46 protein-coding genes and 2 pseudogenes (2 of these 48 cut by a window edge) are annotated in these 57,671 nt (G+C 57.0%); 16 read left to right on the top strand and 32 right to left on the bottom strand.

What is annotated here, in order from left to right; translation table 11 throughout:
• The 4 genes from WG938_RS09070 to WG938_RS09055 all read left to right on the top strand — a co-directional run.
• A protein-coding gene (locus WG938_RS09070) for a hypothetical protein (RefSeq protein WP_339979853.1) crosses the window boundary here: on the top strand, positions 1-503 show its 3' end. It extends 1,072 nt beyond the left edge of the window; 503 of the gene's 1,575 nt are visible here — the last part of the coding sequence; its start codon lies off the left edge, out of view; its stop codon occupies positions 501-503.
• Positions 503-1,558, top strand: a complete 1,056-nt coding sequence (locus WG938_RS09065) for a glutamate ABC transporter substrate-binding protein (RefSeq protein ID WP_339979852.1) — start codon at positions 503-505, stop codon at positions 1,556-1,558. The genes WG938_RS09070 and WG938_RS09065 overlap by 1 nt, the downstream gene beginning before the upstream one ends.
• A 5-nt stretch (positions 1,559-1,563) precedes the next feature.
• Entirely contained in the window at positions 1,564-3,984 is a 2,421-nt protein-coding gene (locus WG938_RS09060) for a serine/threonine protein kinase (RefSeq protein ID WP_339979851.1), read from the top strand.
• 93 nt (positions 3,985-4,077) lie between these two features.
• The gene (locus tag WG938_RS09055) at positions 4,078-4,926 is read left to right on the top strand and encodes a L,D-transpeptidase (protein WP_339979850.1); all 849 of its coding nucleotides are present in this window, start codon (positions 4,078-4,080) and stop codon (positions 4,924-4,926) included.
• An 85-nt stretch (positions 4,927-5,011) separates the two neighbouring features.
• Here the strand turns inward: WG938_RS09055 and WG938_RS09050 are convergent, their stop codons facing one another.
• Together WG938_RS09050 and pta are read right to left on the bottom strand one after the other, a co-directional pair.
• Positions 5,012-6,208 (bottom strand): acetate kinase, encoded by a 1,197-nt coding sequence (locus WG938_RS09050; protein ID WP_339979849.1) that lies wholly within the window; start codon positions 6,206-6,208, stop codon positions 5,012-5,014.
• 3 nt (positions 6,209-6,211) lie between these two features.
• A complete protein-coding gene (gene pta / locus WG938_RS09045; protein ID WP_445292918.1) occupies positions 6,212-7,534 on the bottom strand; it encodes a phosphate acetyltransferase in 1,323 nt (440 codons plus the stop codon).
• 637 nt (positions 7,535-8,171) lie between these two features.
• On the opposite strand from pta, the gene WG938_RS09040 reads away from it, so the two are divergent.
• Entirely contained in the window at positions 8,172-9,557 is a 1,386-nt protein-coding gene (locus tag WG938_RS09040; protein WP_339979848.1) for an FAD-dependent oxidoreductase, read from the top strand.
• A 395-nt stretch (positions 9,558-9,952) separates the two neighbouring features.
• Here the strand turns inward: WG938_RS09040 and WG938_RS09035 are convergent.
• The 6 genes and pseudogenes from WG938_RS09035 to WG938_RS09010 form a co-directional block, all read right to left on the bottom strand.
• A pseudogene (locus WG938_RS09035) lies at positions 9,953-10,285 on the bottom strand (CbiX/SirB N-terminal domain-containing protein); the annotation flags it as partial.
• Positions 10,282-11,595, bottom strand: coding sequence for a sulfate adenylyltransferase subunit 1 (locus WG938_RS09030; protein ID WP_339979846.1), 1,314 nt, complete (start codon positions 11,593-11,595; stop codon positions 10,282-10,284). The gene WG938_RS09030 and the pseudogene WG938_RS09035, both read right to left, overlap by 4 nt.
• Complete coding sequence (gene cysD / locus WG938_RS09025; RefSeq protein WP_339979844.1) at positions 11,595-12,536, bottom strand: sulfate adenylyltransferase subunit CysD; 942 nt, start codon at positions 12,534-12,536, stop codon at positions 11,595-11,597. The genes WG938_RS09030 and cysD overlap by 1 nt, the downstream gene beginning before the upstream one ends.
• A 59-nt stretch (positions 12,537-12,595) precedes the next feature.
• A complete protein-coding gene (locus WG938_RS09020; RefSeq protein WP_339979843.1) occupies positions 12,596-13,309 on the bottom strand; it encodes a phosphoadenylyl-sulfate reductase in 714 nt (237 codons plus the stop codon).
• 226 nt (positions 13,310-13,535) lie between these two features.
• Entirely contained in the window at positions 13,536-15,239 is a 1,704-nt protein-coding gene (locus WG938_RS09015; protein ID WP_339979842.1) for a nitrite/sulfite reductase, read from the bottom strand.
• 78 nt (positions 15,240-15,317) lie between these two features.
• Complete coding sequence (locus WG938_RS09010) at positions 15,318-16,241, bottom strand: sulfite exporter TauE/SafE family protein (RefSeq protein ID WP_339979841.1); 924 nt, start codon at positions 16,239-16,241, stop codon at positions 15,318-15,320.
• 135 nt (positions 16,242-16,376) lie between these two features.
• On the opposite strand from WG938_RS09010, the gene WG938_RS09005 reads away from it, so the two are divergent.
• On the top strand, positions 16,377-17,789 hold the full coding sequence (locus tag WG938_RS09005; protein WP_339979840.1) for an FAD-dependent oxidoreductase: 1,413 nt from the start codon (positions 16,377-16,379) through the stop codon (positions 17,787-17,789).
• 28 nt (positions 17,790-17,817) lie between these two features.
• Here the strand turns inward: WG938_RS09005 and purT are convergent, their stop codons facing one another.
• The gene (purT, locus tag WG938_RS09000) at positions 17,818-19,035 is read right to left on the bottom strand and encodes a formate-dependent phosphoribosylglycinamide formyltransferase (RefSeq protein ID WP_339980046.1); all 1,218 of its coding nucleotides are present in this window, start codon (positions 19,033-19,035) and stop codon (positions 17,818-17,820) included.
• 60 nt (positions 19,036-19,095) lie between these two features.
• Positions 19,096-20,103 carry a nucleoside hydrolase gene (locus WG938_RS08995; RefSeq protein ID WP_339979839.1) on the bottom strand — a complete coding sequence of 336 codons (1,008 nt, stop codon included), beginning with the start codon at positions 20,101-20,103 and terminating at the stop codon, positions 19,096-19,098.
• Between the two features lie 117 nt (positions 20,104-20,220).
• On the opposite strand from WG938_RS08995, the gene WG938_RS08990 reads away from it, so the two are divergent.
• A complete protein-coding gene (locus WG938_RS08990; RefSeq protein WP_339979838.1) occupies positions 20,221-21,312 on the top strand; it encodes a hypothetical protein in 1,092 nt (363 codons plus the stop codon).
• 91 nt (positions 21,313-21,403) lie between these two features.
• On the opposite strand, the gene WG938_RS08985 is transcribed toward WG938_RS08990, so the two are convergent.
• The 3 genes from WG938_RS08985 to WG938_RS08975 form a co-directional block, all read right to left on the bottom strand.
• Positions 21,404-23,077 carry a serine/threonine-protein kinase gene (locus WG938_RS08985; protein WP_339979837.1) on the bottom strand — a complete coding sequence of 558 codons (1,674 nt, stop codon included), beginning with the start codon at positions 23,075-23,077 and terminating at the stop codon, positions 21,404-21,406.
• A gap of 68 nt (positions 23,078-23,145) precedes the next feature.
• Positions 23,146-23,859 (bottom strand): LppP/LprE family lipoprotein, encoded by a 714-nt coding sequence (locus WG938_RS08980; RefSeq protein WP_339979836.1) that lies wholly within the window; start codon positions 23,857-23,859, stop codon positions 23,146-23,148.
• Positions 23,860-24,138: 279 nt separating this feature from the next.
• Positions 24,139-25,425, bottom strand: a complete 1,287-nt coding sequence (locus tag WG938_RS08975) for an adenylosuccinate synthase (RefSeq protein ID WP_339979835.1) — start codon at positions 25,423-25,425, stop codon at positions 24,139-24,141.
• Between the two features lie 86 nt (positions 25,426-25,511).
• Here WG938_RS08975 and WG938_RS08970 point away from each other — a divergent pair, with 86 nt between their 5' ends.
• Positions 25,512-26,411 (top strand): hypothetical protein, encoded by a 900-nt coding sequence (locus WG938_RS08970; RefSeq protein ID WP_339979834.1) that lies wholly within the window; start codon positions 25,512-25,514, stop codon positions 26,409-26,411.
• On the opposite strand, the gene WG938_RS08965 is transcribed toward WG938_RS08970, so the two are convergent.
• Complete coding sequence (locus WG938_RS08965) at positions 26,408-27,712, bottom strand: FUSC family protein (protein ID WP_339979833.1); 1,305 nt, start codon at positions 27,710-27,712, stop codon at positions 26,408-26,410. The two genes, WG938_RS08970 and WG938_RS08965, sit on opposite strands and share 4 nt — an antisense overlap.
• Before the next feature lie 3 nt (positions 27,713-27,715).
• Positions 27,716-28,126, bottom strand: a complete 411-nt coding sequence (locus WG938_RS08960) for a DUF3151 domain-containing protein (RefSeq protein WP_339979831.1) — start codon at positions 28,124-28,126, stop codon at positions 27,716-27,718.
• Between the two features lie 66 nt (positions 28,127-28,192).
• On the opposite strand from WG938_RS08960, the gene WG938_RS08955 reads away from it, so the two are divergent.
• Complete coding sequence (locus WG938_RS08955; protein WP_339979830.1) at positions 28,193-28,882, top strand: VTT domain-containing protein; 690 nt, start codon at positions 28,193-28,195, stop codon at positions 28,880-28,882.
• A gap of 23 nt (positions 28,883-28,905) precedes the next feature.
• Here WG938_RS08955 and WG938_RS08950 read toward each other — a convergent pair whose 3' ends face one another.
• The 11 genes from WG938_RS08950 to clpB all read right to left on the bottom strand — a co-directional run bounded on the left by WG938_RS08950 (position 28,906) and on the right by clpB (position 41,633).
• Complete coding sequence (locus tag WG938_RS08950) at positions 28,906-30,084, bottom strand: glycoside hydrolase family 76 protein (protein WP_339979828.1); 1,179 nt, start codon at positions 30,082-30,084, stop codon at positions 28,906-28,908.
• A 149-nt stretch (positions 30,085-30,233) separates the two neighbouring features.
• Positions 30,234-30,932 carry a TrmH family RNA methyltransferase gene (locus tag WG938_RS08945; RefSeq protein WP_339979826.1) on the bottom strand — a complete coding sequence of 233 codons (699 nt, stop codon included), beginning with the start codon at positions 30,930-30,932 and terminating at the stop codon, positions 30,234-30,236.
• Positions 30,925-31,698: a lysoplasmalogenase gene (locus WG938_RS08940; protein WP_339979824.1), complete on the bottom strand. Its 774-nt coding sequence runs from the start codon at positions 31,696-31,698 to the stop codon at positions 30,925-30,927. The genes WG938_RS08945 and WG938_RS08940 overlap by 8 nt, the downstream gene beginning before the upstream one ends.
• 11 nt (positions 31,699-31,709) lie before the next feature.
• A complete protein-coding gene (pyrE, locus tag WG938_RS08935; RefSeq protein WP_339979822.1) occupies positions 31,710-32,270 on the bottom strand; it encodes an orotate phosphoribosyltransferase in 561 nt (186 codons plus the stop codon).
• Positions 32,263-34,122, bottom strand: coding sequence for a hypothetical protein (locus WG938_RS08930; RefSeq protein WP_339979821.1), 1,860 nt, complete (start codon positions 34,120-34,122; stop codon positions 32,263-32,265). The genes pyrE and WG938_RS08930 overlap by 8 nt, the downstream gene beginning before the upstream one ends.
• 122 nt (positions 34,123-34,244) lie before the next feature.
• On the bottom strand, positions 34,245-35,081 hold the full coding sequence (locus tag WG938_RS08925) for a sulfurtransferase (RefSeq protein WP_339979820.1): 837 nt from the start codon (positions 35,079-35,081) through the stop codon (positions 34,245-34,247).
• Between the two features lie 63 nt (positions 35,082-35,144).
• Positions 35,145-35,813 (bottom strand): response regulator transcription factor, encoded by a 669-nt coding sequence (locus tag WG938_RS08920; RefSeq protein WP_339979819.1) that lies wholly within the window; start codon positions 35,811-35,813, stop codon positions 35,145-35,147.
• Complete coding sequence (locus WG938_RS08915; protein WP_339979818.1) at positions 35,810-37,003, bottom strand: sensor histidine kinase; 1,194 nt, start codon at positions 37,001-37,003, stop codon at positions 35,810-35,812. Before WG938_RS08915 ends, WG938_RS08920 begins: the two co-directional genes overlap by 4 nt.
• A gap of 16 nt (positions 37,004-37,019) precedes the next feature.
• Positions 37,020-37,805 (bottom strand): ABC transporter permease, encoded by a 786-nt coding sequence (locus tag WG938_RS08910; protein WP_339979817.1) that lies wholly within the window; start codon positions 37,803-37,805, stop codon positions 37,020-37,022.
• Positions 37,806-38,819 (bottom strand): ABC transporter ATP-binding protein, encoded by a 1,014-nt coding sequence (locus WG938_RS08905; protein ID WP_339979816.1) that lies wholly within the window; start codon positions 38,817-38,819, stop codon positions 37,806-37,808.
• Between the two features lie 243 nt (positions 38,820-39,062).
• On the bottom strand, positions 39,063-41,633 hold the full coding sequence (clpB, locus tag WG938_RS08900) for an ATP-dependent chaperone ClpB (protein WP_339979815.1): 2,571 nt from the start codon (positions 41,631-41,633) through the stop codon (positions 39,063-39,065).
• Positions 41,634-42,066: 433 nt separating this feature from the next.
• Here clpB and WG938_RS08895 point away from each other — a divergent pair, with 433 nt between their 5' ends.
• Complete coding sequence (locus WG938_RS08895) at positions 42,067-42,954, top strand: fructose bisphosphate aldolase (RefSeq protein ID WP_339979814.1); 888 nt, start codon at positions 42,067-42,069, stop codon at positions 42,952-42,954.
• Positions 42,955-43,512: 558 nt separating this feature from the next.
• Here the strand turns inward: WG938_RS08895 and WG938_RS08890 are convergent.
• Positions 43,513-44,886 (bottom strand): annotated as a pseudogene (locus WG938_RS08890) (amino acid permease); the annotation flags it as partial.
• Between the two features lie 261 nt (positions 44,887-45,147).
• Between WG938_RS08890 and gabT the strand changes: the two are divergent.
• From gabT to WG938_RS08870, 4 genes are read left to right on the top strand one after another with little or no spacing between them, the layout of a single operon-like run.
• Entirely contained in the window at positions 45,148-46,482 is a 1,335-nt protein-coding gene (gene gabT / locus WG938_RS08885; protein WP_339979811.1) for a 4-aminobutyrate--2-oxoglutarate transaminase, read from the top strand.
• Positions 46,483-46,542: 60 nt separating this feature from the next.
• Complete coding sequence (locus WG938_RS08880) at positions 46,543-47,706, top strand: acyl-CoA dehydrogenase family protein (RefSeq protein ID WP_339979809.1); 1,164 nt, start codon at positions 46,543-46,545, stop codon at positions 47,704-47,706.
• Complete coding sequence (locus WG938_RS08875; RefSeq protein ID WP_339979808.1) at positions 47,703-49,160, top strand: aldehyde dehydrogenase family protein; 1,458 nt, start codon at positions 47,703-47,705, stop codon at positions 49,158-49,160. Before WG938_RS08880 ends, WG938_RS08875 begins: the two co-directional genes overlap by 4 nt.
• Positions 49,157-50,314 carry a CaiB/BaiF CoA transferase family protein gene (locus tag WG938_RS08870; protein ID WP_339979806.1) on the top strand — a complete coding sequence of 386 codons (1,158 nt, stop codon included), beginning with the start codon at positions 49,157-49,159 and terminating at the stop codon, positions 50,312-50,314. The genes WG938_RS08875 and WG938_RS08870 overlap by 4 nt, the downstream gene beginning before the upstream one ends.
• Positions 50,315-50,327: 13 nt before the next feature.
• On the opposite strand, the gene WG938_RS08865 is transcribed toward WG938_RS08870, so the two are convergent.
• Positions 50,328-51,824 (bottom strand): PucR family transcriptional regulator, encoded by a 1,497-nt coding sequence (locus WG938_RS08865; protein WP_339979804.1) that lies wholly within the window; start codon positions 51,822-51,824, stop codon positions 50,328-50,330.
• Complete coding sequence (locus tag WG938_RS08860; RefSeq protein ID WP_339979802.1) at positions 51,821-52,684, bottom strand: nitrilase-related carbon-nitrogen hydrolase; 864 nt, start codon at positions 52,682-52,684, stop codon at positions 51,821-51,823. Before WG938_RS08860 ends, WG938_RS08865 begins: the two co-directional genes overlap by 4 nt.
• A 138-nt stretch (positions 52,685-52,822) precedes the next feature.
• On the opposite strand from WG938_RS08860, the gene WG938_RS08855 reads away from it, so the two are divergent.
• Both WG938_RS08855 and WG938_RS08850 read left to right on the top strand, forming a co-directional pair.
• Entirely contained in the window at positions 52,823-53,134 is a 312-nt protein-coding gene (locus WG938_RS08855; RefSeq protein ID WP_339979801.1) for a hypothetical protein, read from the top strand.
• A complete protein-coding gene (locus WG938_RS08850; protein ID WP_339979800.1) occupies positions 53,131-54,543 on the top strand; it encodes an alpha/beta hydrolase in 1,413 nt (470 codons plus the stop codon). Before WG938_RS08855 ends, WG938_RS08850 begins: the two co-directional genes overlap by 4 nt.
• Here WG938_RS08850 and exaC read toward each other — a convergent pair.
• The 3 genes from exaC to dnaJ form a co-directional block, all read right to left on the bottom strand.
• Entirely contained in the window at positions 54,540-56,084 is a 1,545-nt protein-coding gene (exaC, locus tag WG938_RS08845; protein ID WP_339979799.1) for an acetaldehyde dehydrogenase ExaC, read from the bottom strand. The genes WG938_RS08850 and exaC overlap by 4 nt on opposite strands.
• 268 nt (positions 56,085-56,352) lie before the next feature.
• Positions 56,353-56,700, bottom strand: a complete 348-nt coding sequence (locus WG938_RS08840; RefSeq protein ID WP_445292917.1) for a heat shock protein transcriptional repressor HspR — start codon at positions 56,698-56,700, stop codon at positions 56,353-56,355.
• Positions 56,701-56,808: 108 nt separating this feature from the next.
• On the bottom strand, positions 56,809-57,671 hold the 3' portion of the coding sequence (dnaJ, locus tag WG938_RS08835) for a molecular chaperone DnaJ (protein WP_339979797.1). Its footprint extends 367 nt past the window's final position; only the last 863 of its 1,230 coding nucleotides appear in the window; its start codon lies off the right edge, out of view — the gene reads right to left on this strand; the stop codon is at positions 56,809-56,811.

Genomic DNA, 57,671 nt, shown 5'->3' with positions numbered 1-57,671 from the left:
CATTGGTCGAAGCCCGAATCATGTCTCAGAAGATTCGCGCCTCGGAGACACTGGATTTGGTTCGTCGCCAGCCCACTGACCAGAAGCAATTCACCAAGGATACGGACGAGGTCGAACGTCTTCTCAACTCCGCTAACGACGGCATTAATGATGCCAACATCGAATTGGCGCTGCGATCCTTGAATGGCTGGGAAAAGAGCCACACCAAGATGATCGCTCTTCTCGACGAAGGTGACTACGCCGGAGCTGTCCGCATTGCCACCGACCACGATGCCGATGACACTCGGGAATCTTTCGCTGAACCCTCGTCTGGCCAGGAGTTCATGCGCCTCGACCGAGCCCTTCAAGCGGCAATTTCTGATGCCCGCACCGAACTTCGCAACGACATCGAAGAAGCTCGCGTCGTCTCCGCTGCTCTCTCAGGCCTGACCGTGGCGTTGACCGTGCTCGCTTCCATTTGTGTAGTTGTGGGTTTCCGCAACCGACTGCTGGAGTACCTGTGATGTGCACCAAGGGAAGTTTCCGTGCTCGCTTGACGACGGTCGTCGCAACGCTTTCTGCCGCAAGTCTGGCACTGGTGTCGTGTGCGGAAACGGTGCCACTAGCTGCAGATCCATTCTCCGATTCCATTGAGCATGCGACAGGGTCCGCGCCACTTCCGCCTGGTGCGTATTACACAAGTGCGGGCGGGCGTGAACCAAGGCCACGCGAGACGGCCACGGCCTACGAGACGCTGGCACCGGACGATCAACTGCCGAAGGAGCGGATTCCGGAGATCTACAAGCGTGGCCGCATCATCGTGGGCGTTGACCAGGCGTTGAACTTGTTGGGATTCCGTAATGCCAGCACCGGCGAGCTCTCAGGCTTCGAAGTGGCGCTCGCGCAAGAATTGGCTCGGGACATTTTTGGCGATCCGAACGCCGTTGAATTCCGATATGTTCGCGCAACCGAACGAGTGTCGATGCTGCGCAGCGGCCAGGTCGATGTTGTCCTACGCACCATGACAGTCACGGAGAGTCGCCTCGAAGCAGTCAATTTCTCGGCACCATATTTGACTGCACGCGCTGGCATTCTGGTTGGCCCTAATTCTCGCATCGAAAGCGAAGCTGACCTGAACGGCGCGAAGGTGTGCGTTGCTGCGGACTCTACCCCGGAGGAAATTGTTCGCTACACGGCACCTGATGCCACGCTGCTGCTGGTGGGCAACTGGTCGGACTGTCTCGTTGCACTGCAGCAAAGCCAGGCCGACGTAATTGTTGCAGACGACACCATTCTTGCTGGCATCAACGAACAGGATCCCACCACCGCTATTGTTCGTCGCGGGCTCAGCGTGGAGCAATACGCCGCCGGCATTGCGAAAGACAACGACGGACTCGTGCGACAAGTCAACGAAACGATGGAACGCATTCGTTCGGATGGCACGTGGCAGGAGCTTTACGACGTCTGGTTCGGGCCATTCCTGCCGCAGGGAGCCCAACCACAGCCAACGTATGCTCCTGTTCCAGTCGACGAAGACGACCCAACCATTGACACCGATTCAGCAGAGGGAGGCGAATAGTAACCATGAATGACGACGAGATGGAGCCAACACAGGCGACTGAAGCTGTTGCGTTCAATCCTTTCGCTGACGATGACGAATCGGAAAACGTAGCGGTTGCTGACGAGGTCACCGATCCGGCCGAGGAGCCCGGTACCGAAGCCGTCGCGTTTGATCCTTTCGCGGATGACGATGCCGACGATGATTACGACTTCACCCAGGACCTCACTCCGCCCGATAAATCCTCGACGGGGAGAAAGGCCAGCACGTATGACCCATCCGCGGAGTCGCATCGTCGGGCGTTGTCGACTTTCCGTGAACGTCGTCATCAGGCTCGTCAGGGACGCACCGTCGCCGACGGCATGGTGCAATTGCCTTTCATTCCACCTACCGATCCACAGTCGGCGGTGATGAGCGATGAGAAGCTCGCGGCATCCAACAAACCTGCTCCGGCTCTGAAAGCCGGCGATATAGTTGCCGAGCAGTACGAAATCGTCGGTCCTATCGCTCATGGCGGTTTGGGCTGGATCTACCTGGCCATCGACCACAATGTGTCCGACCGCTGGGTCGTGCTGAAGGGCATGATCTCGGCGGAGAATGAACACAATTTGGCTGTGGTCCAAGCAGAACGTGAGTTCCTGGCGGAGATTACCCATCCGGGAATCGTCAAGATCATTAACTTCATTGACTCGGCCGATACAGGTACTGGCTCTGGCTTCATTGTGATGGAGTACGTCGGTGGACCGTCGCTACGCCAACAGAAACGTTTCTATGACGGCAGCGTCATGCCCGTCGATATTGCCATCGGATACATTCTGGAAGTCCTGCCAGCGCTGGATTATCTGCATACCCGAGGCGTGGTGTACAACGATCTGAAGCCCGACAATGTGCTGTTGACAGAAGACCAGGTCAAACTCATTGACGTTGGTGCCGTGACTGGTATCGGTGCCTATGGTCACATCTACGGCACGCCTGGTTTCCAGGCCCCTGAGATTGCGTCAACAGGACCTACGGTTGCGTCTGACATTTATACGGTCGGTCGTACCTTGGCATCGCTGATCGTCGATATGCCGATGACCAACGGCGTTTATGATCCTGGTTTGCCAACGCCCGCTGAATCACCGTTGTTCCGACGCTATTTGTCGCTGTATAGGTTGCTTCGTCGCGCTTGCCATGACGACCCGGAATCGCGGTTCCATTCTGCCGATGAAATGGCTGGTCAGCTGACTGGTGTGTTGCGCGAGATTCTGGCAGTACGCGATGGTGTGCAGCATCCGCATATCGGCACATTGTTTTCACCACAACGTTCGACCTATGGCACGAAGCACCGGGTTTTCCGTACTGACCAGCTAGTCGATGGCATCAAGCGCGATGTCATCATCACGCCGCCAGAGATCATGGCTGCGCTGCCTGTACCTCTGGTTAATCCGCAGGATCCCGGCGCTCAGTTGCTGGGCGCATCGTCATTTACCGAACCCGGCGAGCTCATCGACACTCTGACTTCCGCTCTCGATGAATCGAAGTACGGTGCCTCTGTCGAAATCCCGCTGGCAATTGTCCGTGCGCAGCTCGACCTCGGCCTCACCGAGAAAGCACTCGACGGGCTCCGGAATGCTCCAGAACGCCTCCGTAGAGACTGGCGTTGGAAGTGGTACGCCGGCATTACGGAACTGCTTCTCGACGACTACACCAGCGCACTACGCTCCTTTAACCTGGTGCTTGCCATGCTGCCGGGTGAGCCTGCACCAAAGTTGGCTCTGGCGGCAACGCTAGAGTTGATTCAGCAGCAGGTTGGTAACACCAATGCCCAGTTGCTGGATGCGATGACGGCTCGCTCAACGGCGACATTGGAACAACCGTTGCATCAGATTCCAGATGAAATTCGAGAGAGCCTCACCGATACGTGGGCCACACAGGACATGTCGCCGGTCACTATCCGGTTTAACTCGATGCGTCTGTATGCACTCGTCTGGGCGACGAATCCGACAACGGTGTCCTCGGCGTTTGGTTTGTCACGTCAGTTGTCAGCCGAAGGTCAAAATGAGCTCGCAATTGCGGTGCTTGATAGGGTTCCTGCCGCGTCACGTCATCATCGTTTGGCGAAGTTGACCACCATTTTGCTGCTGACGTCCGGCGATCCCACAATGCTGACGGAATCACGCATCCGGCGCGCTGCAAGGCGGCTCCTCGAACTGCCTACAAATGAACCTCGCTTGCCACAGCTCCGAATCGCTGTGATGGTGGCTGCGCTGAACTGGTTGCGCGCTTCCGGTCTGGATCAAGCTGCCAGCCCCAACGAACTTTTCGACGTCCCCTTCACCATCAAGGGACTCCGCGAAGGCTTGGAAGAAAACGTGCGCATGCTGGCTCGTTCTTCACCTTTCCCTCGTCACCGATACCGACTGGTTGATACCGCCAACCTCATTCGACCTCGAACTTGGCGGTAGTCCCGTGGAGGTAGAGACGAAACGGGCGACCGCACTTAGATAACACGCGTAACAAATGCCCATTGTTTCGTGAGCTTTACATACTCTGGAAATATGACTTCCTTCGATCGTCGCCAGAACCGCCAACATCGTCGTCGCAGCACCGCGTCATTCCGACGAATCGCACTGGGTGCAATCACCGCAACAACTGCACTTAGCTTCGGTATCGGATCGGCACAGGCACTTCCTACGCTTCCGACCCTGCCGGGCTCGCCTGCTTTGCCTCAGATGCCAGCGTCCCCTGCTCTGCCACAGCTACCTCAGCTGCCTGCGCAGCCAGTATCGCCAGATGCCAAGAGCATCATTGATAGCGCATACTCCCATGCTCAGGGCACCACGGCACCGACGATCGCGCTGATTCGCCAGGGCGCCACAGGCGCAATCAATGCGCTTCCGCTGTCCGCCGAGCAGAAAGCGTCCGCAATCGAGTTACTGACGCAGACTCTCGATACCATCGAACCTGCACCAAGCACTCCTCCACAGCAGCCAGCGCCTGAGCCAGTAACCGAACCAGTGACTGAGCCACAGCCTGAGGCACAGCCACGCCCAGAGCCAAGCAATCCTTGCCCAGCAACGGCTACTGCTTGCGTGGACCTGGCAAACCAGCAGACGTGGCTCCAGGAAAACGGTGAAATCACCTACGGTCCTGTTCCGATCACGTCTGGCATGCCTGGTTACGAGACCACCACTGGCAACCTCACCGTTCTCCGCAAAGTCAAGGATGAATGGTCCCAGCCCTACAATGGCCCAATGCCATACGCGGTCTACTTCACCAACGACGGCGAAGCTTTCCACGAAGGCTCCCTCAACGAGGCATCCCACGGCTGCATCCACTTGTCCCACGATGCCGCTGTCATGTACTTCGACACGCTCGACATTGGCGATGGTGTCTACATCTGGTAGTTACGCTTGACGACGGTCGTCGTAACGCAAAAACGCCCACCATCCTGGCACATTGCCGGGGACGGTGGGCGCTTGTCGTGGTGGGCTACTTAGCCCACTTCATCGCATAGCGTGCGATGGCGAGCTCTTCGTTCGTTGGCACGACGAAGACCTTGACTGCGGAATCGTCGGTGGAGATTTCGCGTGGGCCATCGTTTGGCAGCTCGTTGCGTTCCGGATCAATCTTGATGCCGAAGTTCTCCAGCTCAGCCATGGAATCGCGACGAATACCGACATGGTTTTCGCCAACACCAGCGGTGAAGGTGATTGCGTCGAGGCGACCGAGGATGAGCATGTAGGAGCCGATGTAACGGCGGAGCTGGTGGACGTACATCTGGTATGCAGCCCATGCGTCCGGATCGTTGTTGTCCATGCGCTCCTGCAGGATGCGGAAGTCGTTGACTCCGGACACACCCTTCAGACCGGACTCACGGTTGCACAGGTTGTCGATCTCGTCGATGGACATGCCGTTACGGTACAGGTGGAAAATGATGCCTGGGTCGATATCGCCGGTACGAGTACCCATCATCAGACCTGCGAGTGGCGTGAGGCCCATCGAGGTGTCTACTGCCTGGCCGCCACGAATCGCCGCACATGAAGCACCATTGCCGAGGTGCAGGGTGATCTGATTTACCTCAGCTGCCTCCTTGCCCAGCAGTGCTGGGACCTGGGAAGACACAAACTCGTGTGAGGTTCCGTGGAAACCGTAGCGGCGAATGTCGTACTGTGCTGCAACTTCAGCATTCAGCGGATACAAAGCAGCTGCTGGTGGCATCGTGTGGAAGAAGCCAGTGTCGAACACTGCAACGTGTGGCACGTCTGGCAGCAGCTTACGCGCTTCTTCGATACCAACGATGTTTGCTGGGTTGTGCAGTGGCGCGAGAGGGATGAGGTCACGCATCATCGTCACGATTTCATCGGTGATGAGTTCTGGACCCGAAAACAGGCGACCGCCATGAACAGTGCGATGGCCAACCGCAATGATCTCTGTAGAGCTTGGGCCACAACCGTGCGTGTCCATCAGCGCGAAAGCCTTGTCCAGGCCGTCGGCGTGATCCTTGATCGGCTCGGTGACTTCGTGCTTCTCGCCCTCGAACTTGAGGTTGATAATGCCGTCTTCTTCACCGATACGCTCGACCAGGCCGGAAACGTAAGGTGGCTCCGACGTACCCTTTTCCGGGTCAACGAGCTGGAACTTAATGGACGACGAACCCGAGTTCAGAACTAGTACGTGACGCGACATGTGTTAGTTTCCTCCTGCCTGGATAGCGGTAATTGCGACGGTGTTGACGATGTCAGCGACCGACGCACCACGCGACAGGTCATTGACCGGCTTGTTCAAGCCCTGCAGAATTGGGCCGATTGCCAACGCTCCGCCACAGCGCTGGGCAATCTTGTAGCCAATATTGCCTGCATCCAGATCGGGGAAGACAAACACAGTTGCCTGACCAGCAACCTTGGAGTCAGGCATCTTCTTCGCAGCGGTTGCCGGGGAGATAGCAGCATCGAACTGAAGCGGGCCGTCGACAGCAAGCTCCGGATCGAGTTCACGAGCTTTCTGCAAACCAGCAAGAACGCGGTCAACGTCTTCGCCAGAGCCGGACGTGCCGGTGGAGTAGCTCATCATGGCGACCTTTGGATCAATGCCAAAAGCTGCCGCGGTCTCTGCGGAGACCACTGCGATTTCACCCAACTGATCTGGGCTTGGCTTTGGCAATACAGCACAGTCAGCGAAGCCCCAAAGACGATCATCCATGACCATGAGGAACAGTGACGATACAGTCGAAGCACCTGGCTTGGTCTTGATGATCTGGAACGATGGTTTAATCGTGTGTGCGGTAGTGTTCGCAGCACCCGATACCATGCCGTCAGCCAGTCCCTTGTGAATCATCATCGTGGCGAAGTACGAGATGTCATGCATAGTTTCGCGAGCCTCAGCCAAGGTGACCCCCTTGGCTTTACGCAGCTCTGCGAACTCTTCCGCGAAGGAGTCAAGGTACTCAGACTTTTCTGGATCCCACAAAGAAGCCTTCGAAATATCAAGGCCAAGCTCAGCGGCTCGAGACTTCATGGACTCTGGATCACCGAGAATCGTCAACTCACAGATGTTCTGCTTCAGCAGCTCATCGGCAGCAATCAGAATGCGATCATCGCCACCTTCTGGGAGCACGATGTGACGCTTATCCGCCTTCGCCCGCTCCAGCAGCCACCACTGGAAACGCTGTGGCGTCATGATCGTTGGAGTCTCGACATCGACAGCGCTCTTCAGACCCGCTTCGTCGTCAAGCGTGACCACAGGGATATCTAGAGCCGGCAACTCCTCAACGGTGCCGGTCAGCAGAACAGCAAGCGGAGTGGCATACCGTTCACGCGTGGATGCGACGGCCAGACGAATGCGAGTCTGAGCAGCCATGGATGAGCAACCTTCACCCTCGGCGACCAATACAACGCCTGCGCCCGTGACGGCTGCGATACGCAGATCGAAATCAAGGTTTCCGGAGCCAGTGAGAATCACTGCGCCATCGTGCGCTGCGCGGTTAGCTTCCACAGCGGTGACGATTTGGCTCAGCGCATGATCTGGGTTGTCCACCACAGAGTCAACTGAAGCTGAAGTTGGGTCACCAACTGCGTGGAAGAGACGGGCGCCACCTAAGGCAGCGGACAGAGCTGCAATTTCGTCGCGATGCTCCCCCGACTGATCGATTGCGGCAATAATGACCGCTGGCGCACGATGTGCCTGATCGCTCACGGGCTTTCCTTTCCGGCGCGGACGTTCTCACGCCACGCGCGTGTTTGAAGTTGCTCGTAGATGGCGCTCTTCACATAGCAATGTCGACGGTATCCACGACAAATGTGCTTAGTCATATAAGTATGAGCGCTACTTCATTCTTAGTGCATTTTGTGAGTCACCTTACAGTGATAGCCGTAATTGTTGAGGTAGGGGGTAATTCCCACCACATGGATACGTGAAGTAACCCCATGTCAGCAGGTATTTTTATCACATCCCGGACGACCATTGTGGGCAACATCACATTCACTAAAATTAGTTGTTAGGCTTACCTTTGCTATACCAATCGTCCGATTACGGCCTTCCCACCTAGCCTCGCTAACATGGGCACCAGTTGCCCGCGGGTGCGTCATACCCCACGTGCGCGTTACTAAAAATGCTCTCGTTAGAAACTGTAGAAAGCAGGTCATCGCTTACGATGTCTCGTCCACTTCGCGTCGCTGTTATTGGTTCTGGCCCTGCAGGGGTTTACGCATCCGACGCGCTGATGAAGTCCGGCCGCGATGTCCGCGTCGATCTCTTCGAGAAGATGCCCGCCCCATTTGGCCTTATTCGTTATGGCGTCGCGCCGGATCACCCTCGTATCAAGGGCATCATTAAGTCACTCCACCGCGTCATGGATAAGGAACAACTGCGCCTGTTCTCTAACGTGGAGTTCGGCAAGGATCTGTCCATCGAGGAACTCAAAGAGCTTTACGACGGTGTCATTTTCGCAACCGGCGCTGTAGGTGATCGTGAGCTGCCTATTCCTGGCGCTGATTTGCCTCAGCATTGGGGTGCTGGCGAGTTTGTTGGTTTCTATGACGGTAACCCGTTGTTCCCTCGTGACTGGGACCTATCGGCAGAGTCTGTCGCTGTAGTTGGTGTCGGTAACGTCGGCTTGGATGTCGCTCGAATTCTGGCTAAGACCGCAGATGAATTGCATGTTACTGAGATTCCAGACAATGTCTACGAGACACTGAAGACGAACCAGGCGAAGGAAGTCCACATCTTTGGCCGCCGTGGCCCAGCCCAGGCGAAGTTCACGCCATTGGAGCTGAAGGAACTGGATCTTTCCCCAACTATTCAGGTCGTCGTCAACGGTGAAGATATCGATTACGACGAAGTTTCTGCTCAGCACCGCCGTGATTCCAAGATCACCGACCAGGTCTGCCAAATCCTGGAAATGTACGCGATGCGCGACCTACAGGACACGCCACACAAGATCTACATTCACTTCTTCGAATCTCCAGTCGAGATCCTCGGTGAAGAAGATGCAGACGGTAACCGCAAGGTCGTTGGTTTCCGCACTGAACGGACTGAGCTCGACGGCAAGGGTGGCGTCCGAGGCACCGGAAAGTTCACCGATTGGCCTGTGCAGGCTGTGTACTCGGCTGTTGGTTACCGCTCGGATGCGCTGCCAGGTGTCCCGTTTGACACCAAGAAGCACGTCATTCCAAATATCGCTGGGCGTGTCATCTTGTCTGATGCCACCGGCGACGAATCTGCACCGCATATCACAGGCCTCTACACCACTGGTTGGGTGAAGCGCGGCCCTGTTGGCTTGATTGGTAACACCAAGGGCGATGCCAACGAAACCGTCGCCTGCCTCCTCGAAGACTTCGACGCTGAGCGCACCTTCACTCCTACCAAGCTTGACGACGATGCCATTACGGCGTTGCTCAACGACAAAGGCGTTGATTACCTGACGTGGGACAACTGGCACGCGCTTGATGCCTTTGAGTTGGCTTCCGGCGAAGCTGAGGGTCGCGAGCGCAAGAAGGTCGTCGAATGGGACGACATGGTAGCGGCGTCCAAGAAATAGTTACGGGCGCAATCCCACCTCGAAACGATGGTGGGCAACAGCAACTCTCCTAGCGGCTCGGCGTAATAGACGCCGGGTCGCTGCATTTTTGCTCGATCCCACAGTACGCCGGGAGCTGTAAAGAGCGGCACGACGATGAGAGCGCGACCTCGTCGTGCAGCAGCATCAGCACACTCGATGACACGTTGGGATCCTGTCACTGCAGCAGATCCCACCGTAAACCCTGCACTCACCCGCCCTGGCACGTCATTGTTCAACTGTTCCGCACACTTTTCGACTGCTTCATTAGCTATGTCGTCGGACGAACCAACCGCCATGAGCAGAATATCGCTACCCACGGACGGGACGATGTCCTGTTGTGTTTCAACGATCCGGCGCAGAATGGCACGTTTTGTTGTGGGTCCAAGCCCTAATCCATCGGTTACCTGTACCGATACCCCATGCCGAGAGGTATCAGCGACCTGCTGCGGAACGTCCACTCGTTGATGAAAAGCATCAGTGAACAACAGCGGAACTGCGATAGCTGATACTTCCCCAGCTTGAGCAAGATCGGCGCACGCTTGATCCAACGTCGGCTCTGCGAGATCGAGCCACGCGAGCTGAACTCGAGATGGTGTGCTGCATCGGTGCACTGGTAGGGCAGCTCGCACTCGATCGGTGAGATTGTTTAGAACTCGCGCCGCGTCAGGATGGCGCGACCCATGAGCAAGCAAGATCAGTGCTGTCATGAGTAGTTCTGGTCAGTTCCAGTAACGAGGCCAGCAGTAAGCGTATCGCCGGTTCCTGGTTGAATGAGCAGAAACGCGCCCACTCGGCCACCAACACGATAATCTTCGACGGGAAGTGCACTTGCTAGTTCAATGGTTACTTCGGCTACATCATTGGCATGAAGTGCATCACTCGGCACAGTTGGCTCGCCTGTTTCGATATCGATGATGGCGTCCACAGAAGTGATGCGTCCCCGCACCAACGCAGACCCATAGCGAAGCTCCACGACTCGCCCAACGGCGAGTGACGCGTCTGATAAGTGGACAGCAACGGCCGAAAAACGTCGCGAGTCCTGCGGACGGTTTCCCTTTGACAAAAGGTCTCCACGTGCGAGGTCGAATTCGTCGGCAAGGCTCACTGCAACAGACTGCCCAGCGACCGCCAAATCAACTCTCTCTCCAGCAATAGTCAATTGAGTCACGGTAGAGCTGCGACCATATCCCAGCTCAACTGTGTCACCCACCGCTACTGTTCCAGTAGCGATTCGACCTGCATAGCCCCGATATTCAGTGTCATGATCCCGAATGACGTAATCAATGGGAAGGCGCAGCGGATAAGAAGCATCTTGGTTTGTGTCTGCGGCGACGTCGAGTTCTTCAAGAAGTTGCAGAACCGTAGGACCGCCGTACCACGGAGTATTGGCCGAAACCTCGACAATGTTGTCGCCTACCAGTGCTGACACCGGAACGACATAGGTGTCTTGCAAACCGAGTCGGGATGCCAGCTCACGAATATCCGCTTCGATTTTCCGGAACGCCACTTCGTTGTAGTCGAGCAAGTCGATCTTGTTGACCGCAAAGACGACGTGGCGCACACCTAGCAACGCCGCCACAGTGGCGTGTCGCTTGGTCTGTGTGACGACGCCATTGCGTGCGTCAACCAACACCACCACAGCTTCCGCCGTGGACATTCCTGTCACTGTATTGCGGGTGTATTGCTCGTGTCCTGGGCAATCGGCGAGGATGAAGCTCCGCGCACCAGTAGCAAAGTACCGGTACGCAACATCGATGGTGATGCCCTGTTCCCGCTCCGCGCGGAGGCCATCGACAAGGAGTGACAGATCAGGATTTTCCTGCCCACGAGCAGTCGAGGTGGCCACAACCGCATCATATTGATCCGCGAGAATGTTCTTCGTGTCGTGGAGAAGTCGCCCGACAAACGTTGATTTCCCATCATCGACGGAACCAGCGGTGCACAATCGCAGCGTGGTTTTACGATTAACCGGGGCGTGATCGTAGCTCGTCTTAACAGTGGTCAAAGCCGTGGTCATTAGAAATAGCCTTCCTTCTTGCGGTCCTCCATCGAAGACTCGGACAGTTTGTCGTCTGCGCGTGTTGCTCCGCGCTCGGTGAGCTGAGAAGTACGCAGCTCTTCCATCACTTCAGGAATGGTTCGGGCAGTTGATTCGACTGCGCCAGTGCAGCTCATGTCACCGACAGTGCGGTATCGAACGGTTCGCTTTTCGACGATTTCGTCGTCACGCGGACCTCCCCATTCGCCGGGCGTGAGCCACATGTTGTTTCGCTGGAAGACCTCCCGCTCGTGCGCGTAGTAGATGGGAGGCAGTTCTATATTGCGGGCGTGGATATATGCCCATACGTCTGCTTCGGTCCAGTTAGAGATAGGAAAGACTCGAATATTCTCACCGGCAGCGTGGCGGCCGTTGTAGAGGCCCCACAATTCTGGGCGTTGGCGTCGGGGATCCCAGCCACCGAAGGAGTCTCGTACTGAGAAGACGCGTTCTTTAGCGCGGGCCTTCTCTTCGTCACGACGAGCTCCGCCCAATACTGCGTCGTAGCCGCGCTCGGCAATTGTGTCGACAAGGGGCATGGTCTGCAGCGGATTGCGGGTACCATCAGCACGCTCGGTGAGTAGACCTCGATCAATCCAATCCTGCACGTGGGCAACATGCAGGTTAATGCCTGGCTGAGCTGCGATCTTGTCGCGGAACTCGATGACCTCCGGGAAGTTGTGGCCGGTATCGACGTGGAGCAGTTCCAGCGGCACTGGTGCGGGGGCAAATGCTCGTTTGGATAATTCCAGGACGAGCACGGAATCTTTGCCCCCAGAGAACAGTAATGCGGGTCGATCAAATTGCCCGGCAGTCTGACGAATAATGTCAATTGACTCAGCTTCTAGTTCTGCGAGCCGAGGATCCAAAGCTGCCTGTGTTTGGCCGGTTGTGGGTGATTCAGTAAGTGGTTGTGTCATTTTCTAGGGGTATTTTCGCTAGTTGTCGTGTCTTTTGATCTATGTGGCGGTTGTCGTACCTAAAGGTGCAGGCCACATTCTGTCTTTTCTTGACCGCTCCACCGCCCTGAGCGAGGATCTGCGCCTGGAGCGACCCGAGCCGTGCACGTTGCGCAACCAATGGATGGGAATCCTTGCCTCGTCAGCGGATGCACGATGAGATCGTTGTCTGTGACAAACCGTTCAACATCCTCGTCGGTCCACGTCGCTAGCGGATTCAACTTGATACGTCCTGTGCGATCCAATTCCAGGACCGGAGTGTGCGCTCGCGTGGGAGCGTCGCAACGCTTAAGTCCAGTCACCCACCCTTCGTACGGCTTCTTCATCTCCGCGAGAGGGCGCACTTTTCGCAGTTCACAGCACCTCGTGGGGTTCGTTCTGTAAAGGTCTTGACCCTCGACTGCGGCTTGCTGTGCGACGCTATGCTCCGGCGTAATCCGCAAAAGTCTGTTGGGATAGCGTCGGTCGACTTGCTGCGCGACATCGAGAGTTTCTGGAAAGTGATAGCCAGTATCGAGGAAGATGAGATCTGCTGATGGCGCGTGGCGGGCTGCGAGTTCTGCAAGAACCGTGTCTTGCATGGATAGGGTCACTGCGAGCGGAGTGTCTAGGTGCTCTGCTCCCCATTTCAGGATGTCGCCTGCGGAGTAGTTTTCTAATGTTGCTGCCCAGTCGAGTGCGAGGCCGGCGAGCCGACGCGCAGTCTCCGTGGTGAGAACGTCGGTTGTTGTCATGAGTGTGGTCCTTGCGTGTGTTGTTGTAATTCGCGCGGTATTTGTCCGTGAAGTTTCACTGTGAAAACTCGGCAGCATTCGCGGCATTGCCAGGCGTAGTCGGTCTCTGCATCTGGCCAGAGGTTGTCGCCACCGCAATATGGGCAATGCATGATGGCTCCCCGATTGGGATTCGGATGTGCACTTCGCCCGGTAATGCCCAAATGTGTTTGCTCTGGTTTCTTGGTCATTGCAATTCGCTATCGTCTGCGCGAACCACCCAATGCCGGAATTGTTCTCCCGCATGACGCTGGTTCTTGTAATTCTTTACGACGCGTTCGATGTAGTCGCCTAGTTCTGCCGAGGTCACCTTGTGTCCACGCAGCTTCCGCCCGAAGTTCCCATCGAGTCCAAGTGCGCCGCCAAGGTGAACTTGAAAGCCTTCCACCCGGTTGCCAGCCTCGTCGGTGACAATTTGGCCTTTCAAACCAATATCGGCAATCTGCGTCCGAGCACATGCGTTCGGGCAGCCGTTGAGAGCAATGGTGATGGGAACATCAAGATCATCAAGTCGCTGTTCTAGTTCGTCGACAAGTGTGATCGCACGCTGGCGGGTGGTGACCAGTGCAAGCTTGCAAAACTCCAAGCCGGTGCACGAAATGATGCCACGCCGGAACGCGGATGGGTTGGCGGATAGTCCGAGGTCGTCAAGTTCGGCGATGAGGCTGTCGACCTGAGCATCGGCGACGTCGAGAAGAATCAGTTCCTTCATGACTGTCGTGCGAATCCGAGTAACACCATGACGTTCGGCGATGTCAGCAAGTTTCACCAGATCAGTGCCCGGCACTCGGCCGACGGCTGGCTTGACACCCACATAGTTCAGGCCATCGGATTGCTTGTGCACACCAATGTGATCGCGTTCCTTTTCATACGGCTTCGGCGCTGGCCCATCGAGCAACGTGCGCCCCAGATAGTCATCCTCCAACACCTGCCGGAATTTCTCGACGCCCCATGCAGCAACTAGGAACTTCAAGCGAGCTCGGTTACGGAGTCGTCGATAACCGTAGTCGCGGAAAATGCGGCACACACCAGCCCACACTTCTGGAACCTCGTCGAGTGGGACCCACGCTCCAAGACGCTGACCCAGCATTGGATTAGTAGACAATCCACCGCCTACCCATACATCGAAGCCAGGGCCATGCTCAGGGTGATTTACACCAACGAATGCAACGTCCTGAACCTCATGTGTGACATCTAGACGAGGGCTTCCCGACACTGCTGACTTGAACTTGCGAGGTAGATTGTTAAATTCGTCCGTCGATAAGTACTCATCTTTGATACGTCGGATAGCTGGGGTTCCATCGATGATTTCATCTGCAGCAACTCCCGCTACTGGGCTGCCAAGAATGACTCGGGGCACGTCTCCGCAGCCGAAGTGGGTATCAAGACCAACGACTTCTAGACGACGCCAAATCTCTGGCATGTCCTCAATGCGGATCCAGTGCAGCTGCACGTTCTGCCGATCCGAAAAATCGGCAGTATCACGCGCAAAGTCACGGCTAATTTCACCGATCGCACGGATTCCTTCAGTCGTGGTCTGTCCGCCGTCCAGTCGGACCCGAAGCATGAAGTACTTATCTTGTAACTCTGCATTGGTTTTCGTGCCGGTGTGCTCGCCATCCAAATCTTGACGACGCTGTGTGTAAAGGCCAATCCATTTGAAACGGGGAGCTAAATCCTCGGCCGGGATCGAGTCAAAGCCCTGCTTCGAGTAAGTCTCAATGACTCGTTGCTTAACAGCGAGACCCGCGTCTTCTTGCTTAATCCGCTCATCATCATTGAGCGGATCATGTCCATCGATAAGCCACTGCCCTTGCGGCTTAGGGGCACGCTTGGCGCGCCGGTTGGAACTAGTCCCGGAGACTTGTGACACCGTCTGTGTTGCAGTCATGATTGAAGCTCACCTTTCATTACCTAGACATATCGGTCTAGTTTGGAATATTCAACACTTTAGACAGAGTGGTCTACTTTATGCAACTGGAGTGCACTCATGACCCGCCCCGACCCCCAACTCCACCCGGCGACGATGCCATGGAAGTTGATCATGCGACCGCGCCCAGATAAGGAGACCGAGCACCACGCAAAGCCAACTGAGCAGCAACAACGACAGGGCCCATGACGGAAGAAGATCAGCGCATAAGGTGCGCAGATTCAGCGCAACGAGAATTCCGCCGATCACGATCCCCAAAAAGCGAGGATTGAGTCGCCCCACTAAATAGGCAGCGAGCGGAGCTGCGAGAACGCCACCAACAAGCAGACCAACCACAGGCGCCGTATGCGCATGAAATTCCTGCTTCAGCATTGGAAAGAACCCCGCCACGGCAGCGCCCGCCACGAGAAACTCAGCAGCGGAAACCGTGCCAATAACCTTTCGCGGCTCCCGTGATTCAGCGGTCATCAATGCTGATGTCGTCACAGGCCCCCACCCGCCACCACCAGTGGAGTCAAGCAGTCCACCGATTACGCCAAGGCCAATGAGTTTGCCGGCACCTAGCCGTTGAGAGTCATCATCCGCGCGTTTCACCCCATTCAGAAAGGCGAACTTCATAACCACCCACAGGCCCAGGGTTAACAGGATCGACGAGGTCACCGGCACTGCGACGTCAACCTGGAGACTCGACAAGAATGAAGCACCCACGAATGCACTCACCGCTCCAGGAACGCCAAGCTGGGCAACCCGCAGCCAGTCAACGTTGCCGAATCGCCAGTGAGACAAGCCGGACGCTAGCGTCGTTCCGATCTCGGCGACATGCACTACCGCAGACGCGGTCGCCGCACCGGTTCCTGACAAAACAAAAAGAGTTGTGGCAGTTACCCCGAACGCCATTCCGAGCGTGCCGTCCACTAACTGCGCCCCTAGGCCGATCAGCGCAAATATCAGGATTCTTTCCATGTCTTGCATTCCCCAGACTGACTTGTCTATATTTTGTGGGGTCAACACTAGACCATCTAGTCTAGTTCGGGCAATTGCAGAAAACACAAGAAGCGGCCACCCGGCCGTCTGCACAACAAGCTGAGGAGTTTTCACATGAGTACGTACGATGCACAACCAACTCGTAGGCCCCTTAAGGTGGCAGTTGTCGGCTCTGGCCCGGCAGGCATTTATGCATCTGATGCGCTCATGAAATCTGGGCGGGACGTGTCCATCGACATTTTCGAGCGATTGCCAGCACCGTTTGGCCTCATTCGATACGGAGTGGCACCGGACCATCCACGCATCAAGGGCATCATCAAATCGCTGCACCGAGTCCTCGATAAGCCTCAAGTTCGACTGCTTGGCAACGTCAACATCGGCTCTTCTCTAACCGTTGCTGAGCTGCAGGAGTACTACGACGCAGTTATTTTTGCGACTGGTGCTACTGGCGACCGCGACCTCACCGTTCCTGGTGCTGAGTTGAAGGGTCACCATGGTGCTGGTGAATTCGTTGGCTTCTATGATTCCCACCCCGAGTTTTCTCGCGAATGGGATCTCTCTGCCGAGTCCGTCGCAGTTGTTGGTGTCGGCAATGTAGGGCTAGATGTTGCACGCATTCTGGCGAAGACTGCAGACGAGCTGCTGCCGACGGAAATCGCTGACAATGTGTATTCAGGTCTGTCGCACAACGCTGCTCGGGAGATCCATGTTTTTGGACGACGCGGACCAGCACAAGCAAAGTTCACCCCTTTGGAACTCAAGGAGCTGGATCACTCTCCCACTATCGAAGTCGTCGTTAACCCTGAAGACATCGATTACGACGAGGCATCTGCCAACCTACGCCGCGAATCGAAGATCACCGACCAGGTCTGCTCCATCCTGGAGAGCTACGCAATCCGGGAACCAAAGGGTGCTCCCCATAAGTTGTTCATTCACTTCTTTGAAGCGCCTGTAGAAATCATCGGTGAAGTAGACCCCGAAACCGGGCAGCAGCGCGTGGCAGCTATCCGCACCGAACGCACCCAATTTGATGGCACGGGTAATGTTCACGGCACCGGCGAATACACCGAATGGCCTGTTGGTGCCGTGTACCGTGCCGTCGGCTATCAATCAGATCCGGTTCCAGGTGTGCCATTCAGCAACTCCACACACACCATCCCCAATGGTGGTGGCCGTGTTCTCGATACAGATTCAACACCAATCCCAGGCCTCTACACCACGGGCTGGGTCCGTCGCGGTCCGGTGGGACTCATCGGAAACACCAAGGGTGATGCCAACGAAACCGTAGGAAACCTGCTCGCAGATTGGGAGGCAGGAACCCTACCTCAGCCGACGCATCCAGATATCGACGACGTCGTAAAGCTGTTAGAAGAACGCGGTATTGAATACACAACGTGGGAAGGTTGGCAGCGTTTGGACGCTGCTGAGCGCGCTGCTGGCGAAGCGGAAGGTCGCGAGCGGAAGAAGTTCGTGGAGTGGGCAGACATGGTTGCACACTCGCGCGAGACTCTGTCCGCGCGAGTGTAGAACCACTGAGAAACCTGGTTGTTGCTGGCTACTGCTCTGACGCAGAAACCGAAATGCAAGACGCCGCCTGAGCAGCGCGCTCGCGTGCTTCATCAACGTTTTCTGCGGTGGAAACAGCAACGCCCATGCGGCGACGGTCGTGAGCTTCTGGCTTACCGAAGATTCGGACATCCGTTTCCGGAACGCTCATCGCCTGAGCAAGACCGCCATACTGAGGTCCAACTTCTTCGCAACCGCCGTAGACCACAGCAGATGCACCTGGTGACACAAGAGTGACATCAATTGGCAGTCCCAAAACAGCGCGCGCGTGCAGCTCAAACTCAGAGAAGCGCTGCGTCGCCATAGTCACCATGCCCGTGTCGTGTGGACGAGGGCTAACTTCGGAGAACCACACGTCGTCGCCACGAACAAACAGCTCAACGCCAAAAATGCCACGACCACCGAGAGCATTGGTAATGCGTGCAGCCACCGAGCGAGCGTTGTCCAATGCCACTTCAGACATTGGCATCGGCTGCCAGGATTCCACGTAGTCACCATCGACCTGGCGGTGACCAATTGGCTCACAGAACCACGTTGCTGGTTCGCCCGTTGCCGGATCGATAGAGCGCACGGTGAGCAGCGTGATTTCGTAGTCGAAGTTAACGAAACCTTCGACGATGACGCGACCCGAAGAAACACGACCGCCACTCATGGCGTAGTCCCATGCCTTCTGCACATCAGCCTCGCTGCGCAGAGTGGACTGGCCCTTTCCGGACGAACTCATCACCGGCTTGACCACACATGGGAAACCGATTTCTGCGATAGCTGCCGAGAATTCCTCGAATGTTGAGGCGAATTTGTAGCGCGAGGTTGGCAAGCCGACTTCTTCCGCAGCAAGACGTCGAATGCCCTCGCGGTTCATGGTCAGCTGCGTGGCACGAGCAGTTGGAATGACCGTTGCCTCGCCGGCTTCCTCAATAGCAACGAGCGCGTCAGTCGCCAGCGCCTCGATCTCCGGCACGATGAAGTCCGGCTTAACCTGCGCAACCAACGAACGCACTGCCTTTGCATCGGTCATGTCAAGGCAGTACCAATGGTGCGCCACTTGGTGCGCTGGCGCATGCTCGTAACGATCCGCCGCATGTACCTCAACGCCCAAACGCTGAAACGCGATGGCAACTTCCTTACCCAATTCGCCGGAGCCGAGCAGCAAAACGCGCGTCGCATTCGACTGGTATGGAGTTCCTGTGGTCTGCGGAGTAAACATCGAGGTGGGCTCGCTTTCGGTGGCTGTTTCGATACTCACCTCCGAATTATGCCACGTTCGTTAGCTGGCTCTGCCGTCGTTGTCCTCACTCGTCAACGAAATTGCCCGCACAAATTCCGCCATCACTGAATCTCGATCAGCATGCGTGACGACGTCGACAGGTAGGCCACGGCGATCTTCGTAAATGTGGCCGCGTCGGTCAGGGTCTGTGTGCCAGGTGTCCTGGTCTGCTGCGCATAGCGCGATGCGTTCTGTGTCACGGTCAACCGAACCAACGGCAACCATGACCGCGAACAGATCATGAATCTGCGCCAGGTAGCCCACACCGACGCTCTGATGAAATTCAAAGTAGAACTTCAGGGCGAGGTTAACGGCGCAATGTAGTTCGGGGGACATGCCAGCTTCGTGCCATAAGGAAATGTCGTGGTCACTGACAGTGATCGTCTCTGTGATGTTGAGTGGGCACAACGTGAGCGACGGGAACTGTTGGCGCCTGCGTTCAATCGCGAACTCATCTGAAAAGACGGTGCTCGTGGCATGGGGGTCAACCCAGAAGTTCCACTCTGAATACGGAGTCGTATTACCCGGGTAACCGACTGCACCACCCATCACAGTCACTGATTCAAAAGCCCGCACGCATTCTGGACGCTCGGAAATGGCTCGCTCGAAAATGGTCAACGGACCTGTGACCACCAGGCGGGCGCCTCTCGCACGAGGTTGCGACCACAACGCCAGCGGGTCGTTGACACTCTCATAGTGAACTACTGGTGGCGCATCGTTATATCCCAGCCCTGAGGGGCCGTGGGTTTCAGGCGTCGTCGTCAGGTGAACCCCATAAGGAGCTGGAAACGCTGAGGCAACGGGCACATCCTGAACACCGCACAAATTCAGAATCCACCGCGAGTTGTGCGTCGCCTGCGCGGCATCGGTGTTGCCAGCCGAACAGGTGACGCCGATTAGCTCGATTTCACCGGCTGAGTGCAGAGCAGCCAAATAGATGAGGGCGAGGGCATCATCAATGCCCGTATCGACATCAGCGAGGATTCGGGGAGCGCGCGAATTACTCATGGTCTTTAGTGTGGCATGGGAGTTGAGTAGGTATTGAGTATCGAAAATTAAGTTTTGCACTTAAAGTCATTAATGAATAGAAACTTTTTGGATTTTTGCAGTTGCTAGGAGTCGGTCATGGCGCATTTTAATCTTTACGAGAAGCTGGGGCTTTCGCAGAATCAGCAAGCTTTTGATTTGAACGAGATTCTCGGTGATCGCCTCCGCGGGCTTGGCGACGACCACTCGCCAGAAGCTCAAGAGCTTGCCATGGCTCGAAATGTCATTGGCGATCCGCAGAAGAAGAGCATGTACGACCAACAGCTCAATGACCCAAACTGTCCAGATATCACTGTGGAAGATGTCCGCGAGTTGGCCCAGTTGAACCTTGGTGGTGCTGGCTTCGGTGCGGCGCCGAGTGCCAACGACGCTGACGATCAGACGCGCGCACTGCATGGTGCGGCCCAGCACAATCCGGCCCAGCACAATGCAGCCCAGCACAATGCAGCCCAGCAGCCAAATCAGAACCCGTATGGTGCAGCGCCATACGCAGGCAACCCGTGGGGTATGCAGGCTGGCCAGGCACAGGCGGGTCAAGGGCAGGCACAGCCAAACCAGGCCCAACCTAATCAGGGGCAGCCAGGCGCCAAGGAACAGATGACTCAGTTTGCAAACTCCACTAAGAACTTCGCAAATATGGGTCTCAACGAGGCGAAAGGAACCTTCCGAGGAGTGCCGAAGAAGCCTCTTATCATCACCGCGGTGGCATCCTTCCTCGCAACTGTCTTGTTTGGTGGAGCGATTATGGCATCGACCCATTTCATGTCTGCTGAAACAAAGGCCGAGCGTGCAACGAAGGGCCTGTTCAAGCTAGATACTGTCGACGACGCGGAAAAGTGGATCCTGAAAAACGTCCCTGCCTCGGCACGCAATGACATGCGAGATTCTTTGAAGCTCGATTCCGGGTACTCCGGCATGGAGGCCTACTTCGGCGCAGAAAAATTGGACGTCGGAGATACCGTGGACTTCACCGCGATCACGCGGATGATGCAGCAAGACAACGACATCAGCGTCGAAGAAGCACTTTCTGACCTCGGCATCGATGCCGATGCAACAGAGGACAGCAAACTCTATGTAGTCGAGGTGCTAAGCGATGAGAAGCCGGTAGGCATGTCTCTTGCCCTCGTCAGTGATGGAGATGCGAAGATCATTGGCGTTGAGAACTTCTAGCCTCATCGTTCGAATCAATACAAACAATGCTGACCACGCCAATTGCATATGAATTCTGCGCGATCCTGATGCAAGCTGAGTTGCGCCAGTCCTAGCCGCACAGTGGCAATGTCGTCCAACTATCGTGGATACCCTCGCCTGTGAAAATGGCTAGGAACTGTGCCCGCTCTTGCTCAGGCAGCACGATGGTGGCTGGGGACTTATCAGATTCGGTCGTAAGAACCCCCACTGAACAGCCGGAACTCACGGCCTTAGTGAGATTGTCTTTCCACCCAGATTCTCCGCCCAAAAGTCCAGTGACCGAGGAATCGCGCAGCTCTTCATTTCCGAAGTCCACAAACGTCGCTTCGTACCTATCTCCGTCTTGCTGACGGCAGCGAATCGCAGCATGCCCTGACCACATCACTGGCGCACACTTCATGGTTGCTTGTTGTCCACCGAAGCTCCACGTTTCCGTCGTCACGCGAGTATTCGGAATCGCCGAATCAAATGCACCAGCAACGGGCTTCTGCGCCGAAGACCACGCGAACTCTTCCATGTACACGATTACACCGGCGACCACAGCAATAATCGTGGACAGCGCTGCAATTATGCCGACCGCACGATTCTTCTTCGACTGTGCAGACTTCGCGTGGGAAGTTGTCTGGAACGACGTCGATTGAAACGACGAGGTTGGAAACGATGACGTCCGATACGCCGATTGCTGCGGAGATGGCTGCAGGTACTGCTGGGTCGCATACTGCTGGCTCAGGTATGGCTGTTGCACATACTGCTGCGCTGTACCCGGATATGGACCACCATCGTGCATCGGCAGCGTCGCATCGACTGTTCCACCTGCACCAATGTGCGTGTCAGGGACAAGTCGATGCTGCTCGTTATACTTCCCAGCTGCTTCCAGCGCATTGATAAATTCGACGCACGTGCCGAACCGATCTCGTGGCAGGTTTGCCAAGCCACGAGAAAATACTGCTGTCACAGCTTCTGCTGACGCCCCGTCTTCTTGGTGCAACGCCACCGGGCCGATATTGGGGGTTGGCCGGGAACCTCGCCACTGCGCATCGCTCATCAATTTGCACAGCTGCTTCGTGGTCAGCATTTCGAAGGCAATCAACGCCAACGCATAATTGTCGCTGGCCGCCGTGGGCTCGATTACTGGATTCGGATTATCCAACGACATAAACGCCTCTGGTGCCGAATACATTAGCGTGCCCAGGAATGTTCCCGTTGTCGTGTCCTCCAGCGAACTACTGATGCCGAAATCCGCCAGAATTGATTCCGCACCATGCGAATTGGTCGGGCGCAAAATATTCGCCGGCTTCACATCTCGGTGAATAATCGGCGGATTCAAACGATGAATGTAATCCAGCGCGGCTGCCACCGGACGCAGAATTCGGCACGTCTCTGCCACGGTGTAGTGCTCGTTACGCTCCCGCTTTGCGACGATCTCCTCGCGAAGGTTCGACCCCTCCACAAACTCCATAACGAAGTACGGATCCACTCCTGGAGAGACATTTCCCGTGTAAATACGAATGATCGCTTCGTGACGCAGCGCCGCGAGATGCTTCATCTCTGAACGAAATCGCTTTTCCGACGCTTCGTCGGAAAGCAGATCGAACATCAACCGCTTTACTGCAACTTTTCGCCCAAGGTTAGTGTCGGTCGCAGAATAAACAATGCCCATTGCACCGCGGCCGATTTCGGCAATGTCGGTGAGTCCATTGTTCTGTTCAAGATGCGCAATGAAAGCGCGATCCGAGCTATCCACGATTATCCTTCTGCATATCTTTCGCTCTGCTTTTACGCCGCACCTAACCTATTTACCCCACGGCAGAATTAGCCGAGCGGATCAAGGCCCGTATTCGGAATGCGACCAGAGTGCGCGACCTTCTTGCCATCCCAGTAGTACGTCACCGTCGACGTATAAGCTGCAGCTTCCGCGTTCGACGCGCCAGCCTCCCTGGCCGCTTCCCAGTCCTTGTACTGAACGACGAAGCCATTATCCGTCTCCGACACACTCATCGCTTGCTGAGGATAAACGGAATCGACACCCAAGTACTTGCCCTCATGGAACATCAACAGCAGTGTTCCGAATTGACCACTACCCTGCAGCGTTTGCTCTACGTACGCGTACGTCAGCGGGCTACAGGTGTCGTAATTGGAGTCCCCGGTGTACGTCCACCCACCAGCATTATTGGGGTATTCCTTGTTGGCTTTGTCCAGGCCTTTGTAAATCTCGTCGGCCTGCGTATCGACGGAACAGCTACCAGAGCTTCCCGAATCCTTCTTCTTTTTCTCCGTGGCAGTCTTAGTTTCGGTGACCGTGGTGTTGGCGTCACCAGAGGATGCTCGGCCAGTGGGGCGAGGACCGTCGTTGGTATTTCTGGAGTCACTGTCTGAGTTGCCGCCATCAGAGTTGTCACCGTCGGAGCCGCCGGAACCATTTGAGCCACCATTCGGGGCCGGTGGATTCTCGACAACCGTCATTCCGCCTGCAGCATCGACATTGTCGACTGAATCGTCTCCACATCCGGCAATGGCAAAAGTCATGAGCGCGACACCTAGCGTTGCGAATGGCACTCGCCTGCTACGGTTCGTGACGTTACCGCTTCTGCCTGCACCCATCACTCGCTCCTATTAAGTCCGATTGTGACTGACCTTGATCTTTCCTTGCATCGTCAACCTACGATAAAGAACAGCGGTGGGCAATACGCAACAAGGCGAGAAAATCCTCCCTGGTATCTCGCATATTGACCGTTGTTGACCCCTTTTCGGGGACGATCAGCACGATGGGAGAATTCCTCGCCTCAGTGTTGCTTCTACTTGCTGTTACTTCAGGATGTCGTTGATAACGATCGTCTGATCGCGACCTGGACCAACACCAACGTAGGAAATACGGCAACCCGACAGCTCTTCCAGACGCTTCAGGTAGTCCTGCGCACGTTCTGGAAGCTCTTCGAAGGTGCGGCAACCAGTGATGTCTTCTTCCCAAGCAGGCATCGTTTCGTAGATCGGCTCTGCGTGGTGGAAGTCGGACTGTGTCATTGGCATTTCGTCAAAGCGCTTGCCGTCGACGTCGTAAGCCACACAGATTGGGATCTCACCGATGCCAGTGAGAACGTCCAGCTTAGTGACGAACAGGTCAGTGAAACCATTGACGCGCGATGCATAACGTGCCAGCACGGAATCGTACCAACCACAACGACGCTTACGACCGGTGTTCACGCCGACCTCACCACCGGTGGTCTGGAGGTATTCGCCCCACTTGTCGAACAGCTCGGTTGGGAATGGACCAGCGCCAACACGAGTGGTGTAGGCCTTAATGATGCCCAAAACCGAGGTGATCTTGGTCGGGCCAACGCCGGAGCCAACACATGCGCCACCAGCGGTCGGGTTGGATGACGTCACGAATGGGTACGTGCCGTGGTCAACGTCCAGCATGGTCGCCTGTCCACCCTCCATGAGGACGCTCTTGCCCTCATCCAGAGCGGTGTTCAGGACATACTCGGAGTCGATCACCATTGGACGCAGTCGATCGGCGTAAGACATGAAGTAGTCGAAGATCTGGTCAGCATCGATTGCCTTACGGTTGTACAGCTTCACCAGTACCTGGTTCTTCTGGTACAGCGCAGACTCAATCTTCTGTCGGAGAATCGACTCATCAAAAATGTCCTGTACACGCAAGCCAACGCGAGATACCTTGTCTGCATACGTTGGGCCGATGCCACGACCAGTGGTGCCGATTGCGCGCTTACCCAAGAATCGCTCGGTGACGCGGTCCAGGGTCTGGTGGTACGGAGCCACCATGTGTGCGTTGCCGGAGATGCGCAGGCGCGATGCATTGGCTCCACGAGCTTCCAGGCCATCAATTTCCTCGAAGAGCGCTTCCAAGTTCACGACACAGCCGTTGCCGATGATTGGGGTCGCGTTTTCACTGAGGACACCCGCAGGAAGGAGCTTTAGCTCGTACTTCTCGCCACCGACAACAACGGTGTGGCCAGCGTTGTTGCCACCATTGGGCTTGACCACGTAGTCCACGTGGCCACCCAAAATATCGGTCGCCTTGCCTTTACCTTCGTCGCCCCACTGAGCGCCAACGATAACGATTGCGGCCATAAGTCACTCAACTCCCGATCATCGGTTGCTTGTCATAATCGGTTCTAATAACAAGCGTGGCGGTTGCCCCGATAAAGTGTAGTCCCATGAGGATTGTGGTGTTGCAGTGCGGTTCAAATCTGTCTTTGCCGACAGATCAAGCTCTGGCGAGTGAAAAGGTGACGCTTTACGATGTCCCGACCTTGCCTACCCGCAAAGACCTGGTGTTTCTCTCCGATATTGCAGCAGAGATGCTGCCAGAGGACACTGCCCCAACCCCTGACGACATTGCAAAGAGCAAAGAAGTCCCACATATGGGGTCCCCCCGTTTCGCCCCTCAGAAGCCAACTGAACCCGTTCGAATTGTTGTTGTCGGGCCTGATGCCTCCCTCGGTGCCGTGGCAACATTCTTGATGCGCCGCAACCTGTTGTGGTTCGAAGTCGCCCACGTCCCCGACTCTCCTTCTTCGGTAACGAAGAACTGGGACATTTCCGGTTCCGGTGAGTTTGGGCTTTCACTTGACGACGCACTGACCCGAGACGTCCATCCCGTCCCACTCATCCGAGACGACACGGGCCACGCCATTGTCGGATACGCGCTCTTGACGGAGGTAGGCATTTCTGGGCCGTCGTCACGCTTGGGTCTCGTCGGCGAAGTATATGTGGACGAGCACCGACTCTTTTCGGGGACGTCGAATGGTGTCCAGGTCCGCCCTACTCCAGATGCGCCGGGGTTGGTTGGCGCGGAAGTTCCGTGGGTTGGCGAAAAGGATGCAACTGAGGCCGATGCGAAGCCTGGGTTCTTCGCCCGGCTCTTTGGCCGTGGCAAAGATGTCGAAGAGCCCGAGACAGCAGAGGACCGCCCGTTGCACCCGCCAATTGAAGGCCGGGCAGTTCAGGCTGGTGGCCCTGGTTTCCGTTACGTTCGAGATGGCATCGAGGCGAAGAAGCCTCGTGAAAAGGTGACCATCTACCGGCATCTGCTGGACTTGCAGCTGGTGCGCTAGTCTTCCCACACTTCCGGTGGCATCGCAGGATGCGGTGTCGTGGGTGGCAGCGTTGCGACGGCCGACAACCTGGCCATACCGCATACCTGCAGCAGGTCCACGACCAGTGAACGACACTGCGCGAAGACGACAATCTCGGACAGTGTGCTGTCTTCAATCAGCTCGGGCTTCATGCGTGCTGCGAGGCGGCGCAGCTGCCGGATTACGCCCTCGTGAGTGAATGTTTCGACCTCAACCTCAGTGCCGCCTTCAACGTTGCCGGTTCCAGATTCGAACGGTAACTCTCCCCACTTGGGAATCGTCGCCAGCGTGGGGTCGTCGTCAAGCAGATGACGAACAGAACGCATCGCTTCGGAGACTCCCATCACAAGATCAACAATTTCGGGTTTCAGTTCGATGTGATCCTCGCTGGCTGTGATCGCCCGGCGCGCCAACAGGCGGATATTGCGCAGCGCGTTGTCGGTCGGGTGCACGATGCGGGCCAGGGAATTCAGTTGCTCACGCCGATGCCACAGCAAGGGTGCGACGCGAACCTGTTCTTGCGCTGCGGCAATGGTGCGGTCCATTAAAGAAACTTCAGCTTGCGACGACCGCCCCAACTGCAAGGCTGCCCGCACTCGGTCGAGATCGTGGGTGCGGAGTCCTTCGGCAATGTCATACAGAATGTCAGAGCCGAGATCCAACACCGAAGCGACCACTCGACGCGATCCAGGAACTGGATTGCGTGGGAGAATCGACATCACGGCGATGCCAATGAGACCACCGACGAGCGCGTCGATCATGCGGTGATATGACATCTCGGTGCCAGGCGGCATGATCGTGGCGATGAGGACAGCTGAGCTAGCAGCCTGATTGACCACCAGTGGACCACGCCCGACGAACACTCCCGTCGTCATGGCAACTAAGACGCCCACCGTCAGCTGCCAGATTCCGGTGCCCAACACGGAAATGATGAGGTCGCCAATACCGACACCAAGGGTGGCCCCCAGGACCAACTGCATCGAATTCTTGATGCGTGGCCCTTGCACCATCACGTTCAAACCAATGAACGCAGCCATTGGAGCAAAGAATGGCCGAGGGTGACCAAGAACATCAAGGGCAAACCAATAGGCAAGTCCTGCTGCCAGAGTCGCCTGCAGAATCAGCGCCCATCGAGTGCGAATGCGATTCACGCCATGCAGCAAGCGTGTTCGTGGGCGCATGCTTTTACGCATCGCCAAAGCCGCTCGGGATGCCGGATGCTTCACTGCATCCAAGTATTCACCGAGTTCTGGGCGTGGATTCTGCTGTTCGTCAGACACTAGTTAGAGTGCGGTTTCCTTCACCGCGGTTTGGTCGCAGTCCTGCAGAAGTGCAAGACAACGATCGAACTCATCCTCTTCACCAATTGCCCGCGCAGCTTTCGCCAGCGCAGAAATTGCGCGCAAGACACCACGATTCGGTTCATGCGACCACGGAACCGCGCCGAAGCCCTTCCAGCCGTTGCCACGCAGCAAATCAAGGCCACGGTGGTAACCAGTTCGCGCGTAGGCATAAGCAGTGACATCCTGGCCATCTGCAAGCGCCTGTTCAGCGAGCTGTGCCCACGCCAGCGAATCCTTTGGGCACTGCTTTACGACGTCCTGCGGACCTAAACCTTCTTCACGCGCTTTCGTTGCCTCCGGGAATTCGGGCAAGAGAACGGGTGGCGGAGCCATCATGTCATTTAGTTGCATGCCCCCTATTGTGCCGAGGATCTCAGTGAATAGCATCCACTATTTCTTAGGCGTACTCTTTTTCGCATGTCTTTTGCTGATCTCATGGATCCGATGCAGCTGCTCAGCGCTTCTGGCCCCTTCGGGGCATTTATTCTTCCTGCGATGTTGGCCATGGTCTTCATCGAATCGGGTCTGCTTTTCCCGTTCCTTCCCGGCGATTCACTGCTGTTTACGGGTGGTTTGTTGTCGACTCAGCCAGATCCGTTTGCACCACTGTGGTTGCTTCTGATTCTGGTCCCGCTTGCTGCGATTCTCGGTGACCAGGTCGGCTACCTCCTTGGACATACGTTTGCACCACGTATCGAGAAGATGAAGGACGGTCGTGTCTTCAAGCAGGAGTATCTCACTCGAACACATGAGTTCTTTGAACGCTACGGCCCTGTGACCATCATTCTGTGCCGATTCGTCCCCATCGTGCGTACCTACGCTCCGTTTGTCGCAGGGATGGCGCGCATGAAGTACAAAACGTTCATTTCCTACAACATCATCGGTGGTGTCATTTGGGGTGCCGGAGTTACATTCCTTGGCTCCGTGCTTGGCGAATTCGCATTCGTCCGCGACAACATCGAACCAATCTTCCTTGGCATCGTGCTGGTGTCGGTCCTGCCTGGTTTGGGTGGTTTGGTGAAGTCCTTCTTCAAGAAGGGCAAGAAAACCGATCTGGAAATTCAGCCAACTCCAGAGCAGAACCCCACCCCGGAGCCTCAGCCGTAGAGCATCTTGCGACGTTGTCAGCGTTAAGCTTCGAGCGCTTTCTTCCTGCGCTCGTCGTCTTCTGCGACTCGAGCACACGCTTCCATTACGATCCATCCAGACAACTGAACAGACAAGTCGCGTTCACGCACCGCTGATGAGCGCACTGCACCCGCGATCGATGCAGCCACTGGGCCACTTCCCTGTGGGAACGTAGCGTCCTTCTCCCAATTGGCTGGGAACAAAGGCAATCCATCGACTTCTAAACGATGGTTCCACGCGCTTTCGCCAGTAGCCAGCACCAACCGACGCGCAATGCGGGCAGCTGCACGGGATCCGTGATCATCGGAAGGCAACCGCACCGCAGCATCTGCGAGATACCGGATCAGCACACCGTTGAACAGGCCACCATCACCGCCGCCAGAGCCCTTAATCACGTGATCGGAGCTGGCCATGTTCACAGCAACCGCATGAATCAAACTCTGGCACCTGGTGAGGTACTCCATTGCTCGACCATGCTGTTCGCGGTTCTTCAACTCCAGGGCGATCTCGAGGCACGCCCCGATCATCACACCTTGGTTGTAGGAATACATGCCCCGCTGTACTTCCTCGCCGGTCATGCTTAACCGAATACCGTCGTAAAGAAGGCCGGTATCAGCGACGAGGTTGTCGAATACCCAGTCGACCAAAGCGCAGGCATCATCCAAACGGCCGGCGCGCGCGAACGCAATCGCAGCTGGTCCGTTCGACGGAACGTTGTAGAACAGTTCTTCTTCGCGCCACGGCAGTACGCCAGTGGTCGAATCGATGCCATTTGTGAGTGCCTGCAGCAAAAGCTGCGTCTGGCGACGAGGCTTGCGCTTGCCATGCATCGAATCCACACGACCGAGTGCGAGAACCATCCACGCACGATCGTCGTAATACTTGTTCGATGCCAACGGCGACAAATTGCGAATACGAATACCACGGATGGTGTTGCGTACAGCCTCATACTTCTCGCGGGATGGAACTCGCTGTGCAGCATCGACGAGGCATTCCAGATAATGCGCCTGCCACCAGTAATGCCACGTAAAGAACGCCTTATGCTGCGGTGTTGCTGGCCACGAAACAACGGCAAGATTGGTGCGGGGAAGACCCCACAACGCAGAAGCATGGCGATTGCGAATTGCCTGCTCAGCGACGTCCGCACGGTAAGCCCAATTTTCGACTTCCGGTCGGGACATCTTCGTGACCACATGACCCCCTCAACGTGGAGTGCCTACTCACTCCGTTGTGAAAAACTGGTGATACTAAATAGCTCGGGCTTTAGCTTAGCGCTTTCAGTGGATTCGCATGATTGCACAGTGACGATCTGGGGGACTCGCGCAGAGTGCTACCACGCATGATCCAGGTCAGCGTGCTGGCGAATCCACGAATGCATCGCGATACCTGCCGCAACACCTGCGTTCATCGACCGCGTGGAGCCGAACTGCGCGATGGAAACCGTCATCCGTGCAGCTTTTCGCGCCGACTCGGACACCCCCGGCCCTTCCTGCCCGAACAAGAGAAGACAATTGCGAGGCAGCTCGACTGTCTCCAGTGGCACGGAACCAGGCACATTGTCCACGGCAACAACGGTTAAGTCATGGTCGTATGCCCAGGCCACGACGTCGTCAACCGTGTCGTGGTGATAAAGATGCTGATAGCGATCAGTCACCATCGCACCACGGCGATTCCACCGACGACGACCAACAATGTGGACCGCCGCCGCAGCAAAAGCATTCGCGGTTCGCACGACCGTGCCGATATTGGAATCATTCTCGAAGTTCTCAATGGCGATGTGAAGCGGATGCCGTCGCGTATCAATATCGGCAATGATCGCCTCGGTTGTCCAGTACCGATACGCATCGACAACGTTTCGACGATCGCCTTCCTGCAACAGCGTCTCGTCAAACTTCGGATCCGACGGCATGGGTTCGCCCGGATGCTCGATATGCCACGGTTCTACACCGACGCGAGCCTCGAACCATTCCGTTGGCCCCCGACCTGGCTCCGGAATGAACGGTTCCGCGTTCTTCCCCAGCTCAGTCATCGGCAGGATCCAGCGCGATCAGTCCCTCGACCAGCAGCAACTGCGCGGCAATGTAAGTGTCCATCACGGCCGCGTCGAGAAGCTTTCCGACGACCGATTCCTTGCCCACCAGGCTGTTCAGCATCAGCAAAGAGTCAGAAATGAGGAATAGATTTCCTCCGTGGCCAAGCCCGTAACGAGCATCAGCCAACGGAAGCCCACTGTCAGGGCATTTCTCAACTTCTCCAGCGGTGGCGACCAGGCCGCGGTCGTCGGCAAGAATGGAGACAGCTGCCAGCAAGGAACCGTAGCTGAATACCACCGGCAGCAATGAGCGATCACACTTTGCAGCCAGGGCGACAGAGCCAGCCATCAGTGGCCCGCGGATCGCCGTGCGTGCGACATCCGGGCGGGCACCACCGCGGGCGAGCAGCCCGACATACGCAAGCTGGTTCAGAGAGAAGGCAGCGGCACCGTTGCTCAGCTTGGCATCTTTGGGCATCAGCACGAGATCGCCGATCCACCCAGCTGTCAGCCCGGCAAGGAGCGTCGCGGTGGTTACTGGCGACACGTCGTTACGACGACGAATTACTCCAGCAGCCAACAACGGCATGAGCACTGCCTTCGAGGCCTTGCGAGGCTTCTCCCACCCAAACGCCGACGACACCACATTCACGGCACCCGCAGCGATGTACCCCAACTGCTCAGGCTTGCCTGTAATCACGGTGTTCAGCGCACCCAAGCCTTCAACAGTGCGGGAAACGAATGACGATACGAGAGAAGCCATGCAAGTCCTCCTTAGTCCAAACCCAGATCAGATAGGCCGAGGAGGTAGCGGTATTCAACACCCTCGGCGCGGATGACATCGGCGGCACCGGTTGCTCGGTCCACGACCGTCGCAACGCCAACAACCTCTGCCCCAGCTTCGCGAACCGCTGCCACCGCGGTGAGTGGTGAATTGCCAGTGGTTGTCGTGTCTTCGACTACCAGAACCTTCTTGCCCACAATGTCTGGTCCTTCAATGCGACGCTGCATGCCATGCTTCTTCGCTTCCTTGCGCACAACAAAGGCATCGATCTGACGGCCATCTGCGTGCATGACAGACGTTGCGACGGGATCCGCACCTAGCGTCAAACCACCAACGTGGGCGTAATCCCAATCAGCGGTGAGTTCGCGGAGCAATTCTCCGATGAGACGGGATGCCTTGGCATGCAGAGTCGCGCGACGCAGGTCAACGTAGTAGTCAGCTTCCCGACCAGACGAGAGCGTGACCTTGCCATGGACAACCGCAAGCTCTTTGACGAGCTGCGCCAGCTCCACCAGCTTTTCCTTGTTGACCTGTGGTGCGTTATCACTCATTGTTCTCGTCGTCTCCTTCAGGAAGATCGGAATCAGCGATGCCATCGGCAAAGATTCCGGGGGTTTCTGTCGCTGGTCGAATAATACGTCCACCAGTGATGCGCGAACGCATATGCTCTGGATCTTCGCCCAGGGCAGGGATCCCAGCAGCTTCGAATTCCACGTCCCGGAAACTGGTGGCATCAGCGTCATCGACAGCAGGCCCCTCACTGCTAAACCGGGGCTTCGACCGCGATGGCAGATCTTCCGGATTCAGCGGTGTGTCATGTGATGGACGCCAGTCACCAATACCCTCGGCATTCACCGGCTTGGTGGTGTGCTCACCGTTGTCGCCGTCTGTGGCGGAATCAGAGTCGGCATCGGAGACTTGGCCCGCATCTACAGCATCATCCCCCGTATCGGTGGCATCGATAGCGTCGACGTCAATGGCTGAAACCTCGGCAGCAGACTCTTCGGTTGCTGGCTCCAGCTCCGCTTCCCGATCCCGCGCCAATTCGCGCGTCTGGTCCCACTGTTCGGGATCAAGCTCGACATCTCGATCCTCCACCGGAGGCAAACGTCGCGCAAAATCAGAGAACTCGGACAGAACTTGCAAAGCGATGTCCCATTCTTCGGCGACAGAATCCCGCGACAGTTCCGCCAGCAACCAATCGCCTTCAGCCCACATGACATTGATGAACTCCGGCACCGTGCCAAAGAACTCGCTGGCACGGGAATCCATGATGCGTCGAATGACTGTCGGATTCGTCGCCGACATCAGAAGACCTGACTCGAACGAGACAGTTGGCAGTGCGGAGTCGCCGTTGCGCCTCAATTCGACGACTTCATCGCTTGCCGACGCTCGTCGCAAAGCAACAATGGTCACCTGCCCCACATCACACACGTGCATTTCCCGACCGTGCGCGAAACCAAAGACAACTGCCTTCGCTTCACCTTCTGGAATGCGCTCCCACAAATCCGTCACCCCGTGGTCAATGCGGCGGTAATCTGCGTGGCGTTGCTTCGCCCATTGCTTACGGGCGCGTCGATGGCCGAGGCCCAGGCTGGACATGGAACCAGCGAGGGAGCGAGGCTCCCGTTCGTGGTCAGAGGCATCAGTTGCCTCGTCGGCATTGAGTGCATCATCGCTGAGATCGAGCGCGTCATCGGCTAAGTCTGTGGCAGCGTCTGCCGTGGCATCTGCATTGAAGTCTTGCCCGGTGGTGGACGATGCGACAGCTTCGGTTGTGGTGTCAGTCGCAGGAGGATCAGACGGCATCCGCTCAAGCCTGGCCGCTTCGGCTTCCTTGCGCTGACGCTCCATAACCTCACGGATCTTGGCAGCTTTACGCAGCTGTTCCGCCAGCGCAGCTTCCTGACGAGCTTGCTCACGAACTGCCCACATTTCCAACTGTGCAGCTTGGGAATCAAGGCTATTTGCGTAGTTCAGCAATTCCTTCTCAGTCTCGGAGCGCTCGAACGAAGCAGCGGACGCAGCATCAACATCTGCAGCGGTTTCAGGCTGATCAGTCCCCAATTCCGCGTCCTCGGGTTCGTCGCCTTCCGGCTCGTCGTCAGCAGGTTCCCTTGGAAATGGCTCCGTGGCCAAGACGAGCTCTGGGTCATCGCGAGGAATCAGCTCCGCTTCAGGATCCTGCTCAGGCTGCACTTCTACCAACTCTTGTGCCCGCGCCTCAGGCTGCGTCGCCGGCTTCGGATGCGCAGGAGGTAGCGTCGCACCGGCGTCATCTGCGACAGCGGTGGTAGACGCGTCTGTTGGGGTGTTTGCTTTTCGACGCTTAGCGTCCACAATCAGCAAAACAACAGCCGCAACAAAAAGCACGGCAGCGAGGGCAAAGGCTATAAACATCATCGCTCGCCAAGTCTAGTTCGGATGGCGGATTATCCGTGGCAACTAGTGCATATGGCGCGGTCAACACCCTACGCACTAACCCGGACTCGATGCTTTTCTAGCTTCGCGCAAGCTTTCCGAAATTAGCTACGAGCAATAGGAAGCGTAGGATCTCCCGCCCACTTCGACCATCCGCCTACGAACAAAGACGCACCTGGTAGACCAGCTTCGTGCATCGCCTGAATAAACAGCGATGAATGAAGACCGGAACCGGAATACACCGCGGCTTGTTCACCAGACGTCACACCGACGTCGGCAAGCTTCTTCCTGATCTCTTCAGCCGGCAAGAATTCGCCGGTTTCGCGATTCTGCAGATCACGGGCTGGAATATTCACGGAACCAGGGATGTGTCCTGCTTGGAGGTCAAGGCGTTCCTGCTTACCGCTGAAGCGCTCCACATTTCTAGAGTCGATCAGCACGCCACCCTGCGCAGTCCACTGAGCAACTTCAGCGATATCAACCGTTGGCATCTGCCCCAGTTCAACATCAGTCTCACTTGGGTGTGGCAGGTTGCCTGGGCCGTGCGCAGTTCCGAAGTCCTCATTCTCCCACGCGTGCAAACCACCTGCGAGAACCTGGACGTTGGTCAGCCCGGACCATTTGAGGACCCACCAGGCACGGGATGCGAAAAGGCCATCTTCTTCGTCATACACAACGACGTGATGGTTCTTGCTGAGTCCCCAGCGACGAATCGCGGAACGCACCCGAACGATATCGGGCAATGGGTTTCGACCGTGTTCACGGTCTGGAATACCAACAAGGTCAATCGTTGGATCACAGAACATGGCCAACGGAATGTGTGCCTCGGCGTAATGCTGGTAGGCAGTACGTTCAGGCGACCAACGCGCGTCGATGACAGCAACTCGGTCTCCGGTATGGATGAGTCGCTTGAGCTCCTGGGCTGAAACGCAAGTGTTCATAGATAGCAGTCTAAATCGATTCTGTTAGAACTGCTCACGAAGAAGTACCATGTACAAAAGTATCTATAACCAGCCGGACTCTTGAGCCTTGGCGAATGCTTCAAACCTATTGCGGGCTCCAACTTTGCTAATTGCCGCTGACACGTAGTTACGAGTTGTGCCCGGCGCGAGATGGATCGTCGCTGCGATCTCCTCCATGCTCATACCCGTGCCCGTCAATTCGAGCACTTGCCGTTCGCGTTCGGTCAGCGGCGACTCACTTTCACTAATCGCCAAAGCAGCAAGTTCTGGATCGACATAGCGCTTACCTCGTTGCACAGTGCGAATCGCATCTGCGAACTGCACAGCCGATGCAGTCTTAGGCATGAACCCCTGCACTCCCGTGGTGAGGGCACGTTTCAAATCCCGAGGACGGCCGAAACTAGTCACGATAAGTACTTTCGGGGTTCGCGCATCAACGCGCAGGCGAGCGAGCTTCCCCAACTCAACTGCTGTGTCAATGCCGTCGATGCCGTCCATCTGCAAATCAACAACACAGACATCGATGCCATCGCCGGCCACAAGCTGACGCTGACATTCCGCCACCAGCTCTTCGCCAGACCCACACGTAGCTACAACATCAATGTCGCGTTCCAGCCCCAATAACGTCGCCAACGAACTGACAATTAACTCCTCATCATCAGCAATCGCTACGCGGATAGTCGCGGAATCTGGCACGGATTCTGTGGTCATATCTCCCCTACTGATTTTGAAGGCAGCTTCAACTTTGCGACGAACTCCCCGTGACGCGCTGTCAGTTCCACGGTGGCATGAGCATCGACGGCTCGTCGCTGCAATGCCCGCATCCCCGCAAGTGGGCTGATGGTGTTTGGCGAGCCGTCGTTACGCATTTCGATGCTATCGGTATCCAATGTCAGTGTGACGTGCCGGGCATCAGAGTGTTTCAGAACGTTTGTGCTGGCTTCGCGGATGAACCATGCGGCAAGTTCGCGGAGATGACCGGGGATGTCGTCTTGGGAGCCGTTGACTGTGCACTGAATGCCAGCGGATGCGAATAGTGACGTTGCGCCGGTGAGCTCGGTAGAAAGGTGCGCGGTCCTGTATCCAGCAGCCACAGCTCGCATATCTGACATCGAGCTTCGAGCAAGTGCTTGGAGTTCTGCGAGTTCTGAATCAAGGCGATCGTCGTTACGCTGTGCGAGCGCTCGGGCAACCTCTGCTTTGAGGGAAATTGCGGCAAGGTGTTGTCCCAACGTGTCGTGGAGTTCTTGAGCGAAGCGCAGGCGTTCCTCAGAGACTTGTAGGGCAGCTTCGGTATCGCGTGCGCGGGCCATCTGCCGGGCGATTCGTACTACCCAATCGCTGGAAATGACCGTTGCGGCCAACGCTGGGTTGAATAGCAAAATCTGAAAGTAGAACGCGTCCCAGCCCGCCACGGTGCCAACCAATGACAGCCCCACAATCACAAGCCATCGGTACTTGAGCCGAACCCAAAACACCATCGTGGCTGCAGCTGAAAACGCGAAAACCCACATCGCCAAGAACCACCACAGACCGCGTTGACCAGCCGGATCTTTGTCGATAAGAGCAAGGGCGACGACAACCACTGCATATACGACGAACGACGCATACAAACCCCAGCCGAAACTCCAGTGCGGTCGACCATCGGCAGTGTCTGTCGTATGGAAATTCAGCTCCGGCTGGACGCCCATCGCAATCCACGACACAACAGTCAAAACTGACGCAACCAGAGCTGATGCAATTGCCACCCACCCGGGAATCGACACCGTGTCGGACGGCATCACTGACAGCACAACGAGCAAGAGCAAGAAGCACACAGCGATAAGCTGCAGGGAAACTCGAAAATACACAGCGATCTGCGAACCACTATCAAGGCTGCGCCACTTCTTGCGAATGTTCATAGAGGGCATATTACGACTAACGGTAGGTATCCCACTTCACAGATTTCACGCCGATCACCACAGCTGCGACCGCCCAGAGCGTGGCAATTGCCAGTGATACGCCTGCGCTTCCGGCAGCGTCGGCAGATTCAGCCACGATCTCGCCATACGTAGATCCTGACCATCCGATAAACGAGACATCAAAGACGGCGGCGAACGGAGTGCGATCAATAATGCGCAAGATAAGACCGTCGGCGGCATTGGCAAATAATGGCCGGAAGGTGCTGAGCGATCCCATAGCCAGCAACATGACCGGCATCGACGTGATCTGCGCAGCTTCCGCATTACGAGTAAACGAACTCGTCCACAAAGCCAGACCAGAAGAAATCACGAGTCCCAAAATCGTAGCGAGGGCGATAACAAGGATATTCTCCGGCATAGGCACACCCAGCGCGAGGAAAACCCCAATAAGCAGCGCACCAGAGAACAATGAAATCACTGCACCAGGAATGCAGATAGCCAACAAAATCTCGGCGTCTAGGGCCTCACCGGTGCGAAGTCGCTTCAAGACACCTTCGTCGCGACGCGTCGTTATCATCGACAACACCGAGTAGAACTGAACCAACATCATGGTCATGAGCAGGAACGTTTCGTAATGTGAGGCGCCTGCGACGGTGGTCAGGTTGTCGCGACCGCCTGCCACGAAGAACATGAATACCGGCATGCCCAGTGGAAACAGCACTGCCATATACATCAGAAGTTTGTTGCGCCAGAACTGCAGCCATTCGGCCTTCGCCAGTGCGGAAATACGTGCAAAACTCATTTACTTCTCCTCGGTGGTGTTGTGCTGACCCGCCACAGACATGAAGACGGATTCAAGATGCGCAGGCTCGGCCGCAAAACCCTGCAGCTCAATGTCGTTGTCGTGTGCCCACGTCAGCAGACGCAAGGTGTCTGCCTGCAGATTCTTCGTTTCAATCCGCAGTTCGTTCTCTTCCTGGACCACAACCGCGCCTGGGAAGTCCGGCAGTTGCACGCTTTGCGACGACACCTGCCCCGGCAATTCCGCCTTCAACACTGAATTCACGCTGGCTACCAATTCGCGCAGTGTTCCTGACTTTTGAATTGCGCCCTCATGCATGATGGCGATGCGGTCGCACAGGAACTGAGCTTCTTCGAGGTAGTGAGTAGTCAGCATCATGGTGACGCCCTGCTTCTTCAGGCGAAGGAGCAGTTCCCACGTATTGCGGCGACTTTCTGGGTCAAGTCCAGTTGTTGGCTCATCGAGAAAGAGAATCGTTGGGTTGCCCAATAAAGCGCAGGCAAGATCCAGGCGGCGCTTTTCGCCTCCTGATAATGCTCCAACTTTAGTGTCGAGACGATGTGTGAGGTCGACGTCGTGAAGCACTTCGTCGATATTGCGCGGATTTGAGCACGTTCCTTGCCACATGGTCATCGTTTCGGAGACGCTGAGCTGCTGCGGGAGGCCCCCGGATTGCAGCATGATGCCTAACTGTGGGCGAACCAGTCGGCGATCATCGTGTGGGTCGGCTCCCAGTACGGTGACAGTGCCTGCGGTTGGGCGGGCAAGGCCTTCGATGAGTTCGAGGGTTGATGTTTTGCCGGCACCGTTGGTTCCGAGGAGCCCGAACACTTCACCTTCATAGACCTCGAATGAGATCGAATCGACAGCGGTGTGGGGGTCCTTGTTATTGCTTTCGCTGCCCTTTCCGTAGACGCGCGTGAGGTTGGCGACCTCAATCACCGAGACTGTGCGGGTCTTAGCACTGGGCGCTGTGAATGCGTGATCAGAAGGTTGAGGCTGTTTGCTGTTCATGACTCTTATGATTCCGCGCAAAAGGGCTGGTAAACAGTGTCGCGAATCATGAAACAAGCGCAGAAATGTCATGACTTAGGCATGACAAATGTCATGTGCTTCTGGTGTCGCGGAGCTCCCCCAGAAACGACTTATTGCCCGCTTCTTCACCTGATGGTTCGGATGCCGAAGCCAAGAAGTGAAAATGCGGGCAATTAGTGGGGGCTAAGGAGAGTGAGAGCTAGCGAGAGCAGGAACTAGCAATTACTCCTCGTCGCGAGCTTCGCCGGTCACCGCCAGCGAATCGCCATCTTCGGCAACCGTGACAATCACTCGGTCACCGTCGCGGACATCGCCAGCCAGCAGACGACGAGCCAACTCGTCACCGATCGCCTTCTGCACCAGTCGACGCAGCGGACGAGCACCATACGCTGGGTCGTAGCCACGCTCGGCTAGCCAATCCAGTGCCTCGTCGGAAACATCGAGGACCAGTCGACGTGCATCCAGTCGCTTCGCCAAGTCACCGACCTGGATATCAACGATGCCACGCAGCTGCTCAGCCGACAGGGACTCGAAGATCACCACATCATCCAGACGGTTAATGAACTCTGGCTTGAACGCCGACTTCACCGCCGCCATCGTCTGCTCTCGGGTACCGCCAGCACCCAGGTTGGACGTCAGAATCAGAATCGTGTTGCGGAAGTCCACGGTACGACCCTGTCCATCGGTCAAACGTCCTTCGTCCAGAACCTGCAGGAGGACGTCGAAGACGTCGGGGTGAGCCTTTTCCACTTCGTCGAAAAGCACAACCGTGTACGGACGACGACGGACAGCCTCAGTCAGCTGACCGCCGGCATCGTAGCCGACGTATCCCGGAGGGGCACCGATCAGACGTGCAACAGAGTGCTTCTCGCCGTACTCGGACATATCGATGCGGACCATCGCGCGCTCATCATCGAAGAGGAACTCCGCGAGTGCCTTCGCCAGCTCCGTCTTACCAACACCCGTTGGACCGAGGAACAAGAAGGAACCGGTCGGACGATTCGGATCCGCCACTCCCGCACGGGAACGTCGAACCGCATCGGACACAGCCTCGACAGCTTCGCGCTGGCCAACGACTCGGTTACCCAGCACCGACTCCATCTGCAGCAGCTTCTCAGTTTCACCCTGCATCATCTTGCCGGCTGGAATGCCAGTCCAGGCAGAGACCACCTCGGCAATCTCCTGAGGGCTGACCTCCTCGTTGAGCATCGACTCGCCCTGCGACTGCTCGACGGACTTCTCAGCCTCTGCGAGCTTCTTCTCCAGCTCAGGGATACGCCCATATCGCAGCTCTGCGACACGACCGTAATCGCCTTCACGCTCCGCCTTCTCCGACTCAGTGCGCAATGCATCGAGTTCCTCACGAATCACGCGAACGTCTTCGATGGAGCCCTTCTCGTTCTGCCAGCGTGTCTTCAGTTGGGTGAGGCGCTCACGCTCATCAGCGAGTTCCTCACGCAACTTCTCCAGCCGTTCAGCGGAGGCGACATCGGTTTCCTTCTCCAATGCCATCTCTTCGATTTCAAGACGACGAACAATACGCTCCGCCGAGTCGATTTCTTCTGGCGACGAGTCGATTTCCATGCGCAACCGTGACGCAGCCTCGTCCACGAGGTCGATGGCCTTGTCCGGCAGGAAACGGGACGTGATGTAACGATCCGACAGGGTTGCAGCTGCGACCAACGCAGAGTCCTGAATACGCACACCGTGGTGGACTTCATAGCGCTCTTTCAGACCACGCAAGATACCAACGGCATCTTCCACGGAAGGCTCACCAACGAAAACCTGCTGGAAACGACGTTCCAGCGCGGCATCCTTTTCGATGTACTTGCGGTACTCGTCCAACGTGGTCGCACCGACTAGGCGAAGTTCACCACGAGCCAGCATCGGCTTAATCATGTTGCCCGCATCCATCGACCCATCACCGGTGGCACCTGCGCCAACAATGGTGTGGATCTCATCAATGAAGGTGACGATCTGACCGTCCGATTCCTTAATCTCGTCCAGAACAGCCTTCAGACGCTCTTCGAACTCACCGCGGTACTTCGCACCAGCGACCATCGAACCCAGGTCAAGGCTCATCAGAGTCTTACCCTTCAACGACTCCGGCACATCGCCTGCGACGATACGACGCGCAAGACCTTCCACAATCGCGGTCTTACCAACACCCGGCTCACCAATCAGCACAGGGTTGTTCTTCGTACGGCGGCTAAGCACTTGCACGACACGACGAATTTCGGCGTCACGGCCAATAACCGGGTCAATCTTGCCCTCACGAGCGCGAGCCGTCAGGTCCGTGGCGTACTTCTCTAGAGCTTGGTACTGCTCTTCTGGATTATCCGTGGTCACACGGCGATTACCACGCACCGACGTCAACGCACCGCGAAGCGCCTCAGCCGTAGCGCCGGATTCTGCGAGCACCTTGCCCGCATCGTTTGAACCCGTTGCAATACCGATGAGCAACACTTCCGTCGAGACATACTCGTCTCCAAGTTCGCCCGCCAGCTCTTCCGCGGCCGTAATAGCATTCAGCGCATCGCGGTTAAACTGAGGATTCGCCATATTGGAACCCGATGCCTTTGGGTAACCGTTAACCAGCTCACGAGCACGCGTGAGCACACCATCCGGGTTAACTCCCGCAGCTTCCAGCAGTGGCGCAGCAATCCCGTCCTCCTGCTCCAGCAGCGCTACCAGGAGGTGGCCTGGCCGGATATCAGGATTACCTGCCGACGACGCCGACTTCAGCGCCGCCTGCAAAACCTCATTCGTCTTTGTGGTTGGTGTGAAGCTCATGTTTTCCTCCTTGTTTAGTTGCGAGTCTACCGTCACCTTGAGTTAGATACACTCAACTTCGCTTCTTACTCTCCATAACGCTCCACACATTGAGTCTGTTCCACTCAACCCTGAAAGTTGATGTGAGTTAAACCACATCGGGCATTAATATCGCCTCGACATAACTTTGGCGACATTCGCGTCCCGCACTAGCCACTATCCCAAGAACATCTCTATAACGATTCAGCACATTGTTTCCACGCCATTCCATCCGGCATTACGACGGTTCCCCACTAACTACGCTGGTCATCGACGGTTCTTGTGCGTCGAAAGAAGATATTGCCCGGGCGAGAGACGTCGGAAAGCACAAACTACCCCTTTATGACGAGCGGGTTCTCGGATTCTTGATTACGCTCGTGAATGAATCTTCTTCTTCCTTACCGAAAGGATCTGTATGAATACCGAGCAGGCAAAAAAGATGACCGAGGGCAAGGGCTTCATCGCCGCACTGGACCAGTCCGGCGGATCCACGCCTAAGGCTCTCGGCCTGTACGGCATCACCGAGGACGCATGGTCTAACGAAGATGAGATGTTCGACCTGGTCCACGAGATGCGTACCCGTATCATCACCTCCCCTTCGTTCAACTCGGATTCCATCATCGGCGCAATCCTGTTCGAGCAGACCATGGATCGCGAGATCGAGGGCATCCCAACCGCTCAGTACCTGTGGGAGAAGAAGGGCATTGTTCCTTTCCTGAAGACCGATAAGGGCCTTGCAGATGCAGAGAATGGCGTTCAGCTGATGAAGCCATGCCCAGGTCTGGACGAGCTGCTCGAGCGCGCTGTCGCTAAGGGCATCTTCGGCACCAAGATGCGTTCCTTCATTGCTGAGGCAAACGAAGAGGGCATCAAGGCAAACATTGCTCAGCAGTTCGAGTTCGGCAAGCAGGTTCTGTCCCACGGTCTCGTTCCAATCCTGGAACCAGAGGTAGACATCAACGCTGCTGACAAGGAGCAGGCTGAAGCTATCGTCCGCGACGAAATGCTGAAGGGCCTCGACGCTCTGCCAGAAGACCAGCAGGTCATGATCAAGGTCACCATCCCAACCGTTGACAACTTCTACGCTCCACTGATCGAGCACCCACGCGTCATGCGCGTTGTCGCGCTCTCCGGTGGTTACGAGCGCGAGGATGCAAACGCACGCCTGGCTCGCAACAACGGCATGATTGCTTCGTTCTCCCGCGCACTGTCCGAGGGCCTGAGCGCTAACCAGTCCGACGAAGAGTTCAACGCAACGATGGCTGACTCCGTCAAGGGCATCTACGACGCTTCGGTTTCCTAATCGATTCGTCTCGGTTCCTTGGTAGGTAGCTCTTTTAGCTACGTACGATGAACGCCCTGGCCGTACTTCCCTTTCGTGGTGAGTGTGGCCAGGGCGTTTTTGCGTCAATCACCTGGTCATTCACCTGGACATTGAGCCACTTATGACCGAGCCTGCAACAAATTCAGCGATAATTCGCCGTTAAATGTTGCAGGCTCGGTCATAAGTGCGCATGAGGAGTGCGGGCGGTAGTTATTCCGCGTTCGCAGCCTCAGCGTTTGCAGACTTGCTACCGACTGCTTCAGTGCGCGCTTCCTTCGGCCCAATATGGCCAGGTCGCAGGTGTCCTTCGTCATTCACACCATGGCCACCGCGTTCGGCACCACCCTTGCCATCGCGACGCACCCATCGAGGACGTGGCCCTAAGTGGATGCGATCACCCAGCTCGCTCAGGTCTCCGAAATGTGGCCACTCGCCGAAGTGCTCTGGCGTCTCGTACACACGGCCTGGCGAGTAATCGTCTTCGTCCACGCCTTGTGGCAGCGTCGTCGGCAAGCCCTCGTAGCGGCCCTTAATACCGGTCTTCTGCAGGAAGATGCCAAGGATAATGACCACCACCAAGCTCGCCATTGACTGCAGGAACTCTCCGCGCGTCGCTTCGCGGATACCCATGGTCACCAGGATGACCACAATGAGGCCAGTGACGAGTGCTGGAATGACAGGCCAACCGAACATCTTGAAGGTCAGGCCACCCGCGCCAGCAAGCTCGCGTTCGAAGCGTGGTCGCAGCTTGATCTGCGACAAACCAATGAATACGTAGACGAACAACACCACTGCACCAGAGCTATTGACGAGATAGATGAAAATGGTGTCTGGCCAAACATAACCAGCAGCAATACAGATGAAGCCAACGATGGATGAGAAGAAGATGCCACCGGTTGGCACGCCTCGCTCGTTCACTCGGGTCATCCACGCTGGCGCATCGCCGTTGCGGCCCTGGGTAAAGATCATGCGGGACGCCGTGTACAGGCCCGAGTTCAAGCAGGACAGCACCGCAACCAGCACGATGAAGTTCAAGATATCTGCGGTATACGGGACACCCATCGCATCAAGTGCAGTAATGAACGGCGATACACCAGCTTCGTAGCTCGTCCACGGGAGAATCGATACCAGCAGCGCAGTGGAGATAACGAAGAACGCGAGAATACGAACAACGACTGTCTGAGTCGTGCGACGAATCGCATCAGCTGGGTGCGAGGACTCAGCAGCTGCGATGGTCACAAGCTCTGCACCGGTCATCGAGAAAATAACCGTGACGACGCCGACAAAGATCGCTGACACTCCATTTGGAACGAATCCGCCGTGGTCCCACAGGTTCGAAACCTGGGCAGCATCGCCCACGTTGCCACTCCACAGACCCGCCAAGAATGCGAAGCCCGCGATGATGAACGCCACAATGACGACGACTTTGATGCCAGCGAACCAATACTCGGCCTCACCAAAGCTCTTCACGGAAAGAAGATTGACGGCGATCATCGCCGACAAAATGACGACTGCTGTGATCCATTGGGGGATTCCTGGTACCCATCGCGCGATAAGTTCGCCACCGACGACCGCTTCGATGCCGACCACGATCACCCAGAAATACCAGTACAACCAGCCGGTGGAAAATCCCGCCCAGCGCCCGAAAGCCATACGCGCATAATCCACGAAAGAGCCGGTAGACGGCTTAGCAACGGCCATCTCGCCCAGCATGCGCATGACAAGATACACGATGATGCCAGCTACGGCGGTGGTCACGATTGCCGCCGGGCCTGCGACAACGATCAGACCCGAAAGACCTACGAAGAAGCCTGCACCAATTGTGCCACCCATGGAAATCATGGTGAGGTGCCGTTTCGAGAGGTCAGAACGAAGTTCTTCGTTCTCGACCACCCCTTCTGCTGAGTTCATACAAGTCATGCGTTGCCTCTCTCGCTGCTTTCCAGCTGCTATCTAGCTGCCGTCCAATTCAGGTTTAACTACGCCTTATTGGTGTGATTGGGAACACATTAACGCTGGGCAAATTAGATCCAAATCGCCAAAGTGTCGAAATACGGCAATTTCATTCACTCAAATGTCGATAGCGTGCGTCACCATTTTCACGCCAAAGTGATTCACAACACATCAATTGCTCCCAGTAACAATGAGCAGAAACTTAGAAAGGAGCTCCCCATGGCTGGAGTCGACCTTCCACAGACCCGTCTCGTGTCCACAGAGATCCCAGGCCCGAAGTCCAAAGCCCTCTCCGAGCGCGCAGCAGCAGTGCTGCCAGCAGGTTTGGGTGCAGCGCAACAATCCTGGGCGTACCGCGCAGGTGGCGGCATCGTGGAGGATGTCGACGGCAACCGACTCATCGACCTCGGTTCCGGCATTGCGACGACGACCGTCGGCAACGCAGATCCGAAGGTAGTCGCTGCCGCGAATGCTCAGGCTGAGCTCCTGACTCACACCTGCTTCCTGAATCAGCAGTATGAGCCGTACTTGGCGCTCGTCGAAAAGCTGGTGGAGATCATGCCGCGCTCGGGTGAGAAGCGTGCTGCGCTGTTCTCGACCGGTGCGGAGGCGTTGGAGAATGCGGTGAAGTACGCGCGTGCCTTCACCGGTCGCGGTGGCGTTGTGGTTTTTGACCACGCTTTCCATGGACGTACGAACATGACCATGGCCATGACTGCAAAGAACAATCCGTACAAGAAGTCGTTCGGCCCTTTCCCTGGCGAGGTCTACCGCGCGCCAAGCCCCTACGCATATCGCTGGCCAGGTGGCGCAGAGGAAGCAGCTGATGGTGCGATGGCGCAGCTAGAGCTCATCGTTGATGCACAGGTCGGTGCCGAGAACATCGCTTGTGTGGTGCTGGAACCAATTCAGGGCGAGGGTGGCTTCATCGTTCCGCCAGAAGGTTTCCTGACCAAGCTCGCGGCATTCTGCCAGGAGCGTGGCATTTTGTTCGTCGCTGACGAAGTGCAGACCGGCATCGCCCGCACGGGCTCGATGTTCGCGGTGGAGCATGAGGGCGTGGAGCCAGACCTGATGACCTTGGCGAAGGGGCTCGGTGGTGGCTATCCAATTGCTGCAGTGGTTGGTCGCGCCGATGCAATGGATGCGCCGCACCGTGGCGGTATCGGTGGTACCTATGCTGGCAACCCAGTTGCATGTGCTGCAGCCCTTGAAGTTCTGAACGCATGTGAGCGCGACAATTTGCCACAGCGCGCGCGGGAGGTCGGCGAGATCATGACCACCAAGCTCACGGACGCACAGAAGTCGAATCCAGCAATCGGCGATGTTCGTGGCCGGGGCGCAATGGTGGCGGCGGAACTCATCGTCCCTGGTGGCAAGACCCCCGATTCAGCAAAGGTGGCGGCTGTTGCGCGCGCCTGCGAACAGCGTGGCGTGCTGGTATTGACTGCCGGCACGTACGGCAACGTACTGCGACTGCTGCCACCGCTGTCGATTTCGAACGAACTATTGAACGAAGCAATGGACATTTTGGTCGAGGAACTGGCGAAGTAGTCATTTCTTACACCTGTGCTTGTTCCTACACCTGATCATTTTTCTGAAAGGACTTTTCTCATGACGTACACCCACTCCCAGCTCATTGGTCTCGATTCCATGCTTACTCTGGAGGAACGCCAGATCCGCGACACCGTTCGTGAGTTCTGCGACCGCGATCTGCGTCCACACATCGAAGAGTGGTTCGAGGATCACACCATTCCACGCGATCTGGGTCCCGTTTTCGGCCAGATGGGCGTGCTCGGTATGCACCTGGAAGGTTACGGTTGTGCGGGCACCTCGGCAGTTGCTTACGGCCTGGCGTGCATGGAGCTGGAGGCTGTTGACTCTGGTATCCGTTCCTTCGTGTCCGTTCAGGGCTCGCTGGCAATGTACGCCATCTGGAAGTGGGGCTCTGAGGAGCAGAAGCAGAACTGGCTACCACGCATGGCCGAGGGTGAAGCAATCGGTTGCTTCGGTTTGACCGAGCCTGATTTCGGCTCGAACCCAGCAGGTATGCGTACGTTCGCGAAGCGCGATGGCGACGACTGGATCCTCAACGGCACGAAGATGTGGATCACCAACGGTTCGCTTGCCGACGTCGCCGTCGTCTGGGCACAGACCGACGACGGTTATGCTGGCTTCCTCGTTGAAAAGGGCATGAAGGGCTTCACCACCCACGACATTGAGCGCAAGATGTCGCTGCGCGCATCCATTACCTCTGAGCTGGTACTTGACGACGTCCGCCTCCCGGACTCCGCTCGCCTTCCAGAGGTCAACACACTGCGTGGTCCACTGTCGTGCCTGAACGAAGCACGCTTCGGCATCGCATTCGGTGCGCTTGGTGCTGCTCGTGACTGCATTGACCAGACTCTGGAGTACGTCAAGGAACGTAAAGTCTTCGACAAGTCACTCGCTGCTTACCAGCTGACCCAGGCGAAGCTTGCAGACATGGTTCTGGAACTGGACAAGGGCATGCTGTTGGCATTGCAGATCGGCCGTATGAAGGACGAAGGCACCCTGCCAAAGGAGTCCATTTCCCTGGGCAAGCTGAACTCCACTCGTGAAGCTATCAAGATTGCTCGTCAGTGCCGTACCTTGCTGGGTGCTTCTGGCATTACAACTGAGTACTCCCCTATTCGACACGCGAATAACCTCGAGTCGGTTCTGACCTACGAGGGCACCGCTGAGATGCACCAGCTGATTCTCGGCAACGCACTGACCGGAGAGGCAGCATTCCGATGAGCCCAGCATTGATTGAACACCTCATCGGCGGTGAGTGGGTCGCCGGTGCTGGTCAAGAGTTTTCGTCTACCTCGCCTACGCGTCCCGATGAAGTCATTGCAGCAGGCCGTTTGGCTACTGCTGAACAGGTCGAGTTGGCACTAGCAGCTGCCGATGAGGCTCGTGCTGCATGGGCATCGATGCCTATCGCAGAGCGCGCCACCATTTTGAAGCGTGCTGCCGAGATCATCCGCGACAACGCCGATGCGTGGGGCCACGAGCTGTCTGCGGAAGAGGGCAAGACCCTCGCAGAAGGTGTCGGTGAGGTGAATCGTGCTGCGGCGATACTGGATTTCCAGGCGACCGAAGCGACCCAAGACGCAGGCGAAATTTACCACTCTCCACGCGCTGGTGAACGAATCGAAGTTGTGCGTCGCCCAGTAGGTGTTGTCTCGATGATTACGCCATTCAACTTCCCTATCGCTATTCCAGCATGGAAGGCCGCACCAGCACTTATTCACGGAAATACGATGGTGTGGAAGCCAGCGCAGTCGGTTCCGCTGCTCGCGGTTCGTCTTGCTCAGGCTCTTGACCAGGCTGGATTGCCTGCGGGTGTGCTGAACCTCGTGGTCGCGCCGTCGTCAGCTACAGCGGTATTGCAGGAAGACGAGCGCGTCAACGCATTGACGTTTACCGGTTCGACGAAGGTCGGACGCATGATCGCGTCCAAGTGTGCTGCGGTGGGGATTCCAGTGCAGGCGGAACTCGGTGGCAAGAATCCTGCGATCGTGCTGGCAGATGCTGATCTTTCGTATGCAGCAACGCAGGTTATCAATGGTGCGTTCAATTCGACTGGTCAGAAGTGCACGGCGACCTCACGTGTCGTTGTTGTCCGCGAGGTCGCTGAGGCGTTTACGAAGGAACTCCTCGAGCAGCTGTCCAAGCGTGTCACCGGCGATCCGCTGGCAGAAGGCGTTGCTATGGGTCCGCTTATCGACGCCGGTTCCCGTGACTACATCGTTGATGCTGTGGCGGATTCCGTCGGCAAGCAGGCAGAAGTCCTGGTTGGTGGCGGGAAGCTGGAGATTGACGGGTGTCCCGGCGGGTACTTCATGGAGCCGACTGTGGTGAAAGTGGAGTCGACGGATCATCGCCTGTGGGTTGAGGAACTGTTCGGGCCGGTGTTGTCGTTACTCGTGGTGGAGGATGCCGACGAGGCATTCGAAGCTGCGGACTACGGCGAGTACGGGCTGTCGGCGGCGGTATTCACGGATTCGCTGGCGGCAACGTTTGATGCGTCGGAGCGTCTTGAAGTGGGTATTTTGCACGTGAACTCGGAAACTTCTGGTGCAGATCCGCATGTGCCGTTCGGCGGTGCGGGCGCGTCCGGATTCGGGCCGAAGGAACAAGGTCGGGCGGCACGCGAGTTCTTCACGCGGACAACGACGATGTACCTCGGTCGGTGGCCTCGATGACGAGCGGCGCGCCTGAAGCGGGTGCGGGTGCAGTCAAGGGCGCTGGTGCGGGGTCTGAAGCAGGCGCGCTCGATGGGATCGTCGTCGCGGATTTCTCGCGGGTTCTCGCAGGCCCGTACGCCACGATGATGATGGCGGACTTGGGCGCGGAGGTCATTAAGGTCGAGCGTCCTGGCGTTGGTGATGACACTCGCGCCTGGGGCCCGCCGTATGGCCCGGACGGTCAGGCGACGTATTTTGCGTCGGTGAATCGCAATAAGAAGTCCGTGTCCCTGGATTTGCGCAACCCGGATGATGTTGCACGTGCCCGTGAACTGGCGCTGCGCGCAGATGTGGTTATTGAGAACTTTCGGCCCGGCACCATGGATCGTCTCGGGCTGGGTTATGAAGAGTTGTCGAAGGAAAATCCGCGTATCGTCTACGCTTCCCTGTCGGGTTTCGGTGAGGGCAAAGGTGCTCGCCTGGGTGGATACGACCTGGTTGTGCAAGCCACGGGTGGCCTCATGTCTATTACTGGTCAGGGGCCGGGCGAGGAAGTAAAGGTCGGCGTCGCGGTTGTCGATGTGCTGACTGGTCTGCATCTCGCATTTGGCGTCTTGGCCGCATTGCGCCACCGCGATGCGACGGGCGCAGGTCAGCGGGTCCACACAGATTTGCTGTCGTGCTCACTATCGTCGCTGGTTAACCAGGCTTCCGCGTTTCTGGGTGCAGGCAAGGTGGCGTCGGCGATGGGTAATCGGCATCCGTCGATTAGCCCGTACGAGGTGTATCCCACGGCCGATCGTAAGCTTGCTGTGGCCGGTGGCAATGATTCACTGTTCGCTCGGTTTGTGACGGTTCTCGGTGTGCCCACGCTTGCCGACGATCCTCGTTTCGTCACCAATCCCCTTCGTGTGGAAAACCGCGAGGAGTTGCGGGTGTTGTTGGAGCAGGCATTGGCCGCAAAAGGCGCGGATGAGTGGTTCGCGGAACTAGCTGAGGTGGGTGTTCCTGCAGGTCCGGTCAACAATATTGAGGAGGCTTTCGAGTTTGCGGCCTCTCTCGGATTGGAACCTCGAGTCGAGATTGATGGTGTGCCAAGCGTGCGTAATCCGCTGACGTTTTCGGAAACTCCGGCGACGTATCGGACACCACCACCAAAGCAGGGCGAGTAAAGAGGACTCACTACTAGTGACGCAGCTTCGCGGCCCGGAATGCGAGCCACAGTTCGGCTCGTAGGTCCGGGTCGTCGAGGCTTGCGCCGACGATGTCTTCAATGCGGTCGGCGCGGGTGCGCGCAGTTTGCCGGTGTATTCCCAGTTTGCGTGCCATCGCCTCAAACCGACCGTTGGAGTCAATGAAAGCTTCGGCTGCTTCTACGAGGTCGTCGTTATGTGCGACGTCATGTTCGATGAGCTTGCGGTAGGCGCCACCGGTGAGAATGTGGTGAGCTGCGCCGTCGTTAAGTAGGCCGAAAATGAGGTCGTGAGCTGGCATTTCTTCGATTGATCGGAGGGCGCCAACGGCGGCCTCTTTTGGTAGCGCGACTTCAGCTTGGTTTACGGTAAGCGCGGCTTTGTGCAGGGCGACGCGGGCACCGATGCCAATGCTGACTCCGATGCTGCGTGCCGACAGGCGTTTCAGAAGGGTGCGCGCAATCGCTGGTGCGCCATCGTGGATGGCGACAAAGGAATTGCGTGACGAAGCTTCCGCCAGCAAGAATCTCACGCCAAGACCTTGGAGTTCCTCCGTGAGAAGTTCGGTGTCGAGGTTCCGACCGCGAATATATAGACCATGAACGGAAGTGTCCTGGTCAAGGCCGAAAAGTGCGAGGTTATCTGCGCTGGGAGTCTCGCCATGGATGAGGTCGGCCATGGCTTGCTTGCGCAGCCGTTCCTCGGCGACGTGTACTGCCAGTGACCGCGACCGGGATAGTGAGATGATAGCGGCGGCATAGCTGACCAGAAGCCGGTCGGATTCATCGAATTGCCTGGATGAGTCAATGATAAGCGCGCCTTGACCGACGACTGCGCCGGTCAGTGGCTGTACGAGACGAGCACCGCGAGCGTGAATCTTCGATCCTGAAACCTGTGGTGAATACGGCGGCGGGGTCAACGTGGTGGCGATGAGCTGGGTTTCGCCCGCACTGGCGGTGACACCGCCGTGGTTGTCCACGACAATGACCACCGCGTCAAGCTCGCGTGCGAGATCTTTGACTACTTGAACGATGCCAGCGCGCAGCATCGTGCGGACGAGGTTGCTCTGCGTCGTAATGAGGTTGGACAGTCGACGCACACGTGATGCCGTGATGTCCTCGGCCACGGCACGCACCACCGTGGTGAACGGAGTGTCCGCATTGACGGCAAGAACGGGGAAACCAATGTCTTCTCCCCTACGTATAAGCACGTCAGGGACAGTTTCCCATCGACCTCCGGTATCAACGGCAACCGCGCATGCACCGGCTCGCTTCAGCTTGTCTATCTGGTCGGCGAGATGAGAGTCGTCGTCAAGAAATTGGTAACCAGACGTCAACACCAAGGTGCCGGGTGCAATCCAGCGGTCGGAGTCGACGCGGTCGATCGCATGTGCCCACTCAACTGGCGTGACGCGGGCGGTGTCGAATGCACTGAGCAGTGTCAGACCCAGATCCGGGCGGGCTGACAGAGATGCGACGGTTAGTTTCACTCCCGTTCCTTGTCGCGAATCTCGAGGACCGGGATCTCCTTACGCAAGCGGGAGATTTCGTTCAGATCAATGTCGACCATCACAAACTGCTGGTCGTAGCCTGCGGAGCCGAGAACATCCCCGTCCGGGCTGGCTACGAATGAATGACCAACACCGGTTGGGCCTTCTGGCCTGCCTGCCTTCGCGGCGCCACCCGGTCGGGCTGCACCGGTGGCCGCGACGAAGCACGTCGAGTCGAGTGCTCGCGCAGACACGAGCGTCTGCCATTGGCGCACCTTGCCGGGGCCATCGTTCCACGACGCCGGCAACGCGATGACCTGTGCACCAAGCTCTGCGAGACTGACAAATTGCTCCGGGAAACGCACATCGAAGCAGGTAGACAGGCCCAGCGACACTGATCCAGATTCTTCGTTGCGAACAGGAATGTCCACCACAACCAGGCCCTCGCCCGGCGCGACGGTGTCCGATTCGTTGTAACCAAACGCATCGAAAAGGTGGCGCTTGTCGTAGTACTCGACAAACGGCGAACCGTCTTCCTCCGGCCCCGCGCACAGCAGCGTATTGAAGATACGATTGCGCTCTTTACCATCCCGCACCACGGTGTCTGCCGGACGGAACATACCCACCACAACCGTCACGCCTGCTGCAGCAGCAGCCTCGGCAATCTCGGTAGCCCACGGGCCATCGAGCGGCTCCGCAACCGTGTCCAACCTGCCGGCCCCAAACGCCTTCATCGTGGCTTCTGGGAAAACCAGCAGGTCAACCTGATTATTTTTGCCCCGCTCGATTGCTTCGAGCACGGCAGATTTGTTGTCCTGGGGATCGTCGGAAAGCAGTAGCTGAACCAGTGCGATACGCATGCGCCCAGGTTACCGACTCCCACGGATTGTCGAGGCGGGTTCGGCGAAGTTATCCACATGTGGTGTTTCGGGGCGAGTTGTCCACAGCGGCGGGGTTGTGGCCTTTCGCATTTGCTTTGCGACGGCCACCGTTAAGTCATGCAGAATTCTATGACGGTGAATCCCGGTGTTCTTGACTCGTTGGCTGCGTCGCTGCGCGAGATCGCGGGGCGTGTGGAGGGGTTGGCGATGTTGACTGACGGCGCGGGCAGGAGCGGTCGTGTGCTGGCTGGTTCCGCAATTGCGGAGGCAGTGGGAGCGACTGCGCAGCGGTGGGCGGAAGAGTTGGATCGTGAAGCGGTGGATGTTTACGATTTGGCTAACGTCCCCGAGCTAATCGCTGCCGAGATCGAAGCTGCCGAGGTGTCCTTTGCTTCTCGATTGAAGAATGCGTTTGTGGCGGCAGCATGACAGATTTGGCAACTGTCCTGTCATGGCAACCACGCGAGTTATTACAGGTTGCGCGACGTTTTCAATCGGTCTCGAAACTGCTGAAAAGCGCAAGTGTCGATGTGGAACAGGCGCTGGGCACCGTTCCTCGTTTCGATTTTGACGGGCGCGCGCGAGATGCCGGAGATGCACGCATTGGCGAGCAATCTCAGCAGATGATTCGTGATGCCGGTGGTTTGCAAAGGGTCGCGTATGCCATCGTGCAGGCGCAGCAGGAAGTGGAGGAACCGCTGGCAACGCTGAAAGCTGCGGTCGCCGGTGCTGAAAGTGCTGGTCTGCGTGTTGATCGTCGCGATGGAACCGTTACTGTTGCGTCGTCGACTGCGTTGTCGTCCGCACCGTCAACTGCGTCTGCCACCAGCGGTACCGAATCAGCCCACGCAGCCGAAGCGGAGGCGCATTTCTATCAAGTGGCTATCCAGTCGGCTTTTCACAATGTCCTTGATGCCGATCGACGCTTTAGCACCACTATCGCTTCGCTCGTTCCAGACTCGATGCGCTTGAACTCCACGGCTACCGGTTTCGAGTCACTCGCACCTGTCGATCTCGCTGGTTTACACCTCACTCCGGCTGAGATCCAATCAATATCTACCTTGACCAGCAGTTCCTCAAGCAGCAGTTCCACACCTCCCATCACTGTTTTGGAGGCCTCTCCAGGGCATTCTGCGGTAGCTTTTGGGGATATTGCTGAGGCGGAGACCGTCGTCACGCTTGTTCCTGGGACGAACTCGAATTCAGCGGATTTGGCAGCGCAAACGGAGCGCGCGTTGGCGCTGATGGATGATTCAGAGGACGTTGCGGTGGTGTTGTGGTCATATGATGCGCCACCCAATCTGACGGAGGCTGCGTCGGCGGACTACTACGAAACGGCGTCGTCGCGCTTGCAGAATTTCCAGGCCGGACTCGCGGAAGCTGGTGTGCCGAAGCAGGTTGTAGCTGGCTATAGCTATGGGGCGACGGTCGTGGCGCAGGCGACACGTGGCACTGGTTTACATGCCGACCAGGTGTTATTGGTTGCACCACCAGGGGCAGGGCGTGGCATCAATTCCATTGCCGACATGCGTCTACTGCGTAACGACGGCTCCCGTTACAGCACCGCCGACACCAGCGGGCGCGTGGGAGTCGCGACCTCCCCGCTCGATCCTATTCGCGCCGCAGCGGGCATCGGCGTGCATGGGCGCGATGTCGCAGACGAGGAATTCGGAGCGACAGTGCTGGATCTGCAGCGGGCTGACGAATCGTGGTTGGAACGCTTGCGTGGGCTTTCGGAGATTCCGAAAGCCCACACGGAGCACTATTTTGGCGACCAGCGCTTCACATCCGAGACTGAGAAGTGGACGCGAAGCATGTCGGGGTCGGGACCGGGCTAAAACAGGCCGGTTGGCTTGTTGTCGTAGGAGACGAGCATGCACTTGACCTCTTGGTAGTGAGCCATCATCATCATGTGATTCTCACGGCCAATACCGGACTCCTTGTAGCCACCGAAAGCGGCGTGAGCTGGGTAATTGTGGTAGTTGTTCACCCACACGCGACCGGCTTTGATGGCACGCGCGGCACGGTACGCGTTCTGCTGATCACGACTCCAGACACCTGCACCGAGGCCGAACATCGTGTCATTCGCGATCTCCATTGCCTCATCGAAATCCTTGAAGGTGGTCACTGCCAAAACAGGTCCGAAAATCTCCTCCTGGAAGCACTTCATGGAGTTGTCGCCCTTCAAGATGGTCGGCTCAATGTAGTAGCCACCATCAAGGCCTTCCATCTGTGCAACGCTGCCACCAGTCAGAACCTCTGCGCCCTCCTTCGGGCTCGACTCCAGGTAACCAGCAATCTTGTCCATCTGTTCCTGGGATGCCTGCGCACCCATCATGACGGAAGGATCGAGCGGGTTGCCGGTCTTGATCTTCTTCACTCGCTCAACTGCAAGCTTCAGGAACTCTTCCGCAATGTCCTCATGAATCAGCGCACGCGATGGGCAGGTACACACTTCACCCTGGTTGAGCGCGAACATAGTCAAGCCTTCGACACACTTCTCCAGGTAGTCGTCGTCACGATCCATGACATCCGGGAAGAACACCGATGGCGACTTGCCGCCCAGCTCGAGCGTGACCGGAATGACCTTGTCGGATACTGCCTCGTGGATGAGCTTGCCCACTGGGGTCGAACCGGTGAACGCAATCTTCGCAATGCGGTTCGAAGCCGTCAGCGCAGCGCCTGCCTCCGCGCCAAGACCGTTGACAACGTTGAGGACGCCCTCCGGCAGGAGGTCTTGGATGATCTCGATCAAGTACAGGATGGAAACCGGGGTTTGCTCCGCAGGCTTCATGACGATACAGTTGCCCGCCGCCAACGCCGGTGCAATCTTCCACGCTGCCATCAGAATTGGGAAGTTCCACGGAATGATCTGGCCGACCACGCCGAGTGGCTCGTTGAAGTGGTACGCGACCGTATTGTCATCGATCTGGCTAATGCGGCCTTCCTGCGTGCGGACGACACCCGCAAAGTAGCGGAAGTGGTCGATAGCAAGCGGGATGTCAGCAGCGAGAGTTTCACGGATAGCCTTGCCGTTTTCCCACGTCTCGGCAACAGCGATCTCTTCGAGGTGCTCTTCCATGCGGTCTGCAATGCGGTGCAAGATTAGTGCGCGATCAGCAGCGGCGACCGAGGCCCACGAGTCCTTTGCTGCGTGAGCTGCATCGAGGGCCTTTTCAATGTCCTTCTCGTTCGATCGCGCTACCTCACAGAACACTTCACCGTTGACTGGAGAAATGTTGTCCATGTACTGGCCGTCGACAGGCGGAACCCACTGGCCACCAATGAAGTTCTCGTAGCGCTTCTTGAACTGAACTAGCGATCCTTCGGTGTTCGGATTCGCGTAAACGTTGGCGTTGTTGGATTCTTGTGCGGTCATGGTGAGTGCCTTCCCGTGTCATTCCGTGTCGGTACGCGCCGTTTCATGCCTCAAACAGGTAACTGAGTGGCGTGGCTCACACCTTAGTGACTGAGTTCGCCGATGTGTACAGTTTTGGCGACAAATGTCCGGGAAAGATGAGTGAACACTCAATATGACTGAGTGGGCAACATTTGCAGCCGAATATCAGCCCGAAATGTTGCCCACTCATGCATAAGTCGCAGGGTCATGCTGCATTGCGCAACACCTCCCTGCGACGTTTTATGTCCTACGCTTTGCGACGCCTCCGTGGCTCCCACATCACGACCGCAGTGGATCGTGGGACGTGTACGAGCTCGCCACGTGAGCGACCTCGCTGTGCCTGGATGCGCTGCGCTTCGGAGATTCGAAGTTCCTCTTGCAGACGTTCGTTCTCTTCCTTCAGCTTCTCTACCTTGGAATTCAGTTCGATAATCGCCTTGATTCCCGCAAGGTTGACTCCCTCTTCCTGGCTGAGTCGCTGAATTTCACGAAGAAGATCGACATCTCGCTTCGAGTATCGACGACCACCACCACGCGTTCGCACCGGCGTGACCAAACCCATTCGGTCATACGTCCGCAAGGTTTGGGCATGCATGCCGGCGAGATCGGCGGCAACTGAAATTACAAAGAAATCAGCGTGTGCTTTGGCAGTTCTGCGCTCAGCAGGACCCTGCTCGCTGCCAGTCGACTTCTCTTCAGCCATTTACTTCGCACCTGCCCATCCTTCACGGGGATCGAACCCGGAGGCCCGTTCCGCTTCGATGTAGTTGCGGAGTGCGGAGGTTGCGGCGTCGTCAAGTTTGGTTGGTACCTGAACCCGCACGGTAACCAGCAGATCGCCTGGGGTGCCGTTGCGCTTCGGGATGCCACGACCGCGAACCCGCAGCGTACGACCATCGCGCGTGCCCGCTGGGACGCGGACGCGGATTTTGCCGTCGAGTGTCGGGACCGTGATCGTGCCACCTAGCGCCAGTTCGCCGAAGCTGACTGGCACAGTGACTTCGAGATCGTTGCCGGTGCGGGTGAAAACTTCGTCCGGTTGGACGTGCACCTTCACAAACAGGTCACCTGCTGGCTTGCCGCGCAGACCGGCCTCACCTTGTCCGGCGAGCCGAACCTTCTGCCCATCGACGACACCCGCTGGAACGCGGACGGTGATGGTGCGTCGGCGCGTCGTAACGCCAGTGCCACTGCAGTCTGGGCATGGGTCGTCGATGATTGTGCCTTGGCCACCGCAATCGGTACATGGCTTGGAGAAGCCAAAGGCACCGCGTTGCTCGTCGACGAATCCGCTGCCGCTACACGTGCCACATTTGCGTGGTGACGTCCCCGCTTTCGCACCCGACCCATTACAGGAGGTACACGGCGACGGGTTGGTCAGCTGCAGCGGGATGGTGACGCCCTTGGCTGCCTCGCGGAAGTCGAGGGTAATTTCCGTCTCGACATCAGCACCGCGACGCGCCCGAGGGCGGCCAGTACCGGCACCAGCTCCTGCCCCACCAGCTGCGAAGCCGCTGAGGAAGTCACCTAGGCCGCCACCTGCGCCGCCACCGAACAAGTCGGATA

It is taken from the genome of Corynebacterium sp. H113 (assembly GCF_037572315.1).
Lineage (GTDB): Bacteria > Actinomycetota > Actinomycetes > Mycobacteriales > Mycobacteriaceae > Corynebacterium.
Note: the sequence above shows the minus strand (reverse complement) of the source record. Positions and strands in the feature narration are given on the sequence as shown.

Excerpts from the sequence above, each read along its gene's own strand:
- WG938_RS09065 (WP_339979852.1), top strand. The coding sequence starts at position 503 with ATGTGCACCAAGGGAAGTTTCCGTGCTCGCTTGACGACGGTCGTCGCA.
- WG938_RS09060 (WP_339979851.1), top strand. The coding sequence starts at position 1,564 with ATGAATGACGACGAGATGGAGCCAACACAGGCGACTGAAGCTGTTGCG.
- WG938_RS09055 (WP_339979850.1), top strand. The coding sequence starts at position 4,078 with ATGACTTCCTTCGATCGTCGCCAGAACCGCCAACATCGTCGTCGCAGC.
- WG938_RS09050 (WP_339979849.1), bottom strand. The coding sequence starts at position 6,208 with ATGTCGCGTCACGTACTAGTTCTGAACTCGGGTTCGTCGTCCATTAAG.
- WG938_RS09040 (WP_339979848.1), top strand. The coding sequence starts at position 8,172 with ATGTCTCGTCCACTTCGCGTCGCTGTTATTGGTTCTGGCCCTGCAGGG.
- WG938_RS09030 (WP_339979846.1), bottom strand. The coding sequence starts at position 11,595 with ATGACCACGGCTTTGACCACTGTTAAGACGAGCTACGATCACGCCCCG.
- cysD (WP_339979844.1), bottom strand. The coding sequence starts at position 12,536 with ATGACACAACCACTTACTGAATCACCCACAACCGGCCAAACACAGGCA.
- WG938_RS09020 (WP_339979843.1), bottom strand. The coding sequence starts at position 13,309 with ATGACAACAACCGACGTTCTCACCACGGAGACTGCGCGTCGGCTCGCC.
- WG938_RS09015 (WP_339979842.1), bottom strand. The coding sequence starts at position 15,239 with ATGACTGCAACACAGACGGTGTCACAAGTCTCCGGGACTAGTTCCAAC.
- WG938_RS09010 (WP_339979841.1), bottom strand. The coding sequence starts at position 16,241 with ATGGAAAGAATCCTGATATTTGCGCTGATCGGCCTAGGGGCGCAGTTA.
- WG938_RS09005 (WP_339979840.1), top strand. The coding sequence starts at position 16,377 with ATGAGTACGTACGATGCACAACCAACTCGTAGGCCCCTTAAGGTGGCA.
- purT (WP_339980046.1), bottom strand. The coding sequence starts at position 19,035 with ATGTTTACTCCGCAGACCACAGGAACTCCATACCAGTCGAATGCGACG.
- WG938_RS08995 (WP_339979839.1), bottom strand. The coding sequence starts at position 20,103 with ATGAGTAATTCGCGCGCTCCCCGAATCCTCGCTGATGTCGATACGGGC.
- WG938_RS08990 (WP_339979838.1), top strand. The coding sequence starts at position 20,221 with ATGGCGCATTTTAATCTTTACGAGAAGCTGGGGCTTTCGCAGAATCAG.
- WG938_RS08980 (WP_339979836.1), bottom strand. The coding sequence starts at position 23,859 with ATGACTTTTGCCATTGCCGGATGTGGAGACGATTCAGTCGACAATGTC.
- WG938_RS08975 (WP_339979835.1), bottom strand. The coding sequence starts at position 25,425 with ATGGCCGCAATCGTTATCGTTGGCGCTCAGTGGGGCGACGAAGGTAAA.
- WG938_RS08970 (WP_339979834.1), top strand. The coding sequence starts at position 25,512 with ATGAGGATTGTGGTGTTGCAGTGCGGTTCAAATCTGTCTTTGCCGACA.
- WG938_RS08960 (WP_339979831.1), bottom strand. The coding sequence starts at position 28,126 with ATGCAACTAAATGACATGATGGCTCCGCCACCCGTTCTCTTGCCCGAA.
- WG938_RS08955 (WP_339979830.1), top strand. The coding sequence starts at position 28,193 with ATGTCTTTTGCTGATCTCATGGATCCGATGCAGCTGCTCAGCGCTTCT.
- WG938_RS08950 (WP_339979828.1), bottom strand. The coding sequence starts at position 30,084 with ATGTCCCGACCGGAAGTCGAAAATTGGGCTTACCGTGCGGACGTCGCT.
- WG938_RS08945 (WP_339979826.1), bottom strand. The coding sequence starts at position 30,932 with ATGACTGAGCTGGGGAAGAACGCGGAACCGTTCATTCCGGAGCCAGGT.
- WG938_RS08940 (WP_339979824.1), bottom strand. The coding sequence starts at position 31,698 with ATGGCTTCTCTCGTATCGTCATTCGTTTCCCGCACTGTTGAAGGCTTG.
- pyrE (WP_339979822.1), bottom strand. The coding sequence starts at position 32,270 with ATGAGTGATAACGCACCACAGGTCAACAAGGAAAAGCTGGTGGAGCTG.
- WG938_RS08930 (WP_339979821.1), bottom strand. The coding sequence starts at position 34,122 with ATGATGTTTATAGCCTTTGCCCTCGCTGCCGTGCTTTTTGTTGCGGCT.
- WG938_RS08925 (WP_339979820.1), bottom strand. The coding sequence starts at position 35,081 with ATGAACACTTGCGTTTCAGCCCAGGAGCTCAAGCGACTCATCCATACC.
- WG938_RS08920 (WP_339979819.1), bottom strand. The coding sequence starts at position 35,813 with ATGACCACAGAATCCGTGCCAGATTCCGCGACTATCCGCGTAGCGATT.
- WG938_RS08915 (WP_339979818.1), bottom strand. The coding sequence starts at position 37,003 with ATGAACATTCGCAAGAAGTGGCGCAGCCTTGATAGTGGTTCGCAGATC.
- WG938_RS08910 (WP_339979817.1), bottom strand. The coding sequence starts at position 37,805 with ATGAGTTTTGCACGTATTTCCGCACTGGCGAAGGCCGAATGGCTGCAG.
- WG938_RS08905 (WP_339979816.1), bottom strand. The coding sequence starts at position 38,819 with ATGAACAGCAAACAGCCTCAACCTTCTGATCACGCATTCACAGCGCCC.
- clpB (WP_339979815.1), bottom strand. The coding sequence starts at position 41,633 with ATGAGCTTCACACCAACCACAAAGACGAATGAGGTTTTGCAGGCGGCG.
- WG938_RS08895 (WP_339979814.1), top strand. The coding sequence starts at position 42,067 with ATGAATACCGAGCAGGCAAAAAAGATGACCGAGGGCAAGGGCTTCATC.
- gabT (WP_339979811.1), top strand. The coding sequence starts at position 45,148 with ATGGCTGGAGTCGACCTTCCACAGACCCGTCTCGTGTCCACAGAGATC.
- WG938_RS08880 (WP_339979809.1), top strand. The coding sequence starts at position 46,543 with ATGACGTACACCCACTCCCAGCTCATTGGTCTCGATTCCATGCTTACT.
- WG938_RS08875 (WP_339979808.1), top strand. The coding sequence starts at position 47,703 with ATGAGCCCAGCATTGATTGAACACCTCATCGGCGGTGAGTGGGTCGCC.
- WG938_RS08870 (WP_339979806.1), top strand. The coding sequence starts at position 49,157 with ATGACGAGCGGCGCGCCTGAAGCGGGTGCGGGTGCAGTCAAGGGCGCT.
- WG938_RS08860 (WP_339979802.1), bottom strand. The coding sequence starts at position 52,684 with ATGCGTATCGCACTGGTTCAGCTACTGCTTTCCGACGATCCCCAGGAC.
- WG938_RS08855 (WP_339979801.1), top strand. The coding sequence starts at position 52,823 with ATGCAGAATTCTATGACGGTGAATCCCGGTGTTCTTGACTCGTTGGCT.
- WG938_RS08850 (WP_339979800.1), top strand. The coding sequence starts at position 53,131 with ATGACAGATTTGGCAACTGTCCTGTCATGGCAACCACGCGAGTTATTA.
- exaC (WP_339979799.1), bottom strand. The coding sequence starts at position 56,084 with ATGACCGCACAAGAATCCAACAACGCCAACGTTTACGCGAATCCGAAC.
- WG938_RS08840 (WP_445292917.1), bottom strand. The coding sequence starts at position 56,700 with ATGCATGCCCAAACCTTGCGGACGTATGACCGAATGGGTTTGGTCACG.